The 43,127-nt window shown below is 61.1% G+C and carries 40 protein-coding genes and 1 pseudogene; 20 read left to right on the top strand and 21 right to left on the bottom strand.

Features of this window, described 5'->3' with window-relative positions; translation table 11 throughout:
• Positions 1-176 precede the first annotated feature (176 nt).
• Entirely contained in the window at positions 177-434 is a 258-nt protein-coding gene (locus tag HV773_RS33510; RefSeq protein WP_175198133.1) for a PAAR domain-containing protein, read from the bottom strand.
• A gap of 296 nt (positions 435-730) precedes the next feature.
• Here HV773_RS33510 and HV773_RS33515 point away from each other — a divergent pair, with 296 nt between their 5' ends.
• The 9 genes from HV773_RS33515 (at position 731) to betI (ending at position 8,025) form a co-directional block, all read left to right on the top strand.
• A complete protein-coding gene (locus tag HV773_RS33515) occupies positions 731-1,066 on the top strand; it encodes a hypothetical protein (protein WP_175198134.1) in 336 nt (111 codons plus the stop codon).
• A gap of 105 nt (positions 1,067-1,171) precedes the next feature.
• The gene (locus HV773_RS33520; RefSeq protein ID WP_175198135.1) at positions 1,172-2,830 is read left to right on the top strand and encodes a C1 family peptidase; all 1,659 of its coding nucleotides are present in this window, start codon (positions 1,172-1,174) and stop codon (positions 2,828-2,830) included.
• 4 nt (positions 2,831-2,834) lie between these two features.
• Positions 2,835-3,854 (top strand): hypothetical protein, encoded by a 1,020-nt coding sequence (locus HV773_RS33525; protein ID WP_175198136.1) that lies wholly within the window; start codon positions 2,835-2,837, stop codon positions 3,852-3,854.
• 51 nt (positions 3,855-3,905) lie between these two features.
• The gene (locus HV773_RS33530; protein WP_175198137.1) at positions 3,906-4,715 is read left to right on the top strand and encodes an AAA family ATPase; all 810 of its coding nucleotides are present in this window, start codon (positions 3,906-3,908) and stop codon (positions 4,713-4,715) included.
• Positions 4,706-5,275, top strand: coding sequence for a hypothetical protein (locus HV773_RS33535; RefSeq protein ID WP_175198138.1), 570 nt, complete (start codon positions 4,706-4,708; stop codon positions 5,273-5,275). The genes HV773_RS33530 and HV773_RS33535 overlap by 10 nt, the downstream gene beginning before the upstream one ends.
• A gap of 80 nt (positions 5,276-5,355) precedes the next feature.
• The gene (locus HV773_RS33540) at positions 5,356-6,327 is read left to right on the top strand and encodes a helix-turn-helix transcriptional regulator (RefSeq protein WP_175198139.1); all 972 of its coding nucleotides are present in this window, start codon (positions 5,356-5,358) and stop codon (positions 6,325-6,327) included.
• Between the two features lie 122 nt (positions 6,328-6,449).
• The gene (locus HV773_RS37330; RefSeq protein ID WP_281365327.1) at positions 6,450-6,584 is read left to right on the top strand and encodes a hypothetical protein; all 135 of its coding nucleotides are present in this window, start codon (positions 6,450-6,452) and stop codon (positions 6,582-6,584) included.
• Between the two features lie 110 nt (positions 6,585-6,694).
• Positions 6,695-7,210, top strand: coding sequence for a hypothetical protein (locus HV773_RS33545; protein WP_175198140.1), 516 nt, complete (start codon positions 6,695-6,697; stop codon positions 7,208-7,210).
• A gap of 92 nt (positions 7,211-7,302) precedes the next feature.
• A complete protein-coding gene (betI, locus tag HV773_RS36720; RefSeq protein ID WP_281365329.1) occupies positions 7,303-8,025 on the top strand; it encodes a transcriptional regulator BetI in 723 nt (240 codons plus the stop codon).
• 181 nt (positions 8,026-8,206) lie between these two features.
• Here betI and hpnJ read toward each other — a convergent pair whose 3' ends face one another.
• Positions 8,207-9,628 carry a hopanoid biosynthesis associated radical SAM protein HpnJ gene (gene hpnJ, locus HV773_RS33555; protein WP_175198168.1) on the bottom strand — a complete coding sequence of 474 codons (1,422 nt, stop codon included), beginning with the start codon at positions 9,626-9,628 and terminating at the stop codon, positions 8,207-8,209.
• Between the two features lie 579 nt (positions 9,629-10,207).
• Between hpnJ and HV773_RS33560 the strand changes: the two genes are divergently transcribed.
• On the top strand, positions 10,208-10,549 hold the full coding sequence (locus tag HV773_RS33560; protein ID WP_175198141.1) for a hypothetical protein: 342 nt from the start codon (positions 10,208-10,210) through the stop codon (positions 10,547-10,549).
• 234 nt (positions 10,550-10,783) lie between these two features.
• Here the strand turns inward: HV773_RS33560 and HV773_RS33565 are convergent, their stop codons facing one another.
• From HV773_RS33565 to HV773_RS33585, 5 genes are all read right to left on the bottom strand, one after another.
• Complete coding sequence (locus tag HV773_RS33565) at positions 10,784-11,167, bottom strand: ATP-dependent protease (RefSeq protein WP_175198142.1); 384 nt, start codon at positions 11,165-11,167, stop codon at positions 10,784-10,786.
• 89 nt (positions 11,168-11,256) lie between these two features.
• Entirely contained in the window at positions 11,257-11,559 is a 303-nt protein-coding gene (locus HV773_RS33570; RefSeq protein ID WP_175198143.1) for a hypothetical protein, read from the bottom strand.
• 278 nt (positions 11,560-11,837) lie between these two features.
• Positions 11,838-14,153, bottom strand: coding sequence for a sigma-54-dependent transcriptional regulator (locus HV773_RS33575; protein ID WP_175198144.1), 2,316 nt, complete (start codon positions 14,151-14,153; stop codon positions 11,838-11,840).
• 76 nt (positions 14,154-14,229) lie between these two features.
• Entirely contained in the window at positions 14,230-15,720 is a 1,491-nt protein-coding gene (locus HV773_RS33580) for a DEAD/DEAH box helicase (protein WP_175198145.1), read from the bottom strand.
• 52 nt (positions 15,721-15,772) lie between these two features.
• Entirely contained in the window at positions 15,773-16,702 is a 930-nt protein-coding gene (locus tag HV773_RS33585) for an anion permease (RefSeq protein WP_343052419.1), read from the bottom strand.
• 46 nt (positions 16,703-16,748) lie between these two features.
• Between HV773_RS33585 and HV773_RS33590 the strand changes: the two are divergent.
• A pseudogene (locus tag HV773_RS33590) lies at positions 16,749-16,946 on the top strand (alkene reductase); the annotation flags it as partial.
• A 12-nt stretch (positions 16,947-16,958) separates the two neighbouring features.
• On the opposite strand, the gene HV773_RS33595 reads toward HV773_RS33590, so the two are convergent.
• Positions 16,959-17,384, bottom strand: a complete 426-nt coding sequence (locus tag HV773_RS33595) for a DUF995 domain-containing protein (RefSeq protein ID WP_175198147.1) — start codon at positions 17,382-17,384, stop codon at positions 16,959-16,961.
• Between the two features lie 165 nt (positions 17,385-17,549).
• On the opposite strand from HV773_RS33595, the gene HV773_RS33600 reads away from it, so the two are divergent.
• Positions 17,550-17,942, top strand: a complete 393-nt coding sequence (locus HV773_RS33600; RefSeq protein ID WP_175198148.1) for a YybH family protein — start codon at positions 17,550-17,552, stop codon at positions 17,940-17,942.
• A gap of 40 nt (positions 17,943-17,982) precedes the next feature.
• On the opposite strand, the gene HV773_RS33605 is transcribed toward HV773_RS33600, so the two are convergent.
• The 3 genes from HV773_RS33605 to HV773_RS33615 form a co-directional block, all read right to left on the bottom strand.
• The gene (locus HV773_RS33605; protein ID WP_175198149.1) at positions 17,983-18,552 is read right to left on the bottom strand and encodes a YdeI/OmpD-associated family protein; all 570 of its coding nucleotides are present in this window, start codon (positions 18,550-18,552) and stop codon (positions 17,983-17,985) included.
• A gap of 116 nt (positions 18,553-18,668) precedes the next feature.
• On the bottom strand, positions 18,669-21,377 hold the full coding sequence (locus tag HV773_RS33610; RefSeq protein ID WP_175198150.1) for a CHAT domain-containing protein: 2,709 nt from the start codon (positions 21,375-21,377) through the stop codon (positions 18,669-18,671).
• 227 nt (positions 21,378-21,604) lie between these two features.
• Entirely contained in the window at positions 21,605-22,186 is a 582-nt protein-coding gene (locus HV773_RS33615; protein ID WP_175198151.1) for a hypothetical protein, read from the bottom strand.
• A 436-nt stretch (positions 22,187-22,622) separates the two neighbouring features.
• Here HV773_RS33615 and HV773_RS33620 point away from each other — a divergent pair, with 436 nt between their 5' ends.
• Positions 22,623-23,474, top strand: a complete 852-nt coding sequence (locus HV773_RS33620; RefSeq protein WP_175198152.1) for a hypothetical protein — start codon at positions 22,623-22,625, stop codon at positions 23,472-23,474.
• 153 nt (positions 23,475-23,627) lie between these two features.
• On the opposite strand, the gene HV773_RS33625 is transcribed toward HV773_RS33620, so the two are convergent.
• Positions 23,628-24,266 carry a hydrolase gene (locus HV773_RS33625; protein ID WP_175198153.1) on the bottom strand — a complete coding sequence of 213 codons (639 nt, stop codon included), beginning with the start codon at positions 24,264-24,266 and terminating at the stop codon, positions 23,628-23,630.
• A 211-nt stretch (positions 24,267-24,477) separates the two neighbouring features.
• On the opposite strand from HV773_RS33625, the gene HV773_RS33630 reads away from it, so the two are divergent.
• From HV773_RS33630 to HV773_RS33650, 5 genes are all read left to right on the top strand, one after another.
• Positions 24,478-25,374 carry a LysR substrate-binding domain-containing protein gene (locus tag HV773_RS33630; RefSeq protein ID WP_175198169.1) on the top strand — a complete coding sequence of 299 codons (897 nt, stop codon included), beginning with the start codon at positions 24,478-24,480 and terminating at the stop codon, positions 25,372-25,374.
• Positions 25,375-25,549: 175 nt separating this feature from the next.
• Complete coding sequence (locus HV773_RS33635) at positions 25,550-26,407, top strand: fumarylacetoacetate hydrolase family protein (protein ID WP_175198154.1); 858 nt, start codon at positions 25,550-25,552, stop codon at positions 26,405-26,407.
• A 31-nt stretch (positions 26,408-26,438) separates the two neighbouring features.
• Positions 26,439-28,232 carry an FAD-dependent monooxygenase gene (locus HV773_RS33640; protein WP_175198155.1) on the top strand — a complete coding sequence of 598 codons (1,794 nt, stop codon included), beginning with the start codon at positions 26,439-26,441 and terminating at the stop codon, positions 28,230-28,232.
• Positions 28,233-28,248: 16 nt separating this feature from the next.
• On the top strand, positions 28,249-29,184 hold the full coding sequence (locus tag HV773_RS33645; protein ID WP_175198156.1) for a VOC family protein: 936 nt from the start codon (positions 28,249-28,251) through the stop codon (positions 29,182-29,184).
• A 607-nt stretch (positions 29,185-29,791) separates the two neighbouring features.
• Positions 29,792-31,909: an autotransporter outer membrane beta-barrel domain-containing protein gene (locus HV773_RS33650; protein WP_175198157.1), complete on the top strand. Its 2,118-nt coding sequence runs from the start codon at positions 29,792-29,794 to the stop codon at positions 31,907-31,909.
• Positions 31,910-31,945: 36 nt separating this feature from the next.
• On the opposite strand, the gene HV773_RS33655 is transcribed toward HV773_RS33650, so the two are convergent.
• The 4 genes from HV773_RS33655 to HV773_RS33670 all read right to left on the bottom strand — a co-directional run bounded on the left by HV773_RS33655 (position 31,946) and on the right by HV773_RS33670 (position 35,681).
• The gene (locus tag HV773_RS33655) at positions 31,946-32,731 is read right to left on the bottom strand and encodes an ABC transporter substrate-binding protein (RefSeq protein WP_175198158.1); all 786 of its coding nucleotides are present in this window, start codon (positions 32,729-32,731) and stop codon (positions 31,946-31,948) included.
• A gap of 82 nt (positions 32,732-32,813) precedes the next feature.
• On the bottom strand, positions 32,814-34,250 hold the full coding sequence (locus HV773_RS33660; protein WP_175198159.1) for an FAD/NAD(P)-dependent oxidoreductase: 1,437 nt from the start codon (positions 34,248-34,250) through the stop codon (positions 32,814-32,816).
• Positions 34,247-34,546: a (2Fe-2S)-binding protein gene (locus HV773_RS33665; protein WP_175198160.1), complete on the bottom strand. Its 300-nt coding sequence runs from the start codon at positions 34,544-34,546 to the stop codon at positions 34,247-34,249. Before HV773_RS33665 ends, HV773_RS33660 begins: the two co-directional genes overlap by 4 nt.
• Positions 34,539-35,681: an NAD(P)/FAD-dependent oxidoreductase gene (locus HV773_RS33670; protein ID WP_281365328.1), complete on the bottom strand. Its 1,143-nt coding sequence runs from the start codon at positions 35,679-35,681 to the stop codon at positions 34,539-34,541. Before HV773_RS33670 ends, HV773_RS33665 begins: the two co-directional genes overlap by 8 nt.
• A gap of 150 nt (positions 35,682-35,831) precedes the next feature.
• Here HV773_RS33670 and HV773_RS33675 point away from each other — a divergent pair, with 150 nt between their 5' ends.
• Positions 35,832-36,746, top strand: a complete 915-nt coding sequence (locus tag HV773_RS33675; RefSeq protein ID WP_175198161.1) for a LysR family transcriptional regulator — start codon at positions 35,832-35,834, stop codon at positions 36,744-36,746.
• 51 nt (positions 36,747-36,797) lie between these two features.
• Here HV773_RS33675 and HV773_RS33680 read toward each other — a convergent pair whose 3' ends face one another.
• From HV773_RS33680 to HV773_RS33700, 5 genes are all read right to left on the bottom strand, one after another.
• A complete protein-coding gene (locus HV773_RS33680) occupies positions 36,798-37,913 on the bottom strand; it encodes a succinylglutamate desuccinylase/aspartoacylase family protein (protein ID WP_175198162.1) in 1,116 nt (371 codons plus the stop codon).
• A 26-nt stretch (positions 37,914-37,939) separates the two neighbouring features.
• Complete coding sequence (locus HV773_RS33685) at positions 37,940-38,716, bottom strand: ABC transporter substrate-binding protein (RefSeq protein WP_175198163.1); 777 nt, start codon at positions 38,714-38,716, stop codon at positions 37,940-37,942.
• A 288-nt stretch (positions 38,717-39,004) separates the two neighbouring features.
• Positions 39,005-39,769 carry an ABC transporter substrate-binding protein gene (locus HV773_RS33690; protein ID WP_175198164.1) on the bottom strand — a complete coding sequence of 255 codons (765 nt, stop codon included), beginning with the start codon at positions 39,767-39,769 and terminating at the stop codon, positions 39,005-39,007.
• A 202-nt stretch (positions 39,770-39,971) separates the two neighbouring features.
• Complete coding sequence (locus HV773_RS33695) at positions 39,972-40,481, bottom strand: nucleoside deaminase (RefSeq protein WP_175198165.1); 510 nt, start codon at positions 40,479-40,481, stop codon at positions 39,972-39,974.
• A gap of 58 nt (positions 40,482-40,539) precedes the next feature.
• Positions 40,540-41,898 carry a nucleobase:cation symporter-2 family protein gene (locus HV773_RS33700; RefSeq protein WP_175198166.1) on the bottom strand — a complete coding sequence of 453 codons (1,359 nt, stop codon included), beginning with the start codon at positions 41,896-41,898 and terminating at the stop codon, positions 40,540-40,542.
• A 127-nt stretch (positions 41,899-42,025) separates the two neighbouring features.
• On the opposite strand from HV773_RS33700, the gene HV773_RS33705 reads away from it, so the two are divergent.
• Positions 42,026-42,940: a LysR family transcriptional regulator gene (locus tag HV773_RS33705; protein ID WP_175198167.1), complete on the top strand. Its 915-nt coding sequence runs from the start codon at positions 42,026-42,028 to the stop codon at positions 42,938-42,940.
• The last annotated feature ends 187 nt before the right edge of the window (positions 42,941-43,127 follow it).

A 43,127-nucleotide genomic window follows, 5' to 3' on the forward strand; every position in this document is an offset into this window, starting at 1 on the left:
GCGATATTCGAAAAGCTGGCCGATGCCCTCATGGCCCGAGACGCGACGCGGAACCAGCACGTCCTGGTGGGCTTTGTATGTCCGTTTCCGGAACTCCCATTCGAGGACATAATCGGGCAGTGCGTTGCCCCGCATGCGAACCGGGCTGACGTAAAGCCTGTCGGAAGGCGACATGATTACGCCGCCTGTTGCAGCGTCGCGCCGCATGCGGTCTGGTCCCCGATGAAAGCGACGCGCACGCCGCCATGCGTGCGCCTGCTCGCCGCGATGATGGGGAAATCGCCGCCACACTTCGGGCACCTGACGAGATGGCCGTCGAGCGCAACGGCGATGCCCTGGTGAGTGAGATTCGGCGCGGCCTCAATGACCTCGCCGCCGTGGTCGGTGGTGTCGCCCAGGCGGGCGACTTCGCGTCCTGTTGTTGCGTCCTTCATGTGCCAGTACCTCGTACAGAGTTGAACGGGTGGAGCGTCGGGACGCTCGTTCTGGCATCTTGTTTTTCTATGCTTTTTACAATCTATAAGCTAATTCCGAAATTGGATCTAAATCGAGACAAAGTCTGTAGGAAAAATAGAAATACCAGGTTTTATTGACATTCTGCAATATCTGCCTTAAATCGCGATTAAACCGGAGGCTCCGAACTTGCCTCCGAATTCCCCAGAGCCCGCGCAATGCGGGCTTTCTGTTTTCTGCACGATTCCCCCTTATTGATGTCCTCCAGAGGCTCACCATGCGCGACCTCTACACGAGCCACGCGGCGGCGCTGCGGAATGCGCTGCGCCATACCGTCGAGCGCGGCGGGCAATCCTCGCTGGCCGTGCTGCATCAGGGCGTGCCATCGGCCTATACGCTGACGGGGGGACGACGCGACCGCGCAGGCCTACGCGCCGCGTACGCTCAAGTCTCGACCCTGTACAGCCGCTCGGCATGTAGAACGTCACCGGCTGCTTTACCGTCTGGAGCAGTCTTCAAACCTGTCCGCATTTTTGCGGACGTAGCAATTGCCGGCGCATCGGTCTCGCCTGGCCCCACACATCTCGCAAACGTTTTACATCCGCAACAGTAAAACGCATGAAGGCCTATTACCCTCAACTTTTCCCGCGCGTGGACGATATAGCAAATATCCCTAGCCAGATGCGAAGCATCGCGATCACCGATAACTCGAACCAGCATGGCCACCACCGACACCGAGACGCCTTCATTCAACACGTTCACCGACATCGGATCGACTAACATCTGGAGCGACGCTCAGCTAGCCGACGCACCGCTCCAGGAGGAATTCGCTCCGACCATCCCCCGCTCGCGCCAACTCCGCGACCAACGCCTGGACGAACTTCTGACAAGCTGCCGCGAACAAGTCCTGCAGCAAATCATTGGCCCCTTCGGCCTGACGCCGGCAATGTTCAACGACAAGCTCGGCGGCAACGTCACCACCCAACACAACGCCGAGCAGGACATCTTCGCGAAGCAGTCGGAGAAGTACAAGCGGGGCGACTACGGCTACGCGAGCGCAAGGAGCAAGAAGAAGCAGGAGATGGTCGCAAACGGCACCATGAACTCCCAGGAATTCACGGACGCCTACACCGGCCAGAAAGCGCCAACCAAACGCATCAACGAAAACGGTCAGTTGGTGATGAATGCCGAACTCGACCATACCGTTCCGATGAAGGAGGCTCATCGACAGGGCGGCTGGATGAAGGACAAGGAAGGCCGCAAGCAAATCAGTTCGGAAAAGGACAACCTGAACTACACGACGCACGATACCAACAACGACAAGAGCGCCACGCCACCAGAGGAATACCTGAGCGCCGAAAACGGCTTCGATGAAACGATTACGAAGCCGCTTGTCGAAAAAGCGCAAGACGCGGTCGATAAGCACATGCCGACCACCAAGGAGCGCGTCGCTTATCACGGCAAGGAGTTGTTGGTGACCGGCGCGGCCGAGGCTGGAAAGAATGCGCTGCGCCAGGCGATGGGCGTGTTGATGTTCGAGTTCGTCAACGGTTCGTATCTGGAGATCGCGGCCGTCATCAAGGAGCCGAAGCAGGAGGTGAGTCTCGTCGATCGTGTCGTCGATGCGATGAAGCGGGTGCTCGAGCGCGTCAAAAACAAAATGCGCGACGCATTCGACGCGCTGGTGTCGGGTGGCGTTCAAGGCTTCGTCAGCAACTTCCTGACCTTCGTTATTAACAACGTGATCACCACGTCGGCCAGGATCGTGACGATCATCCGCGAAAGCATCAAGGGCATATGGGCAGCGGTGAAGATGGTCGTGTCTCCTCCCAAGGGGGCGACGGGGCTGGACGTTGCGCGTGCGGCCACCAAGCTGATCGCAGGCGTCGTGACCACATGCCTTGGGATGGCGTTCGAGCAGTCGGTGAGCGGCTTCATTCTTTCTTTTCCGCTGTTGGCGCCTCTGGCCGACATACTCGCGCCAGCGGTCACCGGCATCCTCACCGGAGTGATGACCGCGCTGACGATCTTCAGCATCGATCGGCTGTTCGACATGATGTCGGATAAAGGCACGGAATACCTTGAAGCACAACTGGCGAAGGCCGATGCCGATGTCACGCTGGTGGGCCAACTTGCATCGGTGATCGACCGGCAGTTTGTTCAATCGCAGATGTACGCACAGATCGCGCAAGAAAACCAGGCGGTCCTGTCGGCGTACACGCGCAACGAACGAAGCCTCGCCAATGCGGTGGAACTGGCGCGCTCGACCGGCGACCTCAGAGCCGACACGGTCGCCATTATCGAAGCGGCCCGCGCGCGACGGCAGGCGGCTCAGGCAGCGCTTGGCGATCTGTTTAACCAATGCTCAATAGATTAACGAAATGGCAGACATCATTGAAAAACTGGCGCAACTGGATGTGCCGAAAGAATTGCTTGGTAACGTTGACGTCGACGAAGTCCTGAACCGGTTCCGGCGCATCTTCCGCCAACTCGACGATCTGAAGAACTTCCGCACCGAGCACGAACAGCGCAATGTGATCATGCGCTGGTTGAACAGCGACCAGCTCGAAACCGCACAACTGAACGCGCAGCAGATTCAAGCCGAGTTTTCGAAGACGCTGGGACAGCTGATGGTGATCAGCATGTTTCAGGCACGAAAGCTGGAAAGCCAGCAGGGCCAACTGCTGACGCAGCAAGGCGAGATCAAGAAACTTTCGGAGAGCATCGACAAGCACACCGCCGAACTGGCGGACGAGCACGCCAAATTGTTCGAGCAGGGCGAAGAGGTCAAGCGCCTCGTCAAGGATTCCTTCGACATCCAATACACGCTGGACACCGAGCGCAAGCTGATCGCGATTGCGTCGCAGGTCACACAAAGCAAAGACGATCTGGTCGCGGCATTCGATCAAAAGCTGACCGAAATGGGCGAGTTAGCCGAGCAGTCGGAGCGCGTCGCCGCCGAGCGGATCGAGTGGCTGACTGAGCGCTTCGATCAGCGTGAGAAGGCGTTCCACGCGCGTGCGCGGGAGGAGGCGGAAATCCAGGCTGAGCAATTTCGAGCGTTGGAAGCAACTGGGCTCGAGCGCTTGAGCGTTGTCGAACGGGAGGTTGCTGCAAAGCTGCAGGCATCGGCGGAGCGGGAGCAGGCCGCTGCTCGCGAGTGGAAAGCGGAGGCCGGGCATCGGGAGCACGACCGTCAAGCGGCACAAGCGGCACAAGCGGAGATCGACAAGCTGAGCCACGATTTGGTCGAACTTCGCGCGGCGTCGGCGGCGCAACAAGTGGCATTGCAAATGACAAAGCAATGGGCGGAGGACAAGGTTCGCCGGCTTCGCGTGTCGACGTGGGCGATAGCGCTTTGTGCCGCTGCCGGGATTGGTGTTGCGTGTGTATTGCGTTGATCGATCTTTAACAGTCGACCCGAAACAAATATTCATGCGCCGCGCTCCCAAATGCAAATCCTTCTCCGTGAACACGTAGAGTCGCTCTACCCCCTCATCTACCTTGTCACCTACGAGGAGCGCGAGGCCGACGCCTTGATCCAATCCGTCGCCGGCGACCGTCAAATTCTCGAATGGGACATGGCGCGCGGCTTCGTCGACTTTTCCACCAAGCGCCCGACCTCGCCGTACCAGAGCCTCTCCGACGCAGTCGAAACGCTGCTGGAAATGGATCTCACGAACCATTTCATTGTGATCAAGGACGCTCACCTGGCGCTAAACCAGAACCCGCTCGGTGTTGCGAGAATCAAAGCGCTTGCCGACAAAATCGTCCATCACGACGCCACGTCCGCGACGCTCTTTATGGTCTCGCCGCAGCCGTGCGTGCCGCCCGAGCTCGAAAAATTCGTCACGCTGCTCGATCTCCCGCTTCCCGATGAAAGCAGCATCGCCGCCATCATCACGAGCTACGCGGGCCACTATGACCTCGACCTTTCAGCCAGCCTGATCGCCGACCTTGCTCAAGCGTTCCGCGGCCTGAGCAAGCAGGAGATCACGCAGCTGCTGAATCGCGGCTACCAGCGCGACGGCAACATCAGCGCCAACGACATCGAACTCGTGCTTGCCGAGAAAGAGCAGATCATCAAGAAGAGCGGCATCCTCGAAATGCTGCCGATACGAGAAAAACTTGAAGATATCGGCGGCCTCTCGAAGCTCAATACGATGCGGCCATTCCATCGAAGATGCCGTACAAGTACGCCATCGATCAGGAACGGGCGGCTACCGCGCGTGTCGTCGCGCTCGCGTCGAATATGTCGTTAAGCCCGGCTTTGCAAGAACTGTTCACGGGCGACCTTAATTTTGGAGTGAGCCGGAGCAAGGTGCGCGCGTCGCTCGCGGCCAACGCGGTCATCGGCGAAAAAATTCAGGCTCGACTTCTCGCCACGAGAGACGAGGGCGTTTTGCGAGCACTTGCGTCCAATCCTTCATTAGCCGTTGCGAATCAGCATGAGTTGCGTGCGAACGGGAGCATCGAAACGCGCGTATTGCTATGCCAGAACCCATCGGTTGCATCGTCGGTCCGGGAGAAGCTGTTGCAGTCGCTGACGAATGACGATCTTTCTACGCTCGAATCCCGGCTGTCGAGCGCGCGGAGCACCTATGAAAGGCGTTGGGACGAAGAAATCGCAGCCATGAAAAAGGCGTCGGACTATGGCTTTGATGGGATTTTCTGGTCGGAGGAGAAGCGCGCCAAGCTCGACCGCGACGCGGATTTTGCCTCCAAGGACAAATGGAAAGCGTGGAATGAGTCGGTCGATTGCGAGTCGTTTGTCACTGGCCTGAAGAAGCTGCTGGCAGAGAAAGAAAGCGTGAGCGCGTAACGGAAGCGCGGCGTATGACGACAAAAATAGACTCCGAGATTCTCGCCGTTCTGCCTACTCCGCGAGACCAGCAGCGCTGGATGACAACGCCCGGCGTTGCCGACGCGGTCAGACGGTTTGGCACCGATGTCGCGCACGTCAAGACGGTGCAGCGGCGGCTTGAAGCGCTGCTCGAACAGGGCGTTGTCGTGAACCGTCGCGCCGGCAATGCGCTGGAATGGCAGCGCAAGGACGGTGCGAGTGGCATTGCCGCCAAAGCCGGCGCCATGATGGGCTTCGATGAAGCGCTGGCGCTGCAAGTTCTTAACCGCTTTGCCGGGCGCCAGATTCCGTCGTTGGTCAGCTCGTCCCTTAAGGGACTATTCGACGTTGCGGACGAAAGAATCGCGCGTGGATCGAGCCAGGAGGGGCGGCGTCATGCGAGCTGGCATCGCAAGGTGGCGGTCGTGGACGGAGCGTTTCGGCTTATTCGCCCACCTATCAAGGAAGTGGTTTTTCAAATGGTGTCGCACGCGCTATTTGCCGAGCAGTTGCTGGAGATAGGTTACCGTGCGCGGTCGAAGCCCGGCAACGAACCCGTACGACACGTTTTGATGCCGCTCGGACTGGTCGAAGCCGCTGAAATGGTTTATCTCGTTGCAAAGCAACCGGGCAAGCCTAACGCTGTCACGTATCGACTCGACAGAATGGAGAGCGCGGAAGTAAAGCTCGAATCGTTTGCCTATCCACCGGACTTTTCCCTCGCGCATTACGTCGAAAACGAGCGGCACTTCGATTTCTTTCCGCAGGGCAAGGTGCAGATCGTTTTGCGCTTTGCCGGCGATGCGCGTCATGCCGTTGTCGAAACACCGATCTCGATTGACCAGGCAATCGAAACCAACGACCACGACTCGATAACGGTCCGGGCAACGGTCATGCTGAGCGATCGCCTGCATTGGTGGATTCGGGCATTTGGACCGTATGTGGAAGTGCTTGAGCCGAACTCGCTTCGTCAGACGTTCGCCAATGAGGCAAAGCGCGCGCATGAGCTTTATTTCACGACGGGAGCGTGATATCGGGCGGAGGCTGCGCGATCGGTGGGTGGGCTGGAGACAGAAAATGTCTTGATCTCAGGATAGATTGTCGCGAGGTGCTTCCCAGTGTTGGGCGCATCATGAACGCTAACGGAGCTCGAATGATCTCGAACAACTCTCCTCTTGAAACGCTCGCGGCATTTGCGATTGTGTTCGTCGCGGGTGTTTTGTCTACCACCGTGCTTGGCAAATACATCGATAAGGTGCGCCGCGATGCGCGCACCTCGGTTGCTTGACGCAGCGGATAGAGCGGGGCGGTTTCGCTCCGCTACGCGCGATCAATCGGACAGCTTTTGTCCCAATCACAATCCAATATGGAGGCTTGCTAAACAACCTGGCCAGCCTCATGACTAAATCGACGGATAGCCTCCCGCGGGAATACGCAGTTGATCCAGGCGCTCATCGCAATAGCCCGCAACCGTTGCAAGTCGCATTACGGCTGTGGGGATTCGATGAACGTGAAGTGCGCTCCTGGATCGACGATTTGCCGTCGTTGGACGGCACGCTGAACTGGAGCATCGCACGCGAGCGCGCCGCGGACGGGGCGGCGGTCGTCGTGCATGTGGTCAAACCATCGCCGCGTGCGCAAGATGCGTTTTGCTGGAACTGCGTTGGTGCGAATCGCGCGATGGTCTGTGCTCTGGAAGGGACGCGGCCGGAAATCGTGTTGTTCGCCGGTGATGCTGCGCAGCTTCCACGTCGTCGCGCGGGAGTGTGGTCGGTTGCTGGTGATATGCCTGCATATGCTGCGCTTCAGGCACTCGCGTACATGATTGGTGCTTCCGCGGGTAAGGGGGCTAACGGGCAGTTCGGCATGCGGCGCGATTTGCTTGCGGTTATCGCACAACGTCTTGATGCGTGAGTGCGTGTCAGCGCATTGCTGTGACTTCGTGCACCGCACGTTCCGTCTTGACGACCCATTACTGTCGTTAGTCACGAAGGTACGCCAATGGCATCCGTCGTGCTGATTTAATGGAAGCGGCCTATCTGACGATGCAGGAGCATGGCCTTTCGGGAATTACGACGGCCCGCGTAGCTGAGCGCGCAGGTATGTCGACCGGTCTCGTCCATCACTATTTCAAAGACAAGAATGAACTGATCGAGAGTGCCATCCGTGTTTCAACTGCCGAACAAAAGAAAGATGTGCTCGCATGCGTTGCTCGCGCTCGCACGCCGGCTGAGCGGATATGGGCAATTATTGAAGGTAATTTTTCTGAAAGAGGTTACACGAGGCCAATCGCTCAGGGCTGGGTCTCTTTCTGCGGAAATGCGTGCTTCAACCCGCGATTCCTTCGCATTCAGAAAATCGTGCATCGACGCATGGACGACAATTTGTTATTCAGCCTGAAAATGCTGTTGCCGCTAGATCAAGCTCGAAATGTTGCGCTTGAAATCAGCGTAATGATCGACGGATTTTGGTTACGACTGGCCTTGCAGGGGACACCGAACCGTTCCGAGGCGCTTGCTCGAATGCGAGTCTATCTGGAGAGAGAGCGAAACCGCTCGCGCGGTAAGGGGCTCCGGTCCGACGCTGGAGGTCAGGGAGAGGCCGGTCACGCGGTTTTATGTTGGCGAATTCTACCGATTCAGGGCGCGAACATGATTCACCTGGGCAAGCGTGAACCGGAGATATATGGAAAGACGACGGCTAGCGAGCTTGACGCCATGCTCCACTAGCACGCACGCTCAAGACTCACGGCGGCCAATCCGGATGGGAGTGAGCGGCGGGTCTCCGAAGCAGTCTTCCCTCTGGTGACTCAAGCAACGGCCAGGGTCATGTTGGACATAGACCCCGGGCGAAAACGGCCCTTCACTGGGGGTGGCGTTCAATCCGAGGTGGATCTCTCGACCTGGCGCCTCATACCTTGCGTGCACGAAGATATCTGAAGAACTCCGCACCTTCCTGCAACCGCCGCCTCATCATCTCCCAACTCATCAACATTTCGCGGACGATTTCCCAGATTTTCGACGGCCGGAAATAGAAGCGCTTGTAGAACTCCTCGACGCCAAGGTAGATCTCCTCGCGCGACAGGTGCGGATAGCCGATCGTGGAAGCCTGGGTGCCCGCGGAATTGACGAGGGTGATGACCTTGGTGTCATTGAGCCATCCATTTTCGACGGCCTGCTTGTGAAGGACCGTACCCGGATAGGGCGCGGCGAGCGACACCTGAATCGTATGGGGATTGATCTCTTTCGCGTACGCGATTGTCTTCTGTATCGTCTCGTGCGTTTCGCCGGGCAGGCCGAGGATGAATGTGCCGTGAATCTTGATACCGAGCTTGCGGCAATCCTCACTGAACTGGCGCGCCATATCGGTGCGCAGGCCCTTTTTGACGTTCACGAGAATCTGGTCGTCGCCGGATTCATAGCCGACGAGCAAAAGCCGCAACCCGTTCTCTTTCATCACCTTGAGGGTGGAGTAGGGCACGTTCGCCTTCGCATTGCACGACCACGTCACGCCTAACTTGCCAAGTCCGCGAGCGATCTCTTCTGCTCTCGGTCTCAGATCCGTGAAGGTGTCGTCGTCGAACATGATCTCCTTGATCTCGGGCATGTTGTCTCTGATCCATTTCACTTCTTCGAGGACGTTTTCGACCGAGCGCGTGCGATAGCGATGGCCGCCGACCGTATGCGGCCAGAGGCAGAAGGTGCACCTGGATTTGCAGCCGCGCCCCGTATAGAGCGACAGATAGGGATGCTTCAGGTAACCGCTGAAGTAATGCTCCGGCGTCAGGTCGCGCTTATAGATGGGCGAGACGAACGGCAACTGGTCCATGTCTTCGAGAATGGGCCGGGCGTCGTTGTGCACGATTGCGCCATCGGGCAGGCGGTAGCTCAGGCCGAGAATCGATTCGAACGGAAGCCCCTGCGCAATTTCACGACATGTGAAATCGAATTCTTCACGGCATACAAAATCGAGTGCATCGCTTGCGGTAAGCGAACCGTGAGGGTCGACGGCCACTTTCGCGCCGATCATCCCGACGAGGATCGTGGGTTTGTGCTGCTTCAAGTGCTCTGCGAATTGAATGTCGGTCTGGAACGACGGTGAACTCGTATGAATGATGACAAGTTCGTATTCCTGTGCAATGTCAAGCGTCGCTTCGAGCGACAGATCATCGGCGGGGGCATCCACGACACGGCTTCCCTCGACCAGCGCCGCGGGTTGGACGAGCCACGTTGGATACCAGAACGATTTGATCTCGCGCTTCGTCTGGAAGCGGGAACCTGCGCCGCCATCGAAGCCTTCATAGGAAGGTGCCTGCAGAAACAACGTTTTCATGAATCCCCTCGAAGAAAATCGTCCACGCGGGCCAGATGAATTGTCCGCAGGGACTCGCCATGCATCGGCGATGTTCACGAATTATTTCGAAGCCTTCAAAAACATGATAATGCTGCGGGGGAGCGGCTTTCGATGCAGTCCTCTCCTTTGGATCTATCGGGACGCGTGGCAGGGGCCACATCAGCATCCTTTTTGAGCCGCACGACAGACGACGCGAGTTGCCGAGGCGGTGGTTCTCACCGGGGAGCAGCGGCGGATCAAGAATACTACGACTTGCGGTCTCGGAACCGCGAAAAAAATGGACGATTGGCCCCGCCGCTCGTGACAGGGAGATGACTTCGAAGGGTGGGGTTGGTATTAACCCGATGTCGAACGTGTCGCATTCTTGGGCAGGCGCGATTCTTTCTGTACTATATTTTCCTGAATCGGTTTTTCACCGCAGCGCGGGTTTGGCAGAGGCATCTTCTTTACGCGGCGTGCAGCGTCGCGCGCGGCAACCCGGATTACGGGGAATCCCTTGCGGTAACGCCACGGCGCGTGGGTTCACGGCGCCCGGTGTCCCAGAGTGGGAGGCGAGATATGGCGCTGGATCACGGCAGTGGAGACGGCGTGCCGGTTGGCAACGGCCGGTATATCAGCCCGGCCGAGTTTCTGCTGATGGCGGGCTTTTTAACGTACCGGGCATCGCTCGCACCGATCGACGCCCGCGTGGCCGCTCGGCGTGTTTTGGACGCCGTGCTCGGCGTGGCCGCGGCCCACGGATTCGCGCATGCAGACGCACTCGAATCGATGATGGCGAGCGCCGAAAAGTCAGCACGCGTGCGCAGGCTCGCAGAGCAGGCGACTGCTGCGGTCGGCGATACCGTCGCTTATTTGCAAGTGATTCGCGGTGCCGGCGTAACGCTGGAAGCGGACCCCTGAACGCGGGCGGCGGCGAATGTACGCGCATGAAAGCGGCGCGAGCCGATCATCTGGTTCGGAAGGGCGCCTTGAATCACCGAGTCATGTTCGTCGTTGTCCGCCAGATAACGGAGCAAATCGACGTGCCTTGCCAACGAGAAAAGCTTCATCCACCGAAGCACCAGGTGCACCACGCACCGACCCGACTCTATCTCCGCACCCAGCACGACTTAAAACTCCGATCGCAAGCGCCAATCAAAGATCCCCGCGCACTTCCCCCGTACCCAGCGCGCTTCGCTGCCGATTAACCTCCGCCCAAAGCGCATCGCTGTCGTCATTGCGTAGCAGGACAATCCAGTCCAGTTGATCGTCAGTCACGCCGAAGTATTCACGGATTTCCCTGCGGACCACGTCGACAAACTGCGCGTATTCCGGCGCAACCTGTGCCTGCGCATGCAAGGCATCATATTCCGCATCGTCCGCACCGCCACCGTGCTCATCGATATAACGCGAGATCCACTGATCCCGTTCGCGGTCGTAGTCGGCCTCGGCGCGCATCGCCTGCACAGCTGTGTATAAATCCAGTTGGGCAAACGCGGCGATCGCCGCCGTTGTTGCCTCGTCGAATGTCGTTGTCATCCCGTATCTCATGTTGGTCGTGGCGCATCATCGCACGGGCCGCACACGGACGGGTTTCCCTTCATTCTTCGCCACAACGCGCCAGACGCTCAAACATCCCCGAGTTGATCCAGCAAATGCCGAAGTCGTCGGGCTTGGGCGGGCACGATTTGCGGCGTGGAGGCAATGCGTTCTACGCGATCGCGCCAATAGCGCCGACCGAAAACGGCAATGTTGTCATCCACCGCAACGACGATCTCGAGATGGGCAATGGCGCCATCGAGATTTTTCGCCGTATAGGGGCTTTCGCCCAGAGCCCCGGTTTTAATATCCTGGTGTGTCATCACACGCTTCGTATTTTGATTGGCGCGTTTCGAATCCTGAACTGCCTCTTGCTCAATTGTGGTTGCCATTATTTTCGGCCCTGCGTTTGCATACATCCGCCGTGCATGCGAACTGCGCATGGCAATGCGACCCCGTCATCGTTTTGGTGCGGGCGTATTGGGCGCCTTCCCGATCCCGCATGACAGAGAGTAAGCAACGATCGCGCCAGCATCCGACGGCTCCATGGCGGCGGGATGAGCTAGTGCGTGAGAGGGCGGCGCAGGACGATTCCGTCCGCGAAAATGGCGAGGAATGGACGATTTCGTCCATTCCAACCGGATTGATCAACGTGCTTGAGCGGCTTGTTTTATCGGCCTGCGCCGGGTCCCCGAGCGTCCGATCCAATCAACGCTACGCGGCGAAGTTCGGCCAGCAACGCTATCGCGTCCGCGATCCGGCTGGTCGAATCGGCTGTTTGCTCCCGTAAGCCGCGAGCGAGCGTGTCGATCGCTTCGGCACCGCGCCCGGTGGAGCGCAAGAGGTCGGCGAGATAGCGGGCGGCATCCACGCGCGCGGGCACCGAACCGAACGCGAGCGCCGTGGAAAGGGCGGTGCGTAAGCCCTGCTCGGCGGACGTCAAATCTCCGAGCGCCCACTGCGCCCGCGCGCGGGTGACCAGCAATTCGCCCAGATGGGCGCGCTCCTGGCGGGCAAGGGTTTCGTCGACAGCAGCGGCGAGCATCGTTTCGCATTGCTCCGCGCGGCCGCATCGCAGCAGCAACTCGCCGTGCTGCCACATCTTGAAGGAATGGAATAGCGCGCCGCCGTTGCAGAGCATGTGATTGTCGTAACCATCGAGCATGACGGCTTCGGCTTCCGCGTTCAGGCCTTGCGCGCTGAGATGGACACCGCGAAGAATCTGCCCCATGCCGCGATAGAACGGGAAGCCGTTGGCGATCGACACCGATTCGAGTTCGCTCGCGAGCGGTCCGCGCCTCGGGTCGTCAAAAAGGCAAGCCAGCCACGCGGCGCCCTGCAGATTGACGGTGTGCGCCAAAGCGTGCGCACCTGGCTCGCCAGCGCGCAGGATCAGCATTTCCATCGCGCGCCGGGCCCGCCCGAACTCGCCGATCTGATAGGCGGCCAGGCCTTCGAATGTCAACGCGAGGCTCGCAAGGTCGATTCCCTGCGAACCCGTGCGCACATCGTCTCTCGTCACGCTGGTCAGATTGCCCCGCGCGAGGCAGGCGAGCGCTTCTTCGCTGTCGCCGAGCCAGTAGAGGGTGTTGGCCATGGCGACGTGCGCTTCGTCGAGCGACACGCGCTCTCCGCTGTTCTGGGCGCGCTGCAGCATGTCCTGTGCGCTTGCGCGCGCCTGTTTGAGCTGGAGCGTCGTCAACTGGGTGGTCCAGACGCCGAACTGGATCGCCGCGATTTCGCCAGGCTCGCAAATGCCGGCGCCTATCTCGAGCGCTGCCGTATAGCAGGCCGTGGCTTCCGCGTACAGCCAGCCGTGCACGCTGCGCAGGCTCATGCCGAGCAGCCGGTAGGCGTCGAACTGCATGCGGCGCGCGGTGGCTTCGTCGCGGCTTGTCTGCAGCACGTCGAGGCAACGCCGCAAATGAGGAATGGCCTCGGCGAAGCGCGACGCTTCGATAAGCGCGCTCGCGTGTTCAAGACTTTTCTGGGCTTCGCGATGGTGCTCCTCGCGAGACTTCAGGCGGCGTTCGATGGTCTTGCGCCCTACGCCGAGCAAGCTGGCCGCAGCGCTCTTGTTTCCTGCGGTGCGTTCCAGCGCGCGATCGATGAGGAGATCTTCGGCGGCGGCGAGTTTGTCGCGTCCCTCGAGTTGCAGCAGCATGTCCGCGAGTGCCGCGCGCGAAAACGACCCGGCTGTTTCGCTGGGCAGAAACGGTTCGAGTGTGTCTTCATCGATCAGCGGTTTTTCGGCGAGCACGCTCAACTGGCTGATCAGGTTGCGCAACTGGCGGATATGACCCGGCCAGGTATGCCGGCCGAGCCGCCGGATGGCGGCCGGCGAAAACTCGATGCGGCGCTCCTGCCGCGAGGCGAAATGGGCGGCGAGCGCCGGGATGTCCTCAATCCGCTGGTCGAGTCCGGGCACGGCCAGCACGAACACCGCGAGCCGGTAGAACAGGTCCTCGCGAAACAGGCCCTGGCGCGCCAGTTCGCGCAGATCCCGGTGAGTCGATGCGACCACGCGGCCTTCGAAGCGCACGTTCGACGAGGCGCCGACCGGGCGGAACGTCCGCGTTTCGAGCGCACGCAGCAGTTTGGGTTGCAGCGCGAGCGGTAATTCGCCGATTTCATCGAGCAGCAGCGTGCCTTTGCCGACTTGCTGCAAGAGCCCCGGACGACTCTCGCCGGCGCCGGTGAATGCGCCTTTGACGTGCCCGAACAATTCCGCTTCCACGAGGTGTTCGGGGATAGCGCCGCAATTCACGTCGACGAACGGTTGATCATGGCGCGGGCTGCGCGTGTGTACGCGGCGCGCCACCAGTTCCTTGCCCGACCCGGTGGGCCCGATGATGAGCAACGCGTGATCGGTGGGAGCGACACGATCGACCATCCTGACCAGTTGACGAAACAGTGGCGCCTCGCCAATGAACGCGTCGTAGTCCGCTTTTGCTCCGGAAACCGGCGCGACGGGGAGGGTAGTCATTGAATTCTGGGCTCCGGATCGACGCGCGGCATTTTCATTGTGATGCTTTCCCCGACGACTGCGGGCGGTGGCGGTATCAGGGTTGGCGTTTGCCGCGGCCACCAGCGGGCTTGCCAGCCGGGTTGCCACCCGGTTTGCCAGCGGGCTTGCGTGAACCTGCAGCCGGCTTGCGAGAACCAGCGGCGGGCTTGCTGGCGGGTTTGCTGCGTGGCTTTTGCGGGCTGAATGGGCTGCCGACGAGCAAGCTTGCGTCCGCACCCGTGGCCACGGCGTGCTGCGCCGCAGGCGCGCGCTTATTCTCGCCACCTTGGGGCCGCGGCTTTTTGCCGGGCGCCTGCGTGGCAACTGGCGCAGCTTGCGGCACTTTGGGCTTCTTGGGTTTTTTGGGCTTCTTGATGATCTGGCCCGTCGCGCTGGTTTCCGGCACGCGGTGTTCGGCTTCAAATCCCGGCTCTTCTTCACGGCGCAGCGTTTGCCGGATCAGCGCTTCAATCGCGGCCAGTTGCGGCGCTTCGTCGGCGCACACGAGGGACACCGCCACGCCGCTGGCGCCCGCGCGGCCGGTACGGCCAATACGGTGCACATAGTCTTGCGCCACGATCGGCAGATCGACGTTGATCACCAGCGGCAGATCGTCGATATCCAGCCCGCGCGCCGCCACGTCGGTGGCGACCAGCATCTGGACTTCGCCCGCCTTGAAGCGCTCCAGCGCGCGCAGACGCGCGGGTTGCGGTTTGTCGCCGTGGATGGTGTCGACCGCATAGCCTGCGTCATCGAGCATGGTCGCCAGGTAATCCACGCCAGTGCGGGTTTTGACGAACACCAGCGCGTGTTTCCATTTGTTCTCGGCCACGAGGTGCATGAAGAGTTCAGGCTTGTTCCTCTTATCCACCGTCACCACCCACTGCTTGATCTTGCTGGCTGTGGCATTGGGCGGGCTGACGCTGATATTGACCGGGCTGCGCAGAATGTTCGCCGCCATGGCGCGGATATCGTCGGTGAACGTGGCGGAGAACAGCAGGGTCTGGCGCCGGGCGGGCAAGGCCGCAAAGACGGCGTTGAGTTCGCGCGCAAAGCCGAGATCGAGCATGCGGTCGGCTTCGTCCAGCACCAGCGTTTGTACCTGATCGAACTGCACGGCGTTCTGGCGATTCAGATCCAGCAAGCGGCCCGGTGTGGCAACGAGCACGTCCACGCCTTTGCGCAGCTTCATCATCTGCGGGTTGATGCTCACCCCGCCGTAAGCGGCCAGAAATCGTAAGTCGAGGCCTTTGCCGTACGCGATAAAGCTTTGCAGCACTTGTTCAGCCAGTTCGCGCGTGGGCACCAGCACCAGCACGCGCGCGCGGTTGCTGGACACCGCCGGGCCGTGTTGCACCAGCCGTTGCAGCAGCGGCAGCGCAAAGCCCGCTGTTTTGCCGGTGCCGGTTTGCGCCCCTGCCATGACGTCCTTGCCACTGAGCACGGCAGGAATCGCCTTGGCCTGCACCGGCGTGGGTGTCTGGTAATTGAGGTCCTGCACATTACGCAGCAAGGGATCGATCAGGCCGAGCGAGGCAAAAGACATGGGCGTGTTCCGGGCTAAAACCGCAATTCTAGCGGTTGCCGCGCGGGTTCCCTCAGATATGCTCAAGCAGTTTCCACCAAAGCGGACCGACGACCAGCCACACGAACAGATAGAAGAGGCTCATCAGAAAGCCGGCCCTCCACCAATGGCCCTGCGAGACATAGCCGGCCCCGAACGTGACCGGACCGGAGTCAATGCCATACTGGGTCAGGCAGCCGTTGATATTGCTCAGGATGCCACGCGCAATGGCCGCGGTGAATGGCGGGATGCCGGCCGTGACCATCAGCGCCATGGACAGCGGGAAAAGCGCGCTGACATGCGCAGTCGCGCTGGCGAAGAAGTCGTGAACATACAAGTAGATCGCCGCCACCATCATGTCCACGGCCAGCCGAGGGAGGCCCTGCAGGTGCGCGCCGAACTCCTTGCCGAACCACGAAACCATGCCGTATTCGTTGAGTTTGGATGCCAGCATGATCAGGAGTCCAATCCAGATCATCGTGTCCCACGCGGACTTCTCGTCGAGGGCATCCTGCCAGGTCAGCACGCCCGTGATGAACAGCAACGCCACACCATTCGCTGCCGCGAGCGTCGCGCCGACGTTCAACTGCTCGCCGAAAATCCATAGCACCAGCAAGCCGACGAAGATCAGCGCCATGATGATTTCCTTCGGCGAGATTGGGCTCATCGTCAGCAGTTTGCGCTGGGCCAGCGCGGTCGCGTCCGGCACGCCTTCGACTTCGGAATGCACGATGCCAACGGTCAGGATGAGGTCTGTGTTGTGCACAATGGCCTCGCAGATTCGTCCGATTGCACGGGCGATCCCGTAGTGCGTCGCGCCCTTGCCCCTTGATGAGTTTGGCCGCCTCGTGCACGGAGCGCAGGAACAGATCGCGGCTGCCGGGTCCGAACACCTTGCCGCAGGTGACGCATAGAGGTAAGGCGTAAGCGATGTCAGCGTGCGCGTGATCAGCGGTGGCAGCATCGAGAATCGCGCGCGCTTTGCGCTGGAAGTCGCTGCGGCGATTACCGAAGAGATTGGCGCTGACGTTGAGTCCGGCCTGGCCGATCTCGAATCGTATGGCCAGATGGTTCTGGCCAACCCCGATTTCGTCGAGCGCCTCAAAACCCACTCGCCGATGAACGAAGTCATGCGCAATGGATTCTTTGGAGGCGCGGCGGTGGGGTATTCGGACTATCCGACGCTGCGCGTAGCGCAGGGTGTTTGAGGACTTCGATCACTACTTCGAGATCTCCAGGTTCCAGCTTGGAGATCCCTGGAGCGATCTAAGGGTATACGAACCATCATCGGACTTAACCACTGGCCTGCACCAATCCGCGGTCTTTGTCGGCCATTCGATGTGTGCGCAGAATTTCCCGTCGTCTGAAATCTTCCAGGTACCGGTTCCGGCCGCGTGGTGATGTTTGCTATTGACCTCAGGACCGTTATTCCAGCTTGCCGACAACGTTCCGTCCGACTCATTTTTCCAACGGGCGCTGTTGCCATTAGCGTAGGTCACAACGACAGTGGCTCCCGGAAGAATCTGTTTAAGCTCATCTGCCGAAAGGTCGCTTGAATTTTCCGCGAATGCCGCAGTTCCCGCAGTTCCTGCAGTTCCAATTGCCAGCAGCGCGAACGCCAGCGACGTCGAACGATAGCGTTTCATGGTCGGAAGTCAGTTGATGTAGTGCTGATTAGCCATTGATAGCACGGCGTCGCCGCCAGTAAAGGAGGAACCGCGTCCCCAGTGTGTTGTGGCACACCAAGCGATACTTATCGTGACGAGTCGTGCAAACTATGAGCGACGATGCAGACGCCGTGGAGGTTGCCGATGGGATCCGATGAACGCGCTATTCGTGACGTACACGCAACCTGGATTGAGGCAGTCAACGCCGGCGATCTGGTTCGCTTGCTCACCTTGATGACGGACGATGCCGTGTTTCTGATTCCGGGCCGAGCGCCGGTCGGCCGGGATGGATTTCCTTCCGGCTTTGCGGCCGCCCATCAGCAATCCCGTATCCGTTGCATCAGCGAGCTGGAAGAGGTCGTGATCGTCGGCGAAGTCGCCTATACCCGGTGCCGGGACTCGCTATCCGTGACTCCGCGCGCTGGCGGAGAAGCAACGGAGCTGGCCGGTCATCGGATCACCGTCTACCGCAAACAGCCCGACGGCCGCTGGCTTCTGGCCCGCGACGCCAACACGCTGTCCCCGGTGGCAAGTTGAGGTCGTGAAGTGACTTTCGTCGGCGGTCGAGCTTCCTGGTCTAGGGATGAATGGTTTCGCCGCGATTCAGCATGCCGATGAACTCCTCGATCTTGCGCGCTCGTGTGGCGGGTTTTTTGGCGTTCTGTATCCGAAACAGGATGGCGTAGCGGTTTCGGCTGTTCAGCGTCGCAAAGAAAGCGCTGGCCTTGGGGTTGGCATCCAGTGCGGCTTGCAGGTCGTCCGGGACGACTGAGTTGCTGGCCGACGTATAGGCAGCCTCCCAGCGGCCATCTTCCTTGGCTTTTTCGATTTCCCGCAGGCCCGAAGGAAGCATTCTGCCTGCGGCGATCAGCGCTTCGGCCCGGTCTTTATTGAGCTTGGACCAGATGCTTTTTGCAGAGCGCCGAGTGAAGCGTTGCAACCAGTATTCTTCACTTTCCGCCTGTTTTTGACCGTCGATCCAGCCATGACAAAGGGCGCTTTCCAACGCTTGTTCGTAAGTCAAGGTTTGCTTACCGGCGCCCTTTCTGGCAAGGCGCAGCCAGATCCCGGTCGAGGTGCCGCCGTTTTGCGTCAACCAGTTTTCCCATTCGTTCTGGTTAAGAAAGGTCAGACGAGATTCGGTCATGGAGGTTTCGGGTGGTTGAATTCATGCAGCGAGATTTTTTCGTTCGCTGAAACCTCGCGGATTACCGTTTTGCGTGGATTTTTGAATACCTGATTGATTGGCAATTGAGCATGTATTCATCGGCCGGCGTCGCCGACCAGAGCATATGCGCCCCAGAAATAGGGGTGGCGATAGAGTGGCCCGTCCTTGCCGCTGGCCATGTCGCGCTCCGTGCGCGCGAGCGCGTCGGCCTTCGATTCCGACGAATCGGCTACATAGGTGCGAAACACCCCAGTTGTCACCTGCGCCGCCGACTGCGATTCGACAGCCCATTGGGTGACGAGAATCGAACGCGCACCCGCCGCAAAAAATGCGCGCGATAATTCAGACACCGCGTCTTCCGCATTCCCGCTAACGAGCCCGGTATTGCAGGCAGAAAGCACTACCCAGTCGGCGTTGAGCCGCAACGTCACAATATCGTCCGCAGTGAGAATCGAATCGGCGAGACCGCTTCCCTCGTACGCCATTGCGAGCCCCGACTTGCGCCACCCTGGCACTTCGCCCGCGACGATGCCGTGCGTGGCGAACAACACCACGCGATCGTTCGACAAGTCCATCTTCATCGCTTCGGTACGCGATGCTCGAGTCCCCCACACCACACTCTGTTCCGGCGATCCAAGCGTATTGGCAATCGAACGCGCCTCTGTAAGTGTTTCAGGCAAAGGCATGACACGATGATAGTCAAACGTGCGCGTACCTTGATCGACCGGGAAGGCGCGCGCGGCTGCACCGTCCGCTCTCCCGGTGCTGTTCGCCGGCTGTTCGCGGCCGTCGAAGCTCGGGTCGGCGAACGCGACGAACGGCTCGGACGCGTGCGTCGCTGGATGACTGCGTGCGAACACGAGCGCGGAGGCATTCGGAATGCGCACGGGCGTAGTTGAATTGATCCACCAGTTGGCGTCCTGAAGCACTGTCGCCGGTTGTGTGATCAGGATATCGAATGGAATGCTCGCAAGAATGCCGCTCGTGGCGATGTAGACCGTTGTGGCGCCGCGGATCTCGTCCTGTATCGGTGCGATCAAGGCTTGGTACAAGCTGGCCGCTGCGTTCAGATCGAAGCCTGCAAGTTCCCCGGGATGCTGCGGCGGGACGCTGGCATCGAATTCGGCGCGCAGGGCGCGCACCTGTTTCGACAGGGCGGTGCGCGTCGTCGCCAGACGGACCGCCCGGAAGGCGCTCCCAGGATGCACCACGAACGCATAGCTCTCGTTGCGCCCCGCATAGAAGTCCACATACACCTCGCCCTCGTGCAGTGCCGTGCCGAGCGTGGCGAGCGACGGGATAGCTGGCGACACGAGTTGCCGGTAGACGGGATACTGCGACACGATCTGCCGGCGCAGCGTCGCGAGCTTGCCATCGAGAGCCTCGATGGCTTTCGCATCGTGGGTGACATCCGAACTGGCGAGAAATTTCCTCGACTCAAACGGCCACGGTCCTTGAGCCTGCTCCAGCTTCATGGCTGCGCGCGCGAGCTCGGCGTGCGCCGTGTTCTGCTCGTAGCGCAGCGCCTGCTCTTGCTCGACGAGCGCGCGTAGTCCTGGCGTGGATGCCGCAAGGCGCGCTGCGCCGTCGGTCATCGCGCCTTGTGTGGCGTTCATATGGAAAAGCTCTGCAATCCGAAATGCGAGCACTTGCCCTTGCTGCCCTTCGGTCATCGCGCGGCTCATCGACATCGCGAGTGCGCCGTCCTCGTCGTAGGCGCCGCGCGTGCTGGAGTCGTTCCATTCGTCTTCGGTGCCGACGATCGGGGTGACATACGCTGCGATGTCCGCCTCGCTCACTGGCGCTGAGGGATCTTCGAGCCGGTACAGCATCTGCATTCCAGCCTTGTATTTATAGAACGGACTCTCCGGTCCCTGTCTGCGAAGATCTCCGCTCATCTGGGTCGCAAGCCGCCTTTCGGCGTCCTTCCAGCGGCCGTGAGCGGCCAGGACCAGTGACTCGAGTTCGTCCATGCCCGGATTTTTCGCTACGACCGGATTGAGGCTCGCCGCAGCCTCCCAGGCGTCCGCATCCGCCTGATAGTCGCCAATGCGCCCCATCGCCAGGGCCACCATCAGGCGCTGGCGCAGCACGTCCCCCAAAAGCTGCGAGTGCGCAACAGTGTCGGCCTGCCGGAGGCCCGCAATGGCTGAGTCGATGGCCGTTAGCGCGCCGTCATAGTCGTCGTTGGAGCACAACGCGATGGAGAGCCCTAAATCGATATTCGCACGTTGCGTGGGGCTGGGCTTGAGGTCAGGTCGGTTGTCGATGTCCCAGCGCACCTCGTTTGCATAACTAAGCGCTTCCGTGCGGCGGTTGTTCTGGACCATCAGCCGCATCAACGACCCGAAGGTGTTCAAAATCTCATTGGCTGCGGCACGGTGGCGCTTTTCGCTGAGCGCCGGGTCGTTCAGGTCGCGCCATGCGAGTTCCACACCTTCCCTGCGCCGTTGGAGCGCAAGGTCATGCCGGTTCAGGGCGCCGCGATCGATTTCCGCCTCCGCGGCAAAGTACGCGTAGGACGGAACGTCGGGTAGCGTCTCCAGTTCTTCCGGCGTGGTCTCGCGCGCGAGCGTTTTGGCCTGGTCGATCAGGTGCTGGCTTCGCGAATAGTCGTAGGTCAGCGCGTAAGCAACGGCCAGGCTGGAGGCCGCCAGCGACCGCCGACCGGCAGGGATCTGCGTGTCATTGACGACTTCCTCGCGAACGCGCATCGAATCGGCGACCATGCCGACCCGGAAATAGTCCGAGGCGAGGCTGTCATACAACGCGAAGCGCGCTTCTTTATCCGTTGTATTGCTCATCTGGCGGCGCACAACCTGCTCGCGTTCGATCACGGCTTGCCGGTCGGAAGATCCGGCCGCCTGCTGTGGCGGTTGCGGTGCAATGGATGACTGAATGTTTTGAGACGTGTTGACCTGCCCACAGGACATGCCGGGCAAACCAGCCAAAGTCAAAGCGATCAGCGTTATCAAAGAGACGGGATAACGGCAGTACGTTTTCATGTGGCCTGTCTCCTTATATTTCTATATCACCAGAGCCTCCATTTTGGATTGGGATTTCCGCGTATGTAGCTTTCGTCCCATTTATCTATTGGAACAATATAGACATCTCGAAGCGCTGCGCTGGCTATTGAAGACGACGGATCTTTCACCGGTGTGAAAGGGATATAAAGCTGCGCGATATTCGGCGACGGCACCCAAAGCGGCATGTCCCAGGTATTGTCACTCTCCTTATCTTCGTCCCCCCTAAAGTCCTTAATTACTCCGGGACCAATGTATGCAATTACGGGGGCTCCAATGCGCGCCTTAACTATCAAGTCGCCTGATCCGCCCCATCTCTTCGCAACGGCTCCAAAACGGCGAAACACATCGGCTAAGTTCTCGTTAGCATTTTGAGCAGCCCGGGTAATGGATTCAACGGTTGCTTCTGTGAACCACCAAGGACTGGAAATGACTTGCTCGTCATTTTGCCGCCTTTTTCTATCAAATCGATGGCCGAGTTTGAAGATCGAAAGCCCGGGTTCAAGCGCCTCTTTGGAGCGCACGATCATGCCCTCACGCACTTTCCTGCGGTGGTCAGGCGCCTCGGCTAGATGCTCGTTGAGCGACATAGTTCTACCCTCCCATGCTTGTCTACAGCAACTAGCCGCCGCAAAGCGGAGGTCCAATTTTGGCGTGGTCGACGTGTTTCGTATATAGACATCGCCGCGAAGGGTGTCAAGCATTGCACTGGCCCCGTAGAGCCGCTGAAGGCGGCCACAAATTGAACGCATTTTCATCCGGCCTGATCATTCGCGGATGTTAAACATTCTCTTGCTTGAGTGCTTTACTTTTTCAGTTGAAACAACCGTATCTATCGCTTTGAAAGAAAATAAACTTCTCCAGCGAGGTTTCGTTTAATTCCTTTGTGAATGTGCGCTGACGCACATTCAGGATCAAAATTGCATCCACAACGAGCGTGGCAGAAAATATCGTCTTTAAAGAAGGCGAGGCTTTCTTTGGCGCGCGATTTTTAAATTTACGAACCTCGAACAATCTGGGGGATTCATGAGGCATGCAAAGAGAAAAATTTCACCGCTCAGATTTCGCTCGAAAAATCATTTTAAAAAATACATGGGCGTCTCTTCCGCGTTGCAAATTGTGCAACTGCTGGCAATCGTTGTGGGAGCCGCTTGGACGCTTTTCATTTATCTGTCGTACGGCCGTCAGCTTCAAACTCTAAATGCTCTTCAGCTAAAAATTTCAAATAATCAAGCGGAAATACAGCTACACGACGCGCAGCAGATCCATGATGTCGATCTTGAGGCAAAAAAAGCAGAACGTATTCAACAAATAAAGGATCTTAAAGTCGGCAAGGTAAAAATAACACAAACGCTGGATATATCGTGTGATGGTTTCGGCAAGTACGCCGCCGTTTACCATTACGATATCGAAAATATCGCGAAATCGGACGTGGAAGTATCATGGACGCTCATCGAGCGATTTTCTGGCGTTATGGATAAAAAAAGACCTTCCAGTCTCATTGTTCCGCTCAACGAGCCACCTATATTGGCTATCCCACGTCACACCGATGGAATCATTACATGGACGCTGCAAGGATATTCGGGGGCATATTTTGGCTCGGATCGAGCTCGAAAAAGCATCGAGTCTCTGCCAATGTTCAATTTTGACGAATGGGGCCAGGGAACAATGAACCTTCATCCCGGTGAAAAATCTGAAGGCACCGATCGGCTTGCGGTTTTTGCGAAACCGGGTGATTTCATCGGCGAGGTGCTGAGCATGGAACTCAACGATGGTTTGAATGAGAATGGAGACAACAGGACACACTTGACTGATTGGCGTCAGTTACCCTTCTGCGAACTACCCGTTGCGCGAAGCAACGGCAAACGGAAACGGTAACGAGAAGCCATGACTTTAGATAAAGCTGCCAGGCGCTGAGTTTTCGAAAATAAGCGTGGGGAGCATCTGACGAACTTCCATGACAGATGACCACTCAATCGAGTACGCGAATACGCGCGGACGACCACCTCAACCGTCCGCGCGCGTAACCGATCAGCTCTTGTCGTACGAGAACTGAATACCAGCCGTGCCACCGGTTTGAATGAACAGATCAATGAACGCCGGAACGGTTTCGCTGCGAGCCCAATCACGTTGCAGTTCGCAGAACAGTTGCGCGACGCTAATCATCTTGCCGCCGGCCTGTTCAATACGGCGCAACGCGGCTTCGTGCGCCGCGACGGATGTGCCGCCCACCGCATCCACGACGACATAAACCTCGTAGCCGGCCTTCAGCGCATCGAGCGCGGGGAACGTCAGGCAGGCTTCGGTCCAGAGCGCCGTCATGATCAGCTTCTTGCGGCCGGTGGCTTCAACAGCCTGGCGGAATTCGACGTCTTCCCACGAGTTGATGCTCGTGCGATCGTAAGTCGGATAGTCTCCCAGCACGGCGCGCAGTTGCGGAATCGGCGGCTTGTTCAGGCCCGTCTTCACGTTGACCGTCGAATGGATGATCGGCAACTTGTAGGCGACTGCGGCCTTGGCGGTGCCCACGATGTTGTTGACCAGCAGTTGGCGATCCATTGACGCGATGGAATTCACCTGGACCGGCTGGTAATCGATAACGATGAATGCCGCATTCTGCGGGGTGAGCAGATGATCGTTCGCGGGGTCGCGAATGGGTTCGCTTGCCATGGTTAGCTCCAGAAACAGTGCAGGAAGTGTTGTGGGATCCCGAGGGCCGATGCGTGACGCATTGGCTCTGCATGCAAGAGTAATCCTATGCCGGCGATGAACGGGCTTCCAGCCCCGGAAAATGCCGACTGTGTTCCATGAGAAGAACAACGGCAATCCTTGGCGCCCCATTGCCCTAAGATGTCTTGATTGTCCTGTCAAAGGAACAGTCATGGATGACCTGAACGACATCTTCTACTACGTGAAAGTGGTCGAGAACCACGGTTTCACGCAGGCCGGCCGGGCGCTCAATATGCCCAAGTCCAAGCTGAGCCGACGCGTCGCCGACCTCGAAGCCCGATACGGCGTTCGTCTGCTCAATCGGTCCACGCGGCATTTCTCGGTAACCGAGACGGGACGGGAATTCTATGAACGCTGCGTCGCGGTGCTCGTGGAAGCCGATGCCGCCCGCGAGGTCATGGAGCGCAGGGTTTCCGAGCCCCAGGGCGTGGTGCGCATGAGTTGCCCGACCACGCTGCTCGAATACCGCATTGGGCCGCTCGTGGCCGATTTCATGATGCAATACCCGAAGGTGCGGATCCTGCTCGATGCAACCAATCGCCGGGTCGACGTCCTCGGCGAAGGCCTCGATCTCGCGCTGCGCGTGCGCTTCCCGCCGCTCGAAGACAGCGGGCTGGTCATGCGTGTGCTTTCCGGAAGTCCGCAGCGTCTCGTTGCTGCATCGGCGCTCCTCGAAAAGCACGGACCGGTTGCCCATCCAGCGGATCTCGCCGGCATGCCGAGCCTCGATTGGGGACCGCAGCGCGATCACGTCTGGGATCTGGTCGGCCCGGACCAAGCGGAGGTGCGCATGCCTCACGCACCGCGCTACATCACCGACGACTTGACCGTGCTTCGGCAGGCCATCCTGAAAGGCGTGGGCATCGCTCAGATGCCCTATATGGTGGTTGAAAACGAGCTCGAAAAAGGCACGCTGGTCGACGTGGCGCCAGGCTGGACCCCCAGGGGCGGGCTGGTTCATGCCGTCTTTCCGTCACGCAGAGGCCTTCTGCCAGCCGTGCGGCTGCTGATCGATCACCTCGCCACGCACATTCAAAAAGACGGGTGAGCGTTCTACGCGCGATGTTCTGCTTCAGCCGCGCGCTTCAGTTACTCGCTCTTCGATTGTTCCTTTGACAGAACACTCTGTACGCCCGCGCGATCTACCGCGGCCGCGAGCCCATTTCTATTCTTCCCTCATCGAGCCTCAACATGCCATCAAGTTGACAACATCTGGAGACGCAATGCGATACATCCACTTTTCCCCCGACAACCGCCGCCGGTTGCTCGGCGTCGTACAGGGCGACACCATCCATTCGCTGGGCGAAACAACGCTCGACGACCTCCTCGCGCGTGGCGTCGATCTCGCTTCCTGGGGCGCTTCACATCTCGCGAACAGCGAGACATTTCCGGCCGCTTCAGTCACGTATCTGCCGCCGCTTGCACGCCCCGGCAAGTTGCTGTGCATCGGACTCAACTACGCGGATCACACGAAGGAAAGCCCGTATGAGCAGCCCGACTATCCGACGATCTTCCCGCGCCTGAACTCGAGCCTGATTGGCCACGAGGCGCCCATGATCCGCCCGCGCATCTCCGACTCGCTGGATTTCGAAGGCGAGCTGGCGGTCATCCTCGGCAGCGGCGGCCGTCATATTTCGAAGCAGCAAGCGCTCTCCTGCGTTGCGGGTTACTCGATCTTCAATGACGGATCCGTGCGCGAGTACCAGTTCAAGTCGCCGCAATGGACGGTCGGCAAGAACTTCGACGGCACCGGCGCGTTCGGCCCGATGTTCGTCACGGCGGATGAACTGCCCGCGGGCGGTGCGGGCCTCAAGCTCGAAACGCGCCTGAACGGCCAGGTCGTGCAATCGGCGAATACGAGCGACATGCTCCACGACGTCGCTTCGCTCATCTCGGTCATCAGTGAAGCGATCACGCTCGAAGCCGGCGATGTCATCGTGAGCGGCACCCCCGCGGGCATTGGCTGGGCGCGCGAGCCGAAGCTCATCATGCGTGCCGGCGACGTGTGCGAAGTCGAGATCGAAGGTCTTGGCGTATTGCGCAACACCGTCGTCGATGAAGACACGTCGATCCAGCGTTGATCGATCGTTCAGTTCCCCTGAAGGAGGAGACATGAAACAGATTCGCGTCCCGGTTTTTGTGGTGGGTGCGGGCCCCGCCGGACTCACGGCCGCCGCATTGCTGGCGAAATACGGCGTAGAAGTTTTGGCGATCACGCGCTACTCCGGCACGGCGCATTCGCCTCGCGCGCACATCACGAATCAACGCACGGTGGAGGTGTTTCGCGATCTGGGCATCGAGGACCGCGTGCGGGCTCTCGCCACGTCACACGAGCTGATGTCGAACAATGTGTGGGCGACCAGCTTTGCCGGCACCGAACTCGCGCGGCTGCAAACATGGGGCACCGGGGTCGGGCGCAAATCCGACTACGAAGCGGCGAGCCCCTCGCAGATGTGCAATGCGCCGCAGCACCTGCTCGAACCGGTCATTCTCACGGCAGCGCGCGAGTATGGCGCGCAGATCCTCTTCAATACGGAACTGGTGTCCATTCGCCAGACTGACGAAGCGGTCTATTCGCGGCTCGTCGATCGCGTGACCGGTGAGGAGATCGAAGTGATCTCCGACTACGCTGTGGGCGCGGACGGCGCGCAAAGCGTGGTCGTGCGGGATCTCGGCTTCGAGATGGACGGCGAGATGGGACTGGGCTGCGCGGTCAACTGCTGGCTGGAGGTCGATCTGGCGAAGTACACGGCGCACCGCCCGGGCGTGCTGTACTGGATGACCCAGCCGGGCAGCGACTATTGGGTGGGCAGCGGCACCTGGATCAGCGTGCGGCCGTGGAACGAATGGGTTCTGCTCTTCATGTACGACCCGAGAGAGGGCGAGCCCGATCTCAGCGAGGAAGCCGTGATCGCCCGTGCCCGTGCCACCATCGGCGAAGCAGATATTCCCGTTCGCGTGAAGGCTGTTTCGAAGTGGACCATCAACCGGATGGTTGCGCGCACCATGGTCAAGGGCCGCGTGGCGATAGCGGGGGACGCCGCGCACCGGCATCCGCCTGCTAACGGGCTCGGCTCGAATACCTCCGTGCAGGACGCGTTCAATCTGGCCTGGAAGCTCGCGATGATCGTCAAGGGCGAGGCATCGCCGGCGCTGCTGCAAACTTATTCGGACGAGCGTCAGCCGGTTGCCCAGGGTGTCGTGAACCGGGCGATCAAATCGGTCGGCGAGATGCTGCCGATTGCGAATGCGCTGGGCTTCTCGCAAGGACAAAGCGCAGAGGACGGTTGGGCCTCGCTCAACGAGCTGTTCTCGGATAGCGAAACCGGCAAGGCGCGCCGCAAGACACTTGCGCAAGCCGTCGATCAGCAGAACTATCAGTTCAACTGCCATGGCGTCGAATTGGGGCAGCGCTACGAATCGTCTGCGATCGTGCGCGATGGCGCGACCTTTCCCGCTGCGTGGCGCGACCCCGAGCTGTATTACCACGCCACCACGACGCCCGGCGCGTATCTTCCGCATGCGTGGATCGAGCGCGAGGGCAAGCAGGTATCGACGCTCGATCTGGTCGGTAACGGCGTGTTCACGGTGCTGACCGGAAGGGGCGGCGAGGCCTGGCTAGATGCGGCGCGGCAGGTGGGCGACGAGTTCGGCATCAGGATCGATGCGGTGTCGATCGCGCACGCAACCCCTACGTTCGACGCATACGGCCAGTGGGTGGCGCAACGTGAGATCGAGGACGATGGCTGCGTGCTGGTGCGGCCGGATCGCTTCGTCGCCTGGCGCTGCAACACGCGCGCGGCGCAACCCGCGATGGAATTGCGGCGCGTACTGACACAGGTGCTCGGCGCTGCGCCACGCGCAACGACCGGCGCGCAGGCACAGGCGAGCGGCGTGGCCGCCTGACACGGGAGTTGAACTCATGACATCGACGACGATCAAGCGCGCGCGTTTCGGCATTCATTCGATCGACCATTTCGCACTCGACGTGCCGGATCTCGAAGAGGCCAGGCGCTTTCTCGACGCCTTCGGCTTCGAGCTGGAGGCGCAGCCGGGCGAGTTGCTGTTGCGCACGCCGCAAAGCGATCACGTGTGGGCGAGGGTCCGGGAGGGCGCGCGAAAGCAGCTCGCGTATCTCGCGCTGAATTGCTTCGCCGACGACTTCGCGCCGTTGTGCGAGCAGATTCTGGCAGCCGGCGCAACGGCGGCCACGCCCGCGCGGCTCGCACTGGACGATGGCTTCTGGTTCCACGATCCGGACGGCAACCTTTTGCAACTCAAGGCAGGCGTCAAAACATCGCCCGGGTGCAAGCCGGCGTCGAGCAGGGAATCGGCGTCCTTGCGTTTGCGCGGCGCGTGCGCTCGCGCCGACGCCCCGGTTACACGTCCCGCGCGGCTTTCTCATGTTCTGATGTTCACGCCCGACGTGAGCGGTGCGGTTGCCTTTTACGAGCGCGCATTGGGCTTGGCACTATCCGATGGTTCTGAGGGCATCGTCGCGTTTCTGCACGCGCGCTACGGCAGCGATCACCACCTCGTCGCATTCGCGCGCGGCGAGAAGAAAGGATGGCATCACAGCGCATGGGATGTTCCGGATGTCGAGGCGGTCGGCCTCGGCAAGATGCAGATGCAGCGCGCGGGCTACGTCGACGGATGGGGCGTGGGGCGCCACGTGCTCGGATCGAACTACTTCCAGTACGTGCGCGATCCGTGGGGTTCGTTCTGGGAATACTCGGCCGATATCGACTACGTTGGAGCAGGAAGGGAGTGGCCCGCCGGCAACCATCCGCCCGAAGACTCCCTGTATCTGTGGGGGCCGGACGTGCCGGGCTACTTCTTTGAGAACACCGAACAGTGACTAGCGCCTTGCTCGACGCTAACAGCACGCTTTCGTTCAAACCCAATGGGCAATGACGGTCGAGGCATCGGAAAAGATTCCGGGCAGTAAGGTCTACGTAAATACCGATTAGTTTCAGACTGCTGACGCAATAGCGATCGATGACAGTTTGTTGTAATGGCAACATCCTTACCCGTTCGACGTTCCTATACGTTAGCGCTAGCTGTTTCTCGTTGGGTTTGTGGGTTATCCCACAAATCATGCTGGCTCGTTCTCGACCCGACACCTACTCTTTTTTCGAGGCGGGTGTCGATCGAACGCGAGCGCAAGCCCAACGTCGGCGACGCACTTGCGTGCCGCCGACTCGACCGTATGCCTGCTTTGCAGTGCCCCGTACGCATTAGCTCATTCCCGGTAGCCAGGGATGATGGCCCACCAGCGCGACGACACCTCACCCTTCACGTCATACGCTCAGAGAGCAGTTGAATTGATACACGGCTATTAAACACGTAGAAGATCGCGCAACTCGTCTCCGCAGGCCGGAGCGAGTTATTGTCGTTTGCAAGAGCTTCCGATTGTCTGCACGGGTATTAACAACGCAACCAGCAACCGCCGCAGGATGGATACGATGAACGCTCTAGAGAAATACCGGCAGGGTCCACGCCCCCTCCGACTGACCACTCTCGCGGCCACGCTGCTGCCCCTGGCTATGCTGAGTGCCTGCGGTGGTGGCTCCGGATCGAGCACGCCTCCCCCAGCTGCCGCCCAGGTATCCGGCACGGTAGCGACCGGCAATTTCGTGTCAAACGCGGCGGTGACCGCTACCGACACCCATGGCAAGACGGTGACTGCGATCAGCGATAGCAATGGCCACTACACGCTCGTCACCGCCAGCCTGACGGCACCGATCGCGCTCGTCGCCACTGATCCAACGGGCCAGAGCTCGAACCTGGTGTCGGTCCTCACAGCCTTGCCCGCCGCGGGACAAAGCGCGACAGCCAACATCAATACGTTGACCACGGCCATTGCCGCCTTGCTGACGCCGGATGGCAATCCGATGGATCTCGTCGCTGCAGGCTCAACCACCACGATCGGTGGCGCGGTCACTTCGACCAACGTGAAGAACGCGACGGCCACGCTGGATGCGTACCTTGCCAACCTGCTGAGCGCGACGGGCCTGCCTGCCAGTTACGATCCCATCGGGACCCCGTACCCCACAACAGCGCATACCACTGCGGATAATCTGGTCGACATGGTCAGCATCGTTCCCGAGGGAAGCGTCACCTATCTGATCTACAACACCCCGTTACCCAGTAGCGCGACAACGCAGTCCAATACCTATCTGGCGCTCAACAACACGTCGACACCGTCCAATACCCCCGTCGTGCCGGCAGTCACTGCAGCGTATGTCGCCAACTACGCCTCGCTGCAGAACTATCTGAGCGGGTTGCCCACTGCGCTGAAGCCCTGTGCGGCCGCGGGCGGCACGGGATCCGCCTGCAACGGGGTCATCGACGCAAATTACAAGGACAATGGATTTACCAATATCACGGCATACGACAGCAACCTGACGTCGTCGAATCTGAGTTTTACATCGTCAAACCCATACGTGGTGAACACCAATGCCAACGGCACCAGCGCACTGGTCGCGATCCCCTATGCGCTTGTGTCGTCGACGACGCAGAACTCTCTCGGGCAATACGCGTTGTATACGACTGTCCAGCAGACGCCCTCGGGTAGCTGGGACATCATCGGTAATCAGCTTCCGTATAACCTGTCCGCAACGACCCGTACGACCTACCGGCAATTCCTGGATACCTTTACCGATCCCAATACTGGACGCCCTGACACCAACTTCTTTGACGCTGGCCTGACGTTGGCGATCGGCAGTATGGGCAGCGGGGAGTCCGGCGCAGCGCTCTATTTTGCTCACGTGACGGGCCCCGGCTTGCCTGCCGCCGGACTCTGGCTGGGAAGATATAACGCTACCCTCAGCATGCTGCTGGTAAGTACGCCGCCCGCGGCGCCGCTGACCAGCCCGCCCACCCCTGCATCACTGAGCGGCACGAACGAATACCGGTGGTCATGGGCACCCTCGACCTACCAACCGCCGACCGCGAGGGAATTCTGGGCCACCACGCCCATCGATGTCACCCAGGCACAGGCGGGAAGCGTCTATCAGTTCACGCTATATGACATCAATGGGAATAACCTGGGTACGTACAGCGTGACCAACCCGAACAACGCGGTGGACGCCACGCTGGGGCAGTCGTATTACCAGGCCAACGCTTTCCCCGTTCTGGGCAACGGTGACTTCGTAACGGGTGTCCAGTGTCCAGGGGTACTCTCCGGTGCGGGTAGCAGTGACCCTGCCGCCAACTTCCTGTGTCCGACCGGATCGTTGGCCGCCCAGCAAACCTCGTTAACGATGAACTTCACACCGCCCTCCGCAACGGCCAAGGTACCGAGTCCGCTTACCGAAACCGGCGCGCTGATCCAGACCTGGGACAGAGCGGGCTGTAATGTCCAGGAACCCGTTTCATTTGGACCCACCACGACATCCGCCACGATCAGTGCCGCTGGGACGTGCGCGAACGGCACTCCGTACGCTTTTTGGGCCATCAACAATCCTTCGGGCGACGCCACCTTCCGCCAGCTTCAACTGAGAGCCAAGACCCCCAACGGCGTGCTGTTCTACGTGAATCAGGTTTACCGTAACGCTAACAACGCCGTCAGCGCGGACTAGTCCGGCGAGCGGGGTCATGAACTTGACCCCGCCCGCTCAATTCCCGTACATATCGAAGTCGAAGTACTTCGACTGGATCTTGTTGTACGTGCCGTCGTTGCGGATCTGCGCGATGGCGCGGTTCAGCGCGTCGCGCAGATCGGCGTCCGATTTGCGTATGCCTGCGGCGTCGCCGTTGCCCATGATCTTCGCGTCATAAACGGTGCCGCCCGCGAACGCAAAGCCCTTGCCTTGCGGCGTGGAGAGGAAGCCGAGTTGGCCCTGCACAGCGTCCATCAACACGCCGTCCACGCGTGCGTTGACGAGGTCGACATAAGCCTGGTCATAGTTCGCATAAGGCACGACCTCGACGCCGGAAGCGGCCCATTTTTGACGCGCGTAGGTTTCCTGAATCGTGCCTTGCTCGACGGCGATGCGCTTGCCGGCGAGCTTTGAAGCTTCAGGCAGGAGTCCAGAATGTTCACGCGCGATCAGGCGCGTCTGATTGCGATAAAGACGGTCGGTGAAATCGATCTGCTGCCGGCGCTGCTCGGTGGCTGCCATCGACGAGAGAATCATGTCGAATTTGCGCGCCTGCAATCCGGGGATCAACCCGTCGAAGCTGCTGGAGACCCACACGCACTTGGCGTTGAGCTTCGCACACAGCGCATTGCCGAGATCGATGTCGAAGCCCTTCATGCTGCCATCGGTCGCGGTGGACTCGAACGGCGGGTAGGTGGGGTCGACGCCGATGCGAATCGTCGTCCAGTCTTTCGCAAGGGCGGCGTGCGAGGCGAAGGCCATGGCAGCAGCCGAGAGGAGGATCGTAAGGCGCGTCTTCATGCTGGGTCTCCGTTCGTTTGTGTATCAGGGTGCAAGGTTGTGTGGGGCAGGCTGTTAATCGACTCGCGCATCAGTTCGCGAATCAACTTGGGAATTCGCCGCGCTGGAAGTCGTCCGCGAGTTCGAGGGCGTCGGCCATTTCGCCCACGGTAATCGGCTTGATCGGCGCGCGTATGCGGTAGTGGCCGACATCGGCAACGTCGCGCTGCTGGACTTCCGCGATCAGTTCGCCCACTGTCGTGCCGCACCAGCGGCCCTGGCACGGGCCCATGCCGCAGCGCGTGAACGCCTTCATCTGGTTCGGCCCCTGGCAGCCCAGCCTGGCGAGTTCGCGAATTTCTCCCGCCGTGATTTCCTCACAGCGGCAGACGATGGTTTCGTTGTCCGGAATGCGTTGTGTGGCCAGTGGCGTATAAAGCGCGTCGAGCAGCGGGCGCACCGCGAGATGGCGGTGCAGCGCGCGCTGCACGGGGCGTTCGCGCGCGGCCTGGGTTGGCGCGTCGAGTTTGCCGAGCGCGGCGGCGATATCGAGCGCGGCGATTTCGCCGGCCAGTGCAGCAGCTTGCGCTCCGCCAATGCCCGCGCCATCGCCGGCGATCCAGACGCCCTGCACGCTGCTGCGGCCGCGACTGTCGCGTTGCGGGCGCCAGCAGGCCGCGTGTGTGTCCCATTCGTGCGTGCAACCGAGCGAGCGGGCGAGCTGCGTTGATGGAATCACGCCTTGATGAAGCAGCACGAGCGAGCTTTCCAGCGTGTGTTCAATGCCACTAGCGTCGCGAAAGCGAATGCGTTCCGCACGGCCATTACCTTCGATTGCCACGCCGCTTGCGCTGCTGTACACGGGTATGCCGGCGCGGCGCACGGCGCGCAGCATGCGCCAGCCTTTGAACAGATAGTCCGCGCCGCGCAGCGCGGGCAGGGCATGTGGCAGGGCGCGCCGCCAGGCGTCGCGCGGTGTCGTGTCGACGAGCGCGCGCACGCGCCGTCCCGCGTTCAGCAATTGCGCGGCGAACAGCCAGAGCAACGGGCCGCTGCCCGCGAGCACGGTGTCGTCGCCGGGCGCGAGGCCAGCGGACTTCAGCAGCGTTTGCGCCGCGCCCACGCCCATTACGCCGGGCAGCGTCCAGCCGCGCACGGGCCAGGGGCGTTCCTGCGCGCCTGTTGCGATCAGGACGGCGCGTGCGCCGACTTCCAGCGTGCCGCCCTCGGGCGCGCCTTGTGTGAGCATCGCAACCGGTTCCGGCTCGAAGGCGATCTGCCAGACGACGCTGCGTGGCAGATACTGCACGCCGCTCGCGAGCAGACCATCAACGAGCGGGCGGCCCGCCTGGTAATCCTTGCCGAGCCACTGAGCAATCCGCGTCGGCGTTGCGGCGAGATTCCTGTAAATCTGGCCGCCGGGCGAGGGGCCTTCATCGGCCACAGTGACGGCGAGTCCCGCCGCCCGTGCCGCGATGGCGGCGGCCATGCCGGCGGGGCCCGCGCCGACGATCAACAAGTCACATTGGCGGCGCGTCATGGCAGCTCCGCCTTGCCGTTCATCGCGCGGACTTGCATGCCGTTGCGCACCTGAGTCATGCAGGCCTGGACGTTGGGGACGCCGTCGATTTCCACGAGGCAGTCGAAGCAGACGCCCATCATGCAGAAGGGGCCGCGCGGTGCGCCGCTCACCGCGCTCGCGCGGCAGGCGGTGGCGCCGTTCGCGAGCATCGCGGCGGCGACGCTGTAATGCGCGGGCACGTCGTCCAGCATGCCGTCGATATGGATGCGCACGCGCGCATCGTTCGCGGCGGCGGGGGCGATGGGTTCAAACATGGGGTGCGACCTTGGGCGCGGCGAAGCGCGCTGTGGTGAAGGCTTCGAGTTCGGCGGGCGCAGCGCCGCCCGCGATCCAGGGCGCGACGAGGTCCGCGTGCGCGGCGGCCAGCGTCACGCCGCTGTGGCAGATCGCGACGAACGCGCCCGGATAGCTGCGTGATTCTTCATAAACGGGTAGCCCGTCCGGCGTCATGATGCGCAGCGCACCCCATGAGCGCACGATGCGCGCGTGTGCGAGGGTTGGAAACGCGGTGCGCGCGCGGCGCGCGATATCGACCATGGCCGCACGCGTCTGGCCGTCGTCGAAGCCGACGTCCTCGGCCGAGTCGCCCAGCAGCACCGAGCCTTCGGGAGTTTGCCGGACCACCAGCGTGGGATAGGCCAGAAACGGCGCAAGCCGCTCCGTGACCATGATCTGGCCGCGCAGCGGCGAGATGGGCGCATGCATATCGACCATCGGCGCGAGCCGCGCGTTGTCGAGACCGGCTGCGAGCACCACGCGGCCCGCTTCGAGCCGACCCGAGGGCGTGTCGATTTCGAAGCGTCCCGCGCGCGGGCGGACCTCGCGCACCTCGTTGCGCGGCAGGTAGACGCCGCCGCACGCGAGGAAGGCTTCGAGCATCGCGCGCAGCGTGTAAAGCGGATTCGCGTGGCCGTCGTTCGGCGACCAGAGCGCGCCCGCAAGCGCCGGCGATGCAGCCGGAATGCGCTTGTGCAACGCGGCCGGGTCCAGCACTTCATAGGCGAGCGCGGCGTCCTGGCGGCGCAGCGATTCGAGCAGCGCGGTCGCGCCTTCGAGTTCGGCGTGATGCTCGAAAAGCTCGATGCCGCCGGGGCGCTCGAAGCCGCAGTTCACGCCGGTCTCGCGTTGCAGTTGGCCGGCGAACGCGCTCCAGCGTTCGGACGATTGGCGCGACCAGCGCGCGTAGGGCAGGCAGCGGCCGCCCTTGCCCTGCACCCAGACGAGCCCGAAGTTGCCGCGCGCCGCGCGAAAGGCGATGTCCTCGCCGTCGCAGACGGCCACGCGCAGGCCGAGGCGCGCGACGCCCCAGGCGATGGCCATGCCGACCAGGCCGCCACCGGCCACGACGACGTCGAAGCTGCGTGCCTCACTTGTCCCGCGTGCGCTCACGCATCCCTCCGGCACGGCCTGAGCGGGGTTTGGGTGTTATATGCCATGGCGATCCGGTTCCTTGCGTGCTTTTTCGTTGCAGGATGGATCTTGCGGCGGGCAAAATAAGCCGTCCAATACAGCTTGTTCAGTTACCCATAATCCAATGTTATGAACGCGCCTTCGCTCAGAATCCGCCAGATCGAAGCCTTTCGCGCGGTGATGCAGCGCCATACGGTGACGCGCGCCGCGCAGGAGCTTCATATTTCGCAGCCGGCGGTCAGCCGGCTCATTGCCGACCTCGAAGACCGCATCGGCTTCGTCCTGTTCGAGCGCCAGCCGGGCCGCTTCGTGCCCACGGCTCAGGCGCGCGTGCTGTACGAGGAGGTCGAGCGCGCGTTCGTCGGGCTCGATCGCGTGGCGCAGGCGGCCGAGCAGATTCGCGCGATGCGGCTGGGCACCTTGCGCGTGGCGGGCTCGCCCGCCGTGGCGCTCGATCTGCTGCCCGAGATCGTCACGCGCTTCACGCGCGAGCATCCCGGCATCGACGTCACGCTGCTTGCGCACAGCGCGTCCACGGTGGTCGACAAGGTCGCCTCGGGGCAGTGCGATATAGGGCTGATTGCGGAGCCGGTGCCGCACCCCGCGATCCGCAGCGAGCGGCTGGCGGAGGCGGCCATGCGCTGCATCCTGCCGCGCCAGCACCGGCTCGCGCGCAAGCGCTTCGTGCGCCCCGCCGATTTACGCGGCGAATCGTTTATTTCGTTCCCGCCGAGCTTCGAGGCGCGCAGCGCAATCGACCGGGTATTCGTGGAGGCGGGCGTGACGCGTTCGATGTCGATCGAGGCGCAGCTATCGAAGACGATCGTGGCGTTCGTGGCGAACGGCGCGGGCGTGGCATTGATCGATCCGGTCACGGCCGCGTATGCGGACCCGCGCGTGATCGTCAAGCCGTTCGAGCCGCAGGTGCCCGATCACTTCTATCTGGCGACGGCGGCTTCGCAGGCGCTGTCGATGCCCGGCGAGGCGTTTTGCGCGATGTTGCGCGAGGCGTTTGCGCAGATGGAGATGCGGATCGGGGCGTGAGGTGCAAGTGCTGGCGCGCTCCCGCAAGGACCGCGCCGGACGCCGCCTGCCTCAATCCAGCAGCAGCGCGCCGCTTCGAACCGGCTCCTTGCCCGCCACGCACGCGATCTCCATCCCCGCCGTGGCAAAGCGCGTGCGTTGCCGCGCATACAGCACCCCGGCAACGGAACTCTTGACCGTAACAGCGCGGTCGGTCAGCGGATCGACGATATCGGCGATCGGCTGGCCAGGCTCGACCCGTGCACCCACCGCCGCGTGGAAAACGATCACGCCCGAGACCGGCGCGAACAGCGATTCACTGCCCGCAAACGGCGTTGGCCCAAATTCGAGCGGCGGCAACGGCGCGGGCGTGCCTTCGATCACGCCGCGGTGCGTCAGGTACTCGACGATCGCGTTCGCGTCTTGCTCCGCAAACGCATAGGACACGTCCGCCTGGCCACGCAATTCAATCGTTACGGATACCGAACCATTCGGAATCGGATAACGATCGCCGTAACGCGCGCGCAATTCCGACCAGCAAAAGCTGTGGATCTCGTCGAACGGATTGCCGATTGAATTGAGCGCGAGCAGCGACGCCTTCGCATCGAGATAACGCGCGAGCGGCTCGACGTCGGGCCACAGGTCGGGGTTGGTGTAGAGATGCAGCGCCGCTTCAAAGTCGCAATGGAGGTCGAGCACCACATCGGCGTCATACGAAAGGCGCTGCAGCGCGAGGCGCTGCGATTGAAGCTCGGTGGTCGGCGTTTGCTCGGCGAGCGCCTCGCGCATGGCCGCGCGCACGGCAAGCAGGTTCTGCTGCGCGTCGCCGGAGAGGCGCGAGTCGATGCGCGGGATCACGAGTTCGGCGAGATCGTGGAAGTGGCGGTTGAAGTTCGAGGCCGTGCCGGTTTCGTAGCGGCCAAGCATCTGGCCAAGCAGGCGCTGGTTCAAACCGATCGGGTTGGGTACCGGAACCAGGACCACCTCGCCGCGCAATTTGCCCGCCGCTTCGAGCGCGGCGAGGCGCTTGCGCAGCGCCCAGGCGACCAGCATGCCCGGCAATTCGTCGGCGTGCAGCGACGACTGGATGTAGATCTTCTGCCCGCCGCCTGGGCCGTAGTGGAAGCTCGTCAGGTGACGCTCGGTGCCGAGCGCCGGGGAAATCAACGGATGTGTCTGTGTCTGCATGATGTCAGGGCTGCTCGTCAGGATTATCAGCCGCCGTACACGTCGAAGTCGAAGTACTTCGACTCGATCTTCTTGTACGTGCCGTCCTTGATCATATCGGCGATGGCCTTGTCGAGCTTCGCTTTCAGCTCCACGTCGTCCTTGCGCAGGCCGATGGCGGCGCCGGCGCCGAGCGTGCCCTTCGGGTCGTCGATGGCGCCGCCCGCGAACTGGAAGTTTGCGCCGCGCGCGGTCTTCAGGAAGCCCTGCTCGGCCTGCACGGCGTCTTGCAGCGCGGCGTCGAGGCGGCCCGAGGTCAGGTCCGCGTAGACCTGGTCCTGGTTCTGGTAAGGCACGATCGTCACGCCCTTCGGGGCCCAGTAGAGCTTTGCGTAGGTCTCCTGAATCGTGCCTTGCTCGACGCCCACCGTCTTGCCCTTCAGGCCATCGGCGGTCGGCTGGAGGCTCACACCCTTCTTCGCGATGAGGCGCGTCGGCGTATGGAACAGCTTGGTCGAGAAGGCGATCTGCTCCTCGCGTTGCGGGGTCATCGACATCGACGAGAGCACGCCGTCGAACTTTCTTGCCTTCAGCGCCGGGATCATGCCGTCGAATTCGTTTTCGACCCAGACGCACTTCGCGTTCAGGCGCTTGCAGATTTCGTTGCCGAGGTCGATGTCGAAGCCAACCAGCTTGCCGTCCGTGCTCTTCGATTCAAACGGGGGATAACTCGCGTCGACACCGAAGCGAACGGAGGACGGGTCCTTGGCAAAGGCGGAGGTGGCGAGGGCAAGGATCGCGAGGGACAGGGCAAGCTTCTTCATTGACGCAAAGTCTCCAGTATCGACATCGACGCCGCCGTGGGTTGGCGGCGTCCTCAAGCAGACGAGGGTTCATCTGCAAAGTTGAATAGACAAGATAACCCGGGGACGATGGCCGAGTAACTGGGGTTTTCGCTGAAGCGACCTGAATTTGCGGATTTTCGACGTATGAAAATGGAAAGGTTGGGAAGCGTTTTAGGTGGTTAATGTATAGACAACATCGCACGCGGCATCGAAAAAAAAGCCCAGACCGGATGGTCTGGGCTTTCGCACCAGCTTGTAAGGAGAGGCTTAGTTGCTGCTGCCGTACACGTCGAAGTCGAAGTACTTGGACTCGATCTTCTTGTACGTGCCGTCCTTGAGCATGTCGGCGATGGCCTTGTCGATCTTCGCCTTCAGGTCGGTGTCTTCCTTGCGCAGGCCGATGCCGGCGCCGTCCGAGGGAATCTCCTTGCCCGCGAACTCGAAGCCCGCGCCGCGCGGCGTCTTCAGGAAGCCGATGTCGGCCTGCACCGCGTCCTGGAGCGCGCCGTCAAGACGGCCCGAGATCAGGTCGGCGTAGACCTGGTCCTGGTTCTGATAGGGCACCACGTTCACGCCCTTGGGCGCCCAGTTCGCCTTCGCGTAGGTTTCCTGGATCGTGCCCTGCTCGACGCCCACCGTCTTGCCCTTGAGCGATTCGGCCGTGGGCAGCAGGTTGGTGCCCTTCTTGGCGACGAGGCGCGTGGGCGTGTTGAACAGCTTCGACGAGAAGGCGATTTGCTCCTGGCGCTGCGGCGTCATCGACATCGAGGACAGCACGCCGTCGAACTTCTTGGCCTTGAGCGCCGGAATCATGCCGTCGAATTCCTGCTCGATCCACACGCATTTGGCGTTCAGACGTTTGCAGATTTCGTTGCCGAGATCGATATCGAAGCCGACCAGCTTGCCGTCCGCGGCCTTCGATTCAAACGGCGGATAACTTGCATCGACACCGAAACGGATGGTGGACCAGTCCTTCGCGAACGCGGAGGTTGCGATCGCGAGGATCGCCATGAACAGGGCAAGCTTTTTCATAGCCTTGAAGTCTCCAGTATCGACATTGAGGGCCGCCGTGAAAGCTCGCCGCGCCTTCGGCAAAGTCTGTTCTATCCGCCGGTTGGGTAGACAACATAGACAATCGCCGAAGGTCGGTTAAGTAGGGTTTTCGCTGAAGCGCATGCTGTCGATTCCGATTGCGACAAGATGCAGCAAGCATTCCTGCGAAAAATCCGCGCCCTTACTTCCAGAAGCCGTGATGCGAGCACGCGGCTTCGTCTTCGATCAGCGGGCCGACCACATCGATATGGCGCTGGCCGCGCGTGAACACCTCGCGGCACGGCAGCGAGAACGTCGGGTTCTCGGGGTGGTCGCCGGTGAGCGAGAGCAACTTGTGTTCGGAAAGCGCATAAACCACGCGCCCGATGTTGCACCAGTAGATGGCGCCCGCGCACATGCAGCACGGCTCCGCGCTCGTATAGAGCGTGCAGCGGGCGAGCTGCTCGGGCGAGAGGATGCGTGCGGCCTGCGCGGCGGCGGCGAGCTCGGCGTGCTGGGTGGGATCGCCTTGCGGCGGCATCGAGTTGTTGCCGGCGGATGCCACGATGTTGCCGTCCTCGTCGGCCACGAGCGCCGCGAACGGGTGGCGGCCGTTGCGCCGCGATTCGTCGGCGAGTTCGATGGCTTTGCGCAGCAGGGCGAGGTCGCGTTCGGCGAGCTGGGCGGGGGCGAGATCCGTATTGGCGTTCATTTGATTTTTTCCGTTGTGCTGAGTGAAAAGTCGGGTGAAGAAAATAAGGGCGCTGCGTTCAATGGGCTTCGGTGCTGGCGTTGCTCGCCAGCGTGGGCGTGTTTTCGTGCGCGCCGACATCCTGCTTGTCGCGGTTGAGCAGCACGTTGAGCACGATGGCGGTAATTGCGCCGAGGAAGATGCCACTGTCGAGAATCAGCTTGGCGGGGCCGTGGATCTGGGCAAACAGCGTGGGGAACGACATCGGCAATACACCTACGCTCACCGACACCGCAACGATGATCGCGTTGCGCGTGCCGTCGAACTTCACGCGCGAGAGTTCCTGAATGCCGGCCACCGTCGTCATGCCGAACATCACGATTGCGCAGCCGCCCAGCACGGGGCGCGGCACCGAGGCAATCAGCGCGCCGAGCTTGGGAAAGAGCCCCATGAGCACCATGATGACGCCCGCGGACGCCACCACGAAGCGGCTCTTCACATTCGAAAGCGCAATGAGGCCGGTGTTTTGCGTGAACGCGTTATAGGGGAAGCTGTTGAAGAGTCCGCCGAGCATGGTCGAGAGACCGTCGGCGCGAAACGCGTTGCCGAGCGTCTGCTGCGAGGACGGCCGGCCGATGATGGTGCCGATGGCCAGCACGTTGCCGGTAGTCTCCGCCATGATGACCAGCATGGCCAGCGCCATCACGAGCGTGGGCGTCACGGCGAAGCGCGGCATGCCGAACGCAAACGGCGCGCTGATCTCGAACCAGGCGGCATCGCCCACATGCGCAAAGCTCGTCATGCCGCACGCGGTCGCGATGAGGGTGCCGACGATCAAGCCGATCAGCACCGAGAGATTGCCGATAAAGCCCTTGAAGCGCGCATAGATGAACAGCGTGATGCCGACCGTTGCGAAGCCGAGCAGCAGATTCGCTGCGGAGCCGAAGCCCGGCGCGTCGGGGTTGCCGCCGCCGAGCCAGATCGCGGCCGCCGGCATCAGCGAAACGCCGATGATCGTAATGAGGCTGCCGATCACCACCGGCGGAAAGAAGCGTAGCAAGCGGCTGAACACCGGCGCGATAAGCACGGTGAGCGCACCCGAGGCGATCACGGAGCCGAACACGTAGGCGAGCCCGTATTGCTTGCCGATCATGATCATTGGTGCGATGGCGATGAACGAGCACCCCTGGATCAGCGGCAGACGCGCGCCGAATTTCCAGATGCCGATTGTCTGGATCAGCGTGGCGATGCCCGAGGTGAGCAGGTTGGCGTTGATCAGTGTGATCATCTGCTGCTGGGTGAGGCCGAGCGCGCTGCCGAGTATCAGCGGTACGGCGACGGCTCCCGCGTACATCACCAGCACGTGCTGCAATCCGTAGCTGGCGAGTTGCCGAAGCGGCAGAACCTCGTCAACCGGATGAGTGCTTCCCTTGCTCATGAAGTTGTCTCCTTTGTAGTGGGCCCGCTCGGCTGGTCAGGCACGGGCTGGTGCGTCATAATCCATCACATTTGCCGGGTCACCAAATGGATATCCATCGATTTTTTCAATAGATCAGGGAAGCGCAATGCGCTATTCGCTCGACCAGCTTGAAATGTTTGCCCGCGTGGCCAAGACCGGCTCGTTCTCGGCGGCGGCGCGCAGCCTGGGCAAGACGCAATCGACCATCAGCATGGCGATCGCCAATCTCGAAGTGGACTGGGGCTTGCCGCTGTTCGACCGCACGAGCAAGCTGCCCACGCTCACGCCGGCGGGCCGAAAACTGCTCAATGAAGTGGAGTTGGTGCTGGAGCGCTGCCTAGATCTGGAATCGCAGGCCAACGATCTGGGGGAACTGGTCGAGCCGCGCTTGACGCTCGCGATCGAAGTGCCGTACAAGGCGCTGATGCCGGCGATCACGGACTTTGCCGCGCAGTTTCCCGCCGTCGATCTGGACGTGCGCCATCCTTTTCACGGCGACGTGAGCGATCTGCTGGTGAAGGGCGAAGTGGATCTGGGCGTGGCCTTTGCACAGCCGGACTACCCGCGCGACCTGGGGTTTTCGCAGATGGGCAAGCTGATTCTGGCTCACGTCGCGCGCCGTGATCATCCGCTGGCGCGCCAGGCGAGCGTGAGCTTTGCTGAGTTGCGCTCGCATCGACGCTTGGTGTTCAGCGCGCACAACAACACGCTGCCGAGTACGGAGTATCTCGACTCGGCGCGCAGCTGGCAGGCGGAAAGCTATCTCGCGCTGCTGGAAATGACGCGCGCGGGGCTGGGCTGGACGACGCTGCCGCGCCAGTTGATCCTGCGCGAGCTCGAAGAAGGGGAGCTCGTGGAGCTGCAACTGGCCGCGTACCCCCATACCGACTGGCTGGTGGGAGTCGACCTGATCTGGTCGAAAGCGCGTGTGCTGGGCAAGGCGGGTGTGTGGTTAAAGCGCCGCTTGCAGGATCATAAGGTCTACGAACTGGATCGTAATGGGAATGCGACTACGTTGTAGGCAGGGAGTCCAGATCGCGAATGACGCGAGCGTTGTCTGAGCACGACACGTTTCATACCCTATGGATGATCTTGACTAGGATAAATCCGAAAGTTCGTTGAAACAGGCAATCTGACGTTTATTGAGATTCCACCCCTGTAAGGATTGCAAAAAATCTACGGGGTGATGGATGAACCAGAGCTACAGG

Source organism: Paraburkholderia caffeinitolerans, from assembly GCF_902859945.1.
In the GTDB taxonomy this organism is placed as follows: Bacteria; Pseudomonadota; Gammaproteobacteria; order Burkholderiales; family Burkholderiaceae; genus Paraburkholderia; species Paraburkholderia caffeinitolerans.

Coding starts and splice junctions, on each gene's coding strand:
- HV773_RS33620 (WP_175198152.1), top strand. CDS start 22,623: ATGAGGCATGCAAAGAGAAAAATTTCACCGCTCAGATTTCGCTCGAAA.
- HV773_RS33520 (WP_175198135.1), top strand. CDS start 1,172: ATGGCCACCACCGACACCGAGACGCCTTCATTCAACACGTTCACCGAC.
- HV773_RS33510 (WP_175198133.1), bottom strand. CDS start 434: ATGAAGGACGCAACAACAGGACGCGAAGTCGCCCGCCTGGGCGACACC.
- HV773_RS33660 (WP_175198159.1), bottom strand. CDS start 34,250: ATGACGCGCCGCCAATGTGACTTGTTGATCGTCGGCGCGGGCCCCGCC.
- HV773_RS33705 (WP_175198167.1), top strand. CDS start 42,026: ATGCGCTATTCGCTCGACCAGCTTGAAATGTTTGCCCGCGTGGCCAAG.
- HV773_RS33615 (WP_175198151.1), bottom strand. CDS start 22,186: ATGTCGCTCAACGAGCATCTAGCCGAGGCGCCTGACCACCGCAGGAAA.
- HV773_RS33605 (WP_175198149.1), bottom strand. CDS start 18,552: ATGACCGAATCTCGTCTGACCTTTCTTAACCAGAACGAATGGGAAAAC.
- HV773_RS33630 (WP_175198169.1), top strand. CDS start 24,478: ATGGATGACCTGAACGACATCTTCTACTACGTGAAAGTGGTCGAGAAC.
- HV773_RS33675 (WP_175198161.1), top strand. CDS start 35,832: ATGAACGCGCCTTCGCTCAGAATCCGCCAGATCGAAGCCTTTCGCGCG.
- HV773_RS33700 (WP_175198166.1), bottom strand. CDS start 41,898: ATGAGCAAGGGAAGCACTCATCCGGTTGACGAGGTTCTGCCGCTTCGG.
- HV773_RS33695 (WP_175198165.1), bottom strand. CDS start 40,481: ATGAACGCCAATACGGATCTCGCCCCCGCCCAGCTCGCCGAACGCGAC.
- HV773_RS33610 (WP_175198150.1), bottom strand. CDS start 21,377: ATGAGCAATACAACGGATAAAGAAGCGCGCTTCGCGTTGTATGACAGC.
- HV773_RS33625 (WP_175198153.1), bottom strand. CDS start 24,266: ATGGCAAGCGAACCCATTCGCGACCCCGCGAACGATCATCTGCTCACC.
- HV773_RS33575 (WP_175198144.1), bottom strand. CDS start 14,153: ATGACTACCCTCCCCGTCGCGCCGGTTTCCGGAGCAAAAGCGGACTAC.
- HV773_RS33655 (WP_175198158.1), bottom strand. CDS start 32,731: ATGAAGACGCGCCTTACGATCCTCCTCTCGGCTGCTGCCATGGCCTTC.
- HV773_RS33680 (WP_175198162.1), bottom strand. CDS start 37,913: ATGCAGACACAGACACATCCGTTGATTTCCCCGGCGCTCGGCACCGAG.
- HV773_RS33570 (WP_175198143.1), bottom strand. CDS start 11,559: ATGGCAACCACAATTGAGCAAGAGGCAGTTCAGGATTCGAAACGCGCC.
- HV773_RS33560 (WP_175198141.1), top strand. CDS start 10,208: ATGGCGCTGGATCACGGCAGTGGAGACGGCGTGCCGGTTGGCAACGGC.
- HV773_RS33545 (WP_175198140.1), top strand. CDS start 6,695: ATGACTAAATCGACGGATAGCCTCCCGCGGGAATACGCAGTTGATCCA.
- HV773_RS33665 (WP_175198160.1), bottom strand. CDS start 34,546: ATGTTTGAACCCATCGCCCCCGCCGCCGCGAACGATGCGCGCGTGCGC.
- HV773_RS37330 (WP_281365327.1), top strand. CDS start 6,450: ATGATCTCGAACAACTCTCCTCTTGAAACGCTCGCGGCATTTGCGATT.
- HV773_RS33530 (WP_175198137.1), top strand. CDS start 3,906: ATGCAAATCCTTCTCCGTGAACACGTAGAGTCGCTCTACCCCCTCATC.
- HV773_RS33640 (WP_175198155.1), top strand. CDS start 26,439: ATGAAACAGATTCGCGTCCCGGTTTTTGTGGTGGGTGCGGGCCCCGCC.
- HV773_RS33635 (WP_175198154.1), top strand. CDS start 25,550: ATGCGATACATCCACTTTTCCCCCGACAACCGCCGCCGGTTGCTCGGC.
- HV773_RS33585 (WP_343052419.1), bottom strand. CDS start 16,702: ATGCTGCCACCGCTGATCACGCGCACGCTGACATCGCTTACGCCTTAC.
- HV773_RS33565 (WP_175198142.1), bottom strand. CDS start 11,167: ATGACAACGACATTCGACGAGGCAACAACGGCGGCGATCGCCGCGTTT.
- HV773_RS33515 (WP_175198134.1), top strand. CDS start 731: ATGCGCGACCTCTACACGAGCCACGCGGCGGCGCTGCGGAATGCGCTG.
- HV773_RS33690 (WP_175198164.1), bottom strand. CDS start 39,769: ATGAAAAAGCTTGCCCTGTTCATGGCGATCCTCGCGATCGCAACCTCC.
- HV773_RS33600 (WP_175198148.1), top strand. CDS start 17,550: ATGGGATCCGATGAACGCGCTATTCGTGACGTACACGCAACCTGGATT.
- HV773_RS33650 (WP_175198157.1), top strand. CDS start 29,792: ATGAACGCTCTAGAGAAATACCGGCAGGGTCCACGCCCCCTCCGACTG.
- HV773_RS33580 (WP_175198145.1), bottom strand. CDS start 15,720: ATGTCTTTTGCCTCGCTCGGCCTGATCGATCCCTTGCTGCGTAATGTG.
- HV773_RS33645 (WP_175198156.1), top strand. CDS start 28,249: ATGACATCGACGACGATCAAGCGCGCGCGTTTCGGCATTCATTCGATC.
- HV773_RS33535 (WP_175198138.1), top strand. CDS start 4,706: ATGTCGTTAAGCCCGGCTTTGCAAGAACTGTTCACGGGCGACCTTAAT.
- HV773_RS33685 (WP_175198163.1), bottom strand. CDS start 38,716: ATGAAGAAGCTTGCCCTGTCCCTCGCGATCCTTGCCCTCGCCACCTCC.
- HV773_RS33595 (WP_175198147.1), bottom strand. CDS start 17,384: ATGAAACGCTATCGTTCGACGTCGCTGGCGTTCGCGCTGCTGGCAATT.
- HV773_RS33540 (WP_175198139.1), top strand. CDS start 5,356: ATGACAACGCCCGGCGTTGCCGACGCGGTCAGACGGTTTGGCACCGAT.
- hpnJ (WP_175198168.1), bottom strand. CDS start 9,628: ATGAAAACGTTGTTTCTGCAGGCACCTTCCTATGAAGGCTTCGATGGC.
- HV773_RS33525 (WP_175198136.1), top strand. CDS start 2,835: ATGGCAGACATCATTGAAAAACTGGCGCAACTGGATGTGCCGAAAGAA.